We start from the raw sequence: 42,126 nt of genomic DNA, 5'->3' as shown, positions 1-42,126 counted from the left end.
CTCCCCGCGTCCTCGAGGGGAGTGGCTCAACTGCCGCTCCCGTAGACGGCGCGGGGAGTCGGACAGGGGGGATGAGGACGAGAGGCTGAACGCAAGTTCATGAAGCCTCAGTGAAAGTCCGACCCCTAAAAGGCCCCGCGCGCTTCTAAACGGCCGCCGTGAGGAAAGGTTTCGGGCCTGAGGCGATGAAGAGGGCTAGATTGTCCGAGCGGTCCTCGCTCACTTCATAAGCCTCTTCAGCGTTGCCGTAGCCTCCTTCACGTAGTTTATGGACTCTGGGTTATCAATTACGGGGGACTGCTCCACCTGCTTACCAACAGCGGTGTCCCTCACTATCCTCCTCATTATCTTTCCGCTCCTGGTCCTGGGCAGGTCCTTGACGGGCACCACGGCCTCCGGCTCAAAGGGTTTTCCAAGCTTTTCCGCCACCAGCCTCCTTATGTTGCCCAGGTCCGCATCCTCAAGCACCTGGCCCGGCTTAGGTATGGCAAAGCAGACAACCACCTCACCCTTGACAGGGTGCGGGTAGCCTATGCACGCGCTCTCGGCGACCTTGGGGTAACTGTTGACTATAGTTTCGACTTCAGCTGGGCCCAGCCTCTTGCCGGCCACCTTTATGACGTCGTCGGCCCTTCCAAGTATGTACCAGAAGCCGTCCTCATCGATAAGCGCGTAGTCCCCATGGTACCAGACCCCTGGGAACCTGGACCAGTAGGTCTCTATGTACCTCTCAGGGTCCTTCCAGAGGCCCCTCGTCATGCTTGGGGCGGGCTTCTTGGCGACCAGGTAGCCGGGCTTGCCCCTCACCGGCGCGCCGTTATCGTCGAACACGTCAACATCCATGCCAAGGCCTGGGCCCCAGAGGGTAGTGGGCTTGAGCGGCACCACGGGGCTTGGCAGCAGGAAGCATCCCATTATCTCGGTGCCCCCGCTCAGGTTTATCATAGGCCTCCTCTCCTCACCAAGGTCCCTGACCACCCACATCCAGGTGTCCTCGTCTATAGGCTCGCCAGTGTTGCCAAAGGCCCTGATGGAGGACAGGTCATGGTTTTCATATGCGTCCTTGCCAAGTGACTTAAGTAGCCTGCCCGCAGTGGCGGCGAAGCCCAGGTGGGTCACCTTAAACTTCTCTATTATGTCCCAAGCCCTGTCCCTTGTAGGGTAGTCAAGGGCCCCCTCTATCGAGAGGTGGGAGGCGCCAAGAGCCTGGGAGCCAACTACCATCCATGGTCCCATCATCCAGCCCAGGTCGGTTATCCACCAGAGAACGTCATTGTACCCCTCCCAGCCGGGCTTTATGTCAAGGTTGAAGTAGTGCTCCTTCGTGGGCTGGAGCAGCATGCCCGCGTGGCTTATTACGGCCCCCTTAGGCTTTCCAGTTGTGCCGCTCGTGAACATCAGGATTGCTGGGTCCTCGGCTTCGGTCTCTGCAGGCTCAAAGGTAGGCCTCTTGGACGACACCTCCTTATCAAATATCAGGTCTCTTTCCTCATTAATTGGAACATCTATGTTTAGCCTTCTTATTACTATTACCTTAGGTTTAAGCCCGGAAAGCCTAACAGCTTCGTCAGCGCTGGGCTTGAGCTGTATTACCTTCCCTTTCCTATAGTACCCGTCAACGGTTACAAGCACCTTGGCTTCCCCAAGCCTTAACCTTTCAGCGACCGCATCGGGCGCGTAGCCGCTAAATATTGGCGCGGCTATGGCGCCGACCCTCATGGAGGCCAGCATAGCTATAACGCTCTCAGGCATTATTGGGGCATATATTGCAACTACGTCGCCCTTCCCAACGCCAAGCTCCGTCAGCAGGTTGGAGAACCTATTGACGTAGTCCAACATCTCATTATATGTTAACCTGACGACCTTCGAGTCCTCGCCTATCCATGTCATAGCTGCCTTGTCTCCAAGCCCCCTCTTGATAATTCTGTCGAGGACGTTATAGCTCACGTTTATTTTACCGCCTATGTACCACTTGGTCCACTCAACGCCTCTGGAGGAGTCGTAGACTTCCCTAGGCTCAGTGAACCATTCAAGCTCCAGCCACTCAGGCACGTTGCCCCAGAACCACTTGATGTCCGACGCGCTGCGCCTCACGAGGTCTTGATAGCTTTCTACCTTCTGGGACTCCATGAAGTGAGTGACGTTGGCCTGCTGCACGAGGTCCCTGGGCGGAGTCCAAATATAGATCACAATCCCACCCTTAATACTGGGCCCGATTATGTATCCAGTAAGTAGCACAGCTTTTATTTCAATGAAGGAGTCCATTTATAATAGGCAGAGTTAGTATGGGGAATGAAAGGGTAGCCGTAATAGGCGTCGGCTTTTACGGCTTCAGGCCATCAACGCCCGAGGTAAGCTTCCAAGGAATGATGTTCGAGTCGTCCCACAGGGCCTATGCAGATGCTAATGTGGATCCAAGGAAAGACATTGACGTCTTTGTAGATTGTCAGGAAGACATGTGGGAAGGCATAGCTATAGCTGACGAGTTCGCCCCAGAGCCCATAGGTGGAGCTTTAAGGCCTACCTTCACGGTGTCGGGTGACGGACTGCTGGGAGTAGCCCATGCCTACATGTTAATAAGGTCAGGCCTCGCCAACGTGGTGGCAGTGGAGTCCCACGGAAAGCCCAGCGAGATAAAGACCTTACAAGACATCTATTACTTTGCGATGGATCCGCTTCACATAAGGCCCCTGAGCACAGGCAACCCGTTCTTCATAGCGGGCCTTGACGCCCAGGCTTACATGAGCAGGACTGGAGCTGGAAGGGAGCACCTAGCTATGGTGGCAGTTAAGAACAGAAACAACGGCCTCCGTAACGACAGGGCCCCCTACTCATCAAGGATAATGCTTGACGAGGTCCTTTCATCGCCTTACGCAATATACCCGATGACTAGGTATGAGATAGCTGGGTTCTCAGACGCCTCCGTAACTGTGGTCCTGGCGAGCGAGGATGTCGCGAAGAAGTTCACTGATAAGGTGGTGTGGCTCGACGGCGTTGGATACTCAACCGAGGTAGGGAGCGGCTCCATCGAGTGGCACCAGTGGGGAAGGATGCCGTCGCTGAGAAATGCCGCCTTAATGGCTTACAAGCTCGCTGGGATCTCTGACCCACAGAAGGACGTCAGCTTCGCAGAGGTAGAGGACAGGTTTAGCTTTATGGAGCTGCTCTCGGCCGAGGAGCTGATGCTGTCGCCCGAGGGTGAGGCCCACAAGATGCTGGAGGCCGGGGAGTTCGACTTTGATGGAAGGCTCCCGTTGAACCCAAGCGGCGGCAGCCTGGCCATGGGCGTCCCGCTGGAGGCTACAGGCCTGGCCAGGTTCCTTGAGGCAGTGCTTCAGCTGAGAGGCGAGGCCGGAACTCACCAGCTCAAGGAGGCCAGGAGGGCTGTGGTGGCCTCGTGGAGGGGGGTTCCCACGTACACAAGTGCCGTGGCTGTTTTGTCCTCTGACGTTGAGGGGTGATGTACATGGTGAGTAGCCTGTTCGTTAAGGATAGGGTTGCGATAGTTGGCGCGGGCATAACTACTTTCATGAGGCGCGCGCTTGAGACTCCCAGGGAACTCGCCTGGGAGGCCGCGAGGCAGGCCCTTGATCAGGCTGGGCTGACGCTGAAGGACATAGACTGCGTGGTAGTAGGCTCAGCGCCGGACACCTTCGACGGCGTCCACATGAAGGGTGAGTACCTTGCCGACGGCTCAGGCGCCCTGAACAAGCCTATGACAAGGGTTTACGTGGGCGGCGGTACCGGCGTCTTCGTGCCTGTATCGGCGTGGTGGCATGTGGCCAGCGGCCTCTGCAGGACTGTCCTGGCGGTGGCGGAGGAGAAGATGAGCCCCGCCCATCCTCACCCGCAGTACGTCTTCAGGTACATATGGGATCCAATACTTCACAGGCCCCTTGAGCCAAACCTGATATGGATATTTGCCATGGAGATGAGGAGGTACATGGCCAAGTGCGGCGCCAAGAAGGAGGACATAGCGCTCGTTAGCGTCAAGAACAAGCGCAACGCGCTTGATAACCCCGCGGCGCAGGTAGCGGCAAACATAACCGTAGACGATGTGCTTAAGAGCGAGCTCCTGGTGTGGCCGGTCAACGAGCTTGACATATCGCCTGTGACGGACGGCGCGGCAGCCCTGGTCATCACCAATGAGAACACGGCAAGGCAGGTCACGGACTCCCCGGTGTGGATAGACGGCATAGGCTTCACGCTCGACAACCAGCACTGGGAGAACAGGGAGCTGGCGTTTCCAAGGTACCTCAACTACGCCGCAAGGATGGCCTACAGGATGGCGGGGATAGAGAGGCCCTGGAAGGAGATAGACGTGGCAGAGCCGTACGACCCATTTGACTACAAGGAGCTGCACCACATAGAGGGCCTCATGCTGGCCAGGCCCTGTGAGGCATGGAAGCTGCTCAAGGAAGGGTACTTCGAGAGGGACGGGGAGCTGCCCACCAGCCCAAGCGGAGGCCTGCTGGGAGTAGGCAACCCAATAGCCGCAGCTGGGCTGATGAAGGTGGCCGAGCTCTTCTGGCAGCTGAGGTACGAGGCCGGCAAGAGGCAAGTTAAGAAGCCTGTCCACAAGGCCGTCGCCAACGCTTGGGGTGACCTCATGCAGGCTGGGACTGTTATTGTTTTGAGTAATTGAGATGGAGGTGATGTGCATGAGTGGGAAGGAGGGTGCAAGGCTTCCGGGAACTAAGCTCAGCGCGAAGGAGATGTACTCACTGTTAGGCCTTGTGGAGTCGAGCCCGCAGGCCAAGTATGAGTTCTCGGCGGGACCCACCATCTCAAGGTTCCTGCAGGGCCTCAAGGAGGGAAAGATACTTGGACGCAGGTGCCCCAGGTGCGGCAGGATATACGTGCCGCCGAGGGACTACTGCGAGTACTGCCATGTAGCTCTGACTGACTGGGTCGAGGTCCCCGACACCGGCACCGTGCAGACCGCGGTGGTGAGCTACATATCGGTAAGGAGGGAGAGGCTTGAGAAGCCCATAGTGGTCGGCGTCATAAAGCTTGACGTGCCAGGCTACAAGGAGGACAGCTATGAGTTCGCAGGGCTCTTCCATAGGCTCTGTATAGACCCTGAGGAGGCAAAGAAGGACAGCACCATAGGCATGAAAGTCAAGGCAAGGTGGAAGCCCGCCGAGCAGAGGACGGGGTCTGTTTTAGATATTGAGTGCTTTGAGCCTGTGAGGTGATGGGCATGAGCTGGGACAAGCATGGTAGGATTCACGACTTGATATTCTGGCCTGAGCGTGAGGAAGTAGACAAGTACGTCTATACTCCAGGCCTTCACGGACTTGAGCTGGCCAAGGCTTTGGTTGAGGGCAGGATACTTGGGATGAAGTGCAGCGACGGCTCAGTATACGTGCCGCCTAAGACATTCTGCTCAGACTTCGGCGAGGGCTCACTGGTCGAGATCAAGGGGCCCTGGAGGCTTCAGCACTACACCATAGTTTATGAGGACCTCTACGGCAACAGGCTTGAGAAGCCCATAGTGGTCGGCGTCATAAAGCCCGACGACGCGGTAAACGGAATGATACACATAGTAAATGTGGACCCAGGCAAGGTTTACGTTGGAATGGAGCTAAAGCCCGTCTTTAAGCCCAAGGACCAGAGGAAGGGCACCATAGCAGACATACAGTATTTCGAGCCCGCCTAAGCCCCAAAGTTCCTTTTTTGCAGCTCAAACCACTCGAGGGCTTTCTTCAGCTCCTCCCTTGTGAACTCAGGCCACAGGGTCTCCGTGAAGTACAGCTCTGCGTAGCTGGTCTGCAGCGGGAAGAAGCCGCTGAGCCTCTTCATGCCGCCGGTCCTTATCACTAAATCTATGGGCGGAACCCGCGCAGCCAGCGAGGGCGAAGCAGTCCCAGATGCAATGATGTTCCTCTCCCACTCACCGCTGTAGCAGACCCCCAGGTGGAGGGAGCCGCCATCATAGCTAGCCGTGTGCTCCTCGAGCGCTGCCCCCTCCCTCCTCGCGGCCTCGGACACAAGGGAGAGGTCGCCTACAAGCCTTACCCTTATCCTCTCCCCGTTAATTATTGAGTCAGACCTCAGATCCCTCAGCCCACTGATCAGCAGGTCCTCAAGGACAGCCTTCTCCATGGGCGACCTCCTCGTGCAGTTCTCATAGCTTAGCACGTAAACAACGGCCCTCCTGACGCCCTCCTCTATAACCCACCTCAGGGCCTCCCTCAGCTTTTCATAGCCCTGCCTGTAGGCCTGAAAGTAGCTGACGTTGTACTTCTTAGCGAACCTCCTGTTACCGTCAGGTATAATGCCGATGGCGTTAGGTATCGTTGGGACACACCATGCAGGTCAGGGGTGTCAAAGTTAATAAGAATTAGTTTCCTTAACCCCTGGGAAGCAACGGGTTGCAGGACGAGGAAAGTATTTTAAGGAGGCTGGCGGAGCTCGCTGGGAACGCTGACATTTTCAACGTAGATGCTGCGGGGCCGCAGGGCCTCCTTATTAATATAGACGGCTACGCCGCCTCCATGAGCAGGCTTCCGTTCATGAGCTGGAGCGACTGGGGCTACAAGTCTACGGTGGCCTCGGCCAGTGACATCATAGCGTCAGGGGGCAGGCCAATAGCGATAGCTTACAGCGTGGGAGCCACGTCCGTTGACGTGCTTGAGGAGGTGGCCAAGGGCGTTGGCGAGGCCTCCCGCGACGTGAGGGCCAAGGTCTACAAGGCGGACTCCAATAGGTCCACCGCAGACGCGTGGATAGACGTGGCAGTGGTGGGCACCACTAGCAGGCCTGTGACAAGAAGCGGGGCAACGCCAGGAGACGTTGTGGTGCAGGTCGGCTACCTTGGGTATGGGTCGCTGGCTTACAAGATCATGAAGTCCGAGGTCTCGCTCAGGGACGTCGAGGAAGACATCATAAGGAAGATGGCAAGGCCTCGCCCTCACGTTGACGCGGCTGAGGCCATCTCAAGGTATGCCCACGCCTCATCTGACAACAGCGACGGGTGGCTCGTGACACTTAACAACATAGCTAGGTCCAGCGGCGTGCTAATATCATTAGAGGAGGTGGTCGTAGACCCCCAGCTCGAGGGGCTGCTTACGGCAGAGGAAAGCATAATGAGCTGGGAAGACTATAATCTAGCTGTGGCAGTGCCGGCCGACTCCCTTGACGATTTCCTGAAGCTCTGCGGTTCGCTCTGCTTTGCCGTGGGAAAAGTCAGGGAGGGACGCGGGGTAGAGTTTAGGGGGAAGCCCCTGGAGCCGCGGGGTTGGTCATGGTGGTAGCCAGGGTTGACAGCGAAAGAGTTAGGGCCGTGGCGTCAGCGATCTCAAGGGCGGGTGTAGACGGCATCCTAAAGCTTGAGGAGGTCCTCGACCCCCAATATGACGACATGCAGAGGCTTGCGGAAAGCGTGGGAAGGGGACCAGCCACCGTATATGCCCTCCTGGTGGCCCTGTCGAGCTACAGGTTAACTATGAGGGGCGAGGAGTGGTGGCGCTGTGTCTCAGACATGTTAGGCAGCAGAGGAATCCCCAGAGCTGTTGACGAGGCCATCAATAATGTTATATGGTTCCTGAACAACTGCCCTGGCTCCCTAATCGGCAGGGATGTCAAGATAAGGAGGGTCAGAAAGGTAGGAACTTACATGAGGGACGCCCTCGAGGAGCTCATGTCACGGCCTGAGCTCGTCATTGAGAAGCCGCAGGACATCCTAAGCTCTGTGGCGGCCTCGCTGGGCTCCAAGGAGGAGAGGAAAACGGTGGCGTTCTCGGTTAAGATGGCATACTACGCTGCGAGGGCCAGGGGTGTCATGAGGCCGTTGGCCTTTGACCTTCCAATGCCCATAGATGTTAGGGTAGCATGCGTCACTATGACAAGCGGGCTTGTCAGAGGCCCCAGGGACTACCACGAGCTTGTTAGGTCGCCTACGGAGGCCCAGAGGGCCTGGAGGGACGTCTCACTGATGAGTGGGGTGCCGACTCCTCACCTGGACTCGCTGCTGTGGGTGGTGGGCTGGGCCCCGAGGGACCTTGATCAGGCTGCCGCCAGGGAGGAGATAAGGAGGACGCTCTCAAAAGTAGTCCCAGAGGCCGCGGAGGCCATAGCAAGGGAGCTTACCTATATTCCTTGTCCCTCTGGCGGAGGCCCACGTCGCCATTAACGCTTTTATGTGCAAGCCTAATGCTAACCCCTGGTGCAGGCAATGGGCGTGTACCAGTACAGGGACCTTAAGAAGCCCAGCGGCGGCCTCAGGTCACTGCCTCACAAGAGGAAGAGGAGGTACGCGATGGGTGACTACTTCGTGCCGACGGTGCTAGGCGATTCACGCGACGTCAGGGTCAAGAGGGTGATGGGGGGCAACTATAAGCTGTCGCTTAGGGCGGTGAGTGAGGCTATAGTTAATGACCCCAAGACAGGCAAGAGCGTTAAGGCCAAGATACTTGCCGTTGTATCAACGCCTGCCAACAGGGAGTACGCGCGGAGGAACATAATAACTAAGGGCACTATAATTAGGACCTCCGCCGGCTTAGCCAGGGTCACTTCAAGGCCTGGCCAGGACGGCGTTGTTAACGCGGTCCTAGTTGAGGGGCAGCAGGCTAGTTAAGTTACCGAAGACCTTGTTATATAAGAAACCGGATTACCAGAGGGAGCAGTAAAAGGAAAATGGCTAGGCTGGCAGGTAAACAGGATGGCTGAGCGTTGAGACTTCATTCCATGAGGCCAGGAAGTCCCTTATGTTCTTAGGCACGTTAAACATCGACCTATGGCTCTCGGAGTCATAGAACCTGTTGCCCTTGACCCCGACCCCCATGGAGCTGAGCCGGGAGTCGACGTCGCTAGTGGAGCGCAGGGACTCCACCTCTACGTCGTCAGAACCCATGACAAAGCCCCAGAGGCCCTCAAAGCTCCTTATGTAGACGTAGTAAGAGGTTGCGTGCTTAAAGGCGGCTCTAACAGTGTTGTAAATGGTTGCATGCACGGAGGGCGTGAGCACAGGGCTTGTGGCCTGAGTTACAAAGACTCCCCCCTTGTTAAGCTTTGACTTAAGCAGCTCGTAGAACTCCTTAGTGTAAAGCCTCCATGCCGGGCCCCCCTCCTCTGGGTCAACCAGGTCAGCTATTATTACGTCGAACTTCTCGCTGGCAGTAGTGACGTAATGCTCGGCATCATCTATAACCAGTTTTAACCTTGGATCGTCAAAGGCCCCCCTGTGCCACTCTGGCAGGAGTTCCCTGCAGGCGTTAACAACCTCCTCATCTATGTCAACCATTATCACCTTGTTTACCGAGGGAAACTTAAGGACCTCGCGCGCCGTGGCGCCCTCGCCGCCCCCAAGTATAAGGACGCTCCTGGGGGAACCGTGAGCTATCATGGCAGGCTGAACGAGGGATTCATGATAAACGAACTCATCTATGATGGCTGACTGAGTCTTACCATCAATAACGAGCGCCTTTCCTAGGTCCTCAAACTCCACTACAAGGTAGGTCTGATACTTGCTTTTGCCAAAGGCGTAGACCCTCTTCACTGCATGCGCGTGAAATGTGCCAGGCGTGCTCCATTCATGAATCCAGTGCCACTCAGGGTAGTTCACAGACAAGACTCCCGCCGCACTTGAGGGTTCATGGGCGAATTTTAAAGCCTTTAACCTTCCCTGAAGGCCTGTTGACGCTCAGGGAGCGGCAGCCATCTCAAAGGCCCTTTCACTTTCGCTCGCTCCGCCCACCCCTCCCTGCAATTTTTGGCTATGCTATAAGCTGGGTGCTGGACAATGGCTGACGTAGTAGGCTTCATACAGCAGCTCACCCAGGAGATCACGCTGGCCGCCTGGGCCCTCTTCCTGTTGACGTGGACTATAGGGTGGACCCTGAGGGGGGCCCCAATACCGCTTTCAAGGCTGAAGAGGGCCGGCTCAGGGCTAGTTGAGGACTCCATATGGGCCGCCCTCTGGCTGGCCCTTGGAAGTACAGTGTTCACGTTCATAACCTATATCGTAAAGGCGGTGGTAGGCTCGCCATGATCTCCTATGGCTACCTTTTTCAGCTCGCAGTTAAACTAGCCCTGCTCTCCTTCTACATTGGGGTCCTGATCTACGCCCTGCCAATACCGGTCAGGGGGGTGAAGAGGTGGGGAGGCACACTACTGAGGGACTCCATGTTCTCCTTCATATTGGCCATATCGCTTACTGCAATCATGGAGTTCGCTCAGGGCCTAGCTGGCATGCTGGGCGGCTCGTGGCCTTACTTTGACTCGTGGCTGACCAATGGAATAGAGCTGCTCCTGAGCGTTAAGGTGGCGCTCCTGGCGCTCTCATCGCTGGCCTCGTACGTGCCGGGGGGCTCCGCGGCCAGGGCCCTCGTGTCCCCTTTCAATGACGCGCTGACCGCGGACCTGCTCTTAATGGTGACGCTCGCAGCCATAGAGGCCATAGTTAGGTACGCTGGAACTCTAATTGCTCTGCTGGGCCTCGTGCTCTTCGCGCTTCCATTCAGGCTGGGCCGCGAGGCCGGGGCATGGTTCATAGCGTTTGTCGTGACGTTTAGCGTGGGCCTGCAGGTGATGCCAGCGTTTGAGTCGGCCATAGCGTCCTCCCCCTCAATAGGGGTCTCGCCAGGCGCGGCCGCCCTAGGGTTAACGTATGAAAAGGTGGCCGTCTACACCGGCAGCGGTCAGCCCCTAGGTGACTCCGTGCTTGAGCTCTACGCTAACGTCAGCGGAAGCGCGGCCAAGGTGGCTCAGTACTGGGTCGAGGGAGACGGCTACGCATATGACCCCCAGTCCCCCCAGCCCCAGATGGTTTCAATGCCAAGCTCCCAGCCCGTCTACGCTTACGACGTAATAGACGGCGTGGGCTCCCTGCTCGAGCCCTACCCGTTTAATCCGTCTAACTACAGCTTCTCACAGCAGGTGACCCTGAGGTCTCCTTACATTATCTACACGGCTGGCGATGACGTAATAATCTTCACTAATCAGCCAGGCCAGGTTAATTTGACACAGTCAGCCAACGGCGTTAAGGTTGTGGCCAACCTTGGCTATGGAGGGCTGCTGGAGGTTAGGGCCCCGCAGGGCTGCGAGGTCAACATATCATCTAACATAAGGCCGGGACGCTCGGCCTGGACGTGGCTTGGAATAAACGGGAACTCGTGGTACTTCGAGGGACCCCTGAACCTCTCGGCTACGGTTAACTTCGGCAGGTGCCAGGCCCCCAATATAACAGGGTTCGTCACGATGGACTACGCCACCAAGTTCTTTGGCATTAACTATTTGTCTGTTAACGTTGTTGAGGAGTTCATAGTTTACTACCTGGTGGTGCCCTTCATGTACATGGCGACACTCACTACAATAGCGTATGCGCTTGCAAGGCTGCTGGGAGGCAGGAGGGGAATAATGCCGAAGGTGTTCTGAGCCTTGAATCCATCATACGCCTTTGACATGTTCCTTGCCGGCGTCGCTGTTGTCACGGTATTGCTGATGATAAGGAACATACGGGCCTCAAGGGAACTCAGGCTATCGCTTGGGATAAAACATGAGGGCGGCGCAAGGCCATCAGTTTACGTTGACGGCAAGAAGCTGGTCGGCATAGCCTATGTAGCTGACGGAGTTCCCAGGGAGGGCAGCGACCTCCCGCTTAGGCTCGCCAAACTAGCTAGGTCCTCAAGGCTCTCGGTAACGTTCCTCAGCAGCATGTACTCAGTCAGCAAGAGCTCGCTGCTCAAGGAGCTCGAGGAGGAGATACGTAAGGCTGACTTCGCCTACAGCGCCACCAGGCACGTGAAGTACAGGGAGAGGCTAAGCTTCCTCGAGGGCCTGTATAAGGAGGTGCTGCACTCCCAGGTGCCCTACGTGGGGGGCTTCTCATTCATAGTTTGGGTCCCTGAGGGCGATAGGGAGGCCGAGCTGAACGCTGAAGCCTTTAAGGAGCTCGTTGAGGCCGAGGCCCAGGTGAAGCTTAGGAAGGTCGTCGCCTCAGACATATCCATGTTGTTGGGCTCGGCCGAGCCCACGTGGCTGAGCGAGAGCAGCAATAACCTGGTCATAGTCGATAGGGAGGACATAAACGACGAGGACGGGGTTGTAATTGGTGAGGACATAAATGAGCCGGGCAACTTGGTCGTGCTGAGGTGGCCCTACGCCTTTAGGGTACACCTGGGGGTCTTTGGGCCTACCGGCAGGGGCAAGACCGTGATGCTCTCCGGCCTGGCCTCCCAGCTCACGTCAATGCACCAGACCTTCGGTGACCCAAGGGCCATAGTTGTTATAGACCCTAAGGGGGACCTGGCCTCCATGCTTAGGGGGGTCGCGGACTCTTACGTTACTCCAAGCGAGGACGACTGCATTCCCATGAGGAGGCTTGACGGCATAGCTGCGAAGCTCCTTGAGAGCAGCCGCGAGACCGGCGAGGGGGCTAACGTTAAGGTCTGCGTCGGAAGGCTGAACCCAGAGGGCCTCGTGGTCTACGACCTGACGAGGCTGCCAAACGAGGTTAGGAACGTCTACGGCTCGCTGCTCGTGAGCTCCATGGCGCTGAGCGCCAGCGAGGGGGACCTTAAGGGTAGGGTCGTGATGATCCTGGACGAGGCCTGGCGCTTCGCCAGGGGCTCAGCGGTTCATATGGAGTTCGCCCTGAGGGAGGGCAGGAGCAAGGGCCTCTACGTGGTCTACGCGACCCAGCTGCCCTCAGACGTGGGCCGCCCGATAGTTGACAACACAGGTTACAAGCTCGTCTTTGGCGGCTTCACCAACTACTACGCGGAGCTGGGGGCGCAGCTCGGCATTGATAAGCCCGAGGAGCTCAAGTCCCTGCCAGTAGGCCACGCTGTCATGATAGACGAGGTGGGCAGGACCAGGCAAGTGAGGGTGCTGGACTTCACGAAACTGCTTAAAAACCTACCCACTTCACCTACAGAGGAGGGCGTAAGGGATGGGAAAGAGCTTAAGGCAGCAGAGGGCAGGTAAGGGATCGCTGACATTTAGGAACCCGGACCACATACATCCAGGTCCGGCAAGGTACCCCCAGCTCTCGGACAAGACCCTTGAGGGAGTTGTCAAGGAGCTAGTGCACGACCCCGGCAGGTACGTGCCCCTTGCAAGGGTAGTGCTAACCAACGGCGAGGAGTTCCTGATGCCAGCAGCGGAGGGCATGTTCGTTGGTCAGAGGATAAAGATAGGTCCTGATGCGGAGCCCACTTTTGGTAACGTGCTTCCCCTCTCTAAGATACCTGAGGGCACTCTAGTCTACAACCTAGAGCTCAGGCCTGGCGACGGTGGGAAGCTGGCCAGGCAGGCGGGAAGTTACGCCATAGTGCTGAGCAAGTCCGGTGACACAGTGAAGGTGCTGCTGCCGAGCAAGAGGGAGAAGGAGATCTCAGGCAACTGCAGGGCCACCATAGGGGTTCCAGCTGGGGCCGGCAGGATAGAGAAGCCGCTCCTGAAGGCTGGCAGCAGCTACTACAAGTACAGGGTCAAGGGAACCAAGTGGCCTACCGTAAGAGGCGTTGCCATGAACGCTGCCAACCACCCGTTCGGAGGAGGTTTCCACCAGCACGAGGGCAGGCCGACGACTACCTCAAGAAATGCCCCGCCGGGCAGAAAGGTGGGCCACATAGCTGCGAGGAGGACTGGAAGAAAGCGTTAGCCTTACTTCCCCTGCTTCATCAGTTCCCTGACCTTCCTTCCAATCTCGATCATCCTGCTGGCGACCTCCATGGCGTTGCGCCCAAAGACGAAGGATCCGGGCTCTTTGCCAAAGTCGCCCGTGTCATAAATTATGTCGACGGGCCCATTGGCCCTCTCAAGGGCCCTCCTAATGCCCCACGGTATGGAGCCGCCCTCCGCCTCCTTGACGCTCTCAGGCTCCTCAGACCTGTCATAGTAGGACCACCTGAGGCCCAGGGACTCCACAGCCTTTCTTATGTAGTCGTTTAGGGCTATGTTTGCGGCCGCCCTGTACTCCGGGTACTTGCTCATGTAGGCTAGGATGGCCCTGGCCACGTGGCTCGAGGCCCCCGGCGCGGGGTCGCCGTGAACCATGATCCTGTCGCCGTACCTAGTTATCCTGCCAGGAACCGCTATCACGTCATCGACGCCCCTGGCGTAGGGGTGCTCCACGGCCTCCCCTACGTTAATTGATATCTCTGGGACGAGGACTGAGACGTAGTACTCCTGCTGCTTAAGCATGTCTATAGCTGCCCTGAGGTCCTGTATAGCGTTGTACTTCATTGAGGGCACGTAGCTCCAGGCGGAAGGGTTCACGGGCCCGTGGCCCTTGCCGAGCCTAAGCGAGTACCTTATGGACTCAGTTATCACGTCCTTGGCGGCCCTCACGGCGTCAGGCAGCTGGAACCCCTTGGCCAGGAGGGCTGTTATCGCGGCCGAGAGCACGTCGCCAGTGCCGTGGGTGTCCTCAGTGTTTATCCTGGGGGCCCTGAACTCCCAGTAGCTCCCGTTGTAGTAAAGCACGTCAACGGACTCGCTGCCTCCCAGGTGGCCACCCTTGACCAGGGCCGCCGCGGCCCCGGTGCTATCAACTATGGCCTTGGCGGCGCGGCGGGCGTCCTCCAGGCCCCTTATTGTCATGCCTGAGAGCCTCTCGGCCTCGGGTGAGTTCGGGGTCACCAGCGTGGCCCTGGGCAGGAGCTCCTTAACTAGCACTTCTATGGCGTCATCTCTGAGCAGCTGCGCGCCGCTCTTGGCCACCATGACAGGGTCCACGACCAGCGGAAAGTCGTACTTCTTAAGCTCAGTCGCGACGGCGTGAACTATGTCCCTGTTGCTGAGCATGCCAGTCTTGGCGGCGTCTATTCCCATGTCTTCATAGACGGTCTCTATCTGCCTGGCCACGGCCTCTGGGCTCATGTCATATATTCCTGTAACTGAATACGTGTTCTGGGCCGTGACGCTGGTCACGGCCACAGTGCCGTGGACTCCGAGCGCCGCGAAAGTCTTGAGGTCAGCGTTGGCGCCAGCGCCGCCACCGCTGTCTATGCCTGCTATGGTCATAGCCACTGGTATGCCCCACCTGCTCACCTTGCCTCACCTCCGCATCTGCAGAACCTTGAAGAAGAGCTCCCAGAAGGGATCCTTCTCGGGCTGGGAGATGAGCCTCTCGCTGCCGTCATCTACTAGGTAAACCCCCTTGCCCTCCACTACCTCGCCTATGACGGCCGCGTCGATTCCCTTGGACCTCAGGAGCTCCACTGCCCTGTCGGCCACCTCGGGCTTAACGGTGGCTATTAACGTGCCCTCGCTTATCGACGCGTAGGGGTCAACGGGCACCGACGTGTACTCTGAGAAGGCGTCGATCACCCTCCTAACGTCATCCCTTATGAACAGCTTCTCCCTGTGGACCCTTATCGAGACCCCGCTGGCCTCAGCTATGTCATTAAGGGCTCCCCAGACGCCGTACTCAGTAGCGTCATGCATGGCTGTAACGCCAGTCCTCAGGCCAAGCTGTGAGAGCGTGAGCGCATCCTCAACTACAGACTGAAGCCAGAATATGTCCTGCGCCTTTCTCGTGAACTCCTCGCCGTACTTCCTGCTCAGGACTTCAGGGAACATGGATGCGAGTATCCCAGCCGTCTCCACGGCGGCGCCCTTAGTCATTATTACGACGTCCCCGGGCCTCGCCATGCCTGGCGTCACGTAGTGGTCCTTGGGCGTCACCGCCACCATGGTGGCGCCGCCTATCATTGGATAATCAATGCCGCCGTAGCGGCCGGTGTGACCAGCGACTATTGATATTCCCAGCCTGCTGCACTCCCTGTGTATGTAACCCCAGAGCGTGGCCAGCTCCTCGTCCTTCATATTAAGGGGGAGGTTGAGGTCTGTGAAGAGGTACCTCGGTGGCACCCCGGAGACGGCCACGTCACTGGCAAGTATGTGCACCGCGAACCAGGCGCTCTTCTCCCAGCCGTACTCCGGCACCACATAAACCGGGTCAACCTCAAATATTAGGTCGTAGTCCCCAACCCTCACAACCCCGAAGTCGACCCCGAACTGGGGCCCAACCATGACTGATGGGTCCTTTGCGCCCAGCTGGGGGTAAATGACCTTCTCAAAGAGCTCCCTGTTAACTTTACCTATGACTATGCTCAAGCCCAGCACCTCGTTACTATTCCTAGTGGTAACATAGAGCAACACGTTAAAATACGCTTTAGTACGTGCTCCAGGTGCAGGCCTTGAGGCTTAAGGTGCTTTATGTAAGCTCAAGCGTCGGCCTAGGTCACGTGACCAGGGACTACAGGCTCTCAAGGCTGCTGGGCTGGGCGGACATAACGTGGCTCACCGCTGGCAGGGCTGCAAAGTACCTCGAGGCCAGGGGCGAGAGGCTCCACGAGCTGTCCTGGGAGCTGAGGAGCCTTGGGGACTCCATAATGAACGTGATAAAGGGCTGCAGGGTGACGTTTTCACCGATTGGCCTGGCCAGGCTTTACCTTGATTTGAGGTGCAACTCTCGAGCCATAGCCGAGCGACTGAACCTGGAAGACTTCGACTTAGTGATAGGCGACGAGCCGTGGGAGCTTATGATGAGTGGCCTCAAGTTGCCCCAGAAGTCCGTGCTCATAACAGACATAACGTCCTTGGGCAGCTCGGTCAACTACGTGTCTAGGAGGGTCAACTCATGGATCCTGAAGAACTTTCACAGGTTTACCCTTCGATTTAACGTGGGCCTCTGGGGCGACGGCGAAGGCTTTCTAAGGTACGGCCAGATCCCAACGCATGAAAGTTACCCTGAGCCAGAAGAGGGTGACCACGTGGTGATAAACATAGGTGGAACAAACGCCGGCCTTAGGCTAGCCAGACAGCTGGAGGGGTATCTAACTAAAGTCGGCATTGACGTGGTGACCCTTGGTGGGGAGAACTTCGTTTCTGACCCAACAAAAGTCACGGCCAACGCTAAGGCGCTGGTAGTGTTGGCCGGTTATGGGAGCCTTGTTGAGGCCTCAATCATGAGAAAAAGGGCGGTCATATTAAAAATTGATAAACACTTCGAGCATAGGGAGAACGCAAGGCTGTTTGAGGGCAGGAAAGGCTACAGGGTACTTAACTGCAGCGAGGCGACGCCAGAGAAAGTTTACAGCGCCCTGCTCCAGGTGCTCAGGGAGAGCCCGCAGCCCCCTCAGCTAAGGGACGCCTCTCATGATATAGCGTCAGAGGTCGAGAGGCTGGCGAGCCAGGATAGTCTAACTTAGTATTAGGGATTTTATAGTAAAGGAATATTTAGCCTGGTGTGAACAGCTGAGCCCGGTGTGAGGCTTGGGCATAACTGAGCAGGACCTAGTGGGCGCCTTCTATGAAATGATAAGGACCGCGGCCACGAGCATACCTGAGGACGTCTACAGGGCGCTGAAGGAGGGATATGAGGGGGAGACGAACCCCCTGGCTAAGAAGCAGCTGGAGGCCATACTGAAGGATATAGACATAGCGTGCACAAGGAAGGTGCCCATATGTCAGGACACGGGGACTCCCTACTTCTTCTTTGAGATGGGCGAGAACTTCCCCCTCAGGCTGGGCGCGGTCAACGCTGCGCGCGAGGCCCTCAGAAAAGCCACGAAGGACGGCTACCTGAGGCCCAACGCCGTGGACCCGTTCTACAAGAAGAACAGCGGTGACAACACCGGCAGGTACATACCATGGATCCACATAGACGTTGTGGAGGGCAGCGACCTGAAGGTATGGTTCATGACTAAGGGCGGCGGGAGCGAGCTCCCAGCGACGCTAATAATGAGCGAGCCCATACTTGGCTTTGAGAAGCTCAAGAGCGGAGTCATAGACACCATAGCGAAGTACGGCCCCCTGCCATGCCCTCCTGTGATAGTAGGCGTCGCTGTGGCCGCAGGGGGTGACATAGCGTTAACGCTCGCCAAGAAGTCCCTGCTGAGGCCCGTGGGCGAGCGTAACCCTGACCCCAACATAGCCAAGCTGGAGGTGGAGCTGCTTAACGCGATAAATAAGCTTGGGCTTGGGCCTCACGGCTTCGGCGGCGGCCTTACAGCCCTGGACGTTAAGATAGACTACTCATACAGGCACCCGGCAACCTTTGCCATAGGTATAGTGACAAGCTGCTGGGCCACCAGGAGGGCCTCTGCGGTGGTGCACTCCGACGGCAGCTGGGAGATGACTAGCAAGCACATAAGGTACACGGGGAGTGGTTGCGTGATATGAGGTGATGAGAATGAGCTCCGCCAGGGAGTTCCACCTGAGGACCCCTCTCAGGGACGAGGACGTGGAGAAGCTCAGGATAGGCGACGTTGTCTACCTCACAGGCACGGTGGTCACGGCAAGGGATGAGGCGCACGAGCTGGCCCTTGAGGTGCTCCGCGGGGGAGGGTCGCTGCCCGTGGACCTCAGGGGGCTCGCGCTTTACCACTGCGGGCCGGTGGCTGTCAAGGATGTCAGCGGCAGCTGGAAGATCATAGCGGCTGGCCCCACAACAAGTATGAGGATGGAACCCGTGGAGCCAGAGTTCATAGAGAGGACCGGGGTAAAGATGATAATTGGCAAGGGAGGCATGGGCAGGGGGACGGCTGAGGCCATGAAGAAGCACAAGGCGGTCTATGCAGTCTTCACTGGGGGCGCCGGGGCACTGGCCGCCGAGGCAATAAAGAGGGTGCCAGCCGTTTACTGGCTTGACAAGCTGGGCATGGCAGAGGCCATGTGGGTCTTCGAGGTTGAGGAGTTCGGTCCACTAACTGTTGCCATAGACTCCACGGGCGCCAACCTTTACGAGCAGAGGCTGGCAGAGGTGGCCGAAAAGGCAAAGGAGGTCAAGAGGGAGCTCGGGCTTCCTGCTGAGGAGTGACCTTAGCCGCTATGGCCTCAACGGCTTTCTTTATTAGCCTTAACCCCAGGTCCTCCGCCTGGAACGTCAGCTCTGCCGGCAGGCCGTCTAGGGTTGACTGCAGCTTGCCCCTTAGCAGCAGCTCGAAGGCCTCACGCTCGCTGAGCCCCCTGGACTCTAGGTAGAAGAGCTGGTCTAGGGGTACCCTGTACTGGGCGGCGCGGTGGGAGGCAGCCTTTATGTCCCCCGTGTCTATCCTCATCATAGGCATGGTGTAGGCCCTGGACTCCTCGCTCAGGAGCAGGGCCTCAACTATGAAGTTCGACGAAGAGCCGTAGGACTGCGGGTTCATAATCACAGTGCCCCTCACGGACACCAGCGACTTGCCTGACGAGAAGCCAAAGCCTGTTATGTCTGCGGTACTGTCGTGGCCCGTCTGGACAGTATCTATTATGTTATCAACGGTCTGGCCCTCGGACGAGGCCACAAAGGACCTGTGCACGAGCTGCGAGCCGGAGCTCAGGAGGCTCTGCTCGTCAACCCTGGTCATAACGCTGCCGCCCGAGACCACGGTCGACCTGACCTTGGCTCCAACTCCCAGGGCCCTCCTCAATATAAATGCCATGGGCTTCTCAGCCTGCGGCTCCGCTACTATTACAAGGTTAAGGTTGGAGTTCCTCTTGGCCCTGACCTCTATTCCCGTGGTTCCAGGAGCGGCCCTCGGCGCGTAGACTAAGATGTTCGCGCTTACCCCCTCATTGACGTTTATGAGAAGGTGGTAGGAGTACCAGCTGTCGCCCTCGGGCCTGCAGAGGGCTATTCTGTAGGTGCCGCTCGCGGGCTCGAGCTTGTGAGCGCCGGCAAGCCTAGCTATGTGCTCCGCGTAGAGTTTAGATGCCGAGAGGTCAAGCACGCTCTCGTCAATGTCATAGTTGTAGCCGACGCCGCAGGGCCCCAGCACCATGTCCCAGCTTCCCCTGGGCTGCGAGAAGCTCAGGGGGCCGCTCAGGGCCAGTGCCTCCTCGAAGAGCTTCCAGTTAGTGTAGTTCTTAGTGGTGGGCGAGTCCGCGATAGCCTGCCACGATGTCTTGGAGGCTATTCTCCTCGCCCTCTCAACTAGGAGTGAGGCCATCTCCGCATTCACCCAACGCTCCCGAGCTGGCTGAACTCGAGCTCGATCACCTTTGTTAGTATGCTCACAGTCTCAAGCGGCAGCCCCTTTAGCACGTCCCTTATGAAGCCGTTGACTATCATAGCCTTGGCCTCCCCTTCAGTTATGCCCCTTGAGGCCAGGTAGAACAGCTGATCCTCGCCAAGCCTTCCAACGGTGGCCTCGTGGGTCACCTCGGCCGTGGGCTCGTCAACCTCGTTCCTCGGCAGCGTGTAGGCCCTGCTCTCCCTGTCCATTATTAGGCTGTCGCACTGCACGTGGGCGACGCTGTTCTTGGCGCCCTTAAGTACCTTGACAAGGCCTCTGTAGGCAGCTATGCCGCCCCCGGAGCTTATGCTCTTAGATATTATCAGGCTCCTGGTCTCAGGCGCCACGTGTATGGCCTTGGAGCCGACGTCCTTTATCTTGGATGGGCCGTTGGCTATGCCTATGGATATGTTCTTGGTGGACGCGCCCCTCCCCTTAAGTATGGTGCTCGGGTAGGTGAACGTTATTTTGCTCCCTATGCTGCCCTCAACCCACTCTACGTTGGCGTAGTCCTCCGCTATGGCCCTCTTGTTATTGAAGTTGATTATGCTGCCGCTCCAGTTCTGCATTGTAGTGAAGTGGACCTCGGACCTCTTCCTGGCGTAGATCTCAACCATACCGTCGTGGAAGCTGAACTTCGGCAGTATTGGGGCCGCGCAGCCCTCTATGAAGTGTATGAAGCTGTCCTCGTCAGCCACCAGGAGCGTGTGCTCGAACTGGCCCTCGAGCTCGCTGCCTATCAGGAAGAACGCCTCGACCGGGTTGAGCACCTTGACCCCCTTGGGGGCGTAGACGAACGCGCCGCCGCTCCAGAGGGCGTAGTGGAGCGCGGCGAACTTGTGGTCGTTGTACGGGAATACCCTGCCGAAGTACTCCTTGACCAGGTCGGGGTACTTCTTCACCGCCTCGTCCATAGACATGAATATCACGTTCTTCTTCTTCAGCTCCTCCTTGACCCTGGTTATTATGTTCTCGCTGTCAAAGACCGCGGTGAGGCCCGAGAGCACCTTGGCCTCGGCCTCCGGGAGGCCGAGCTTCCTGTAGGCATCTTTCATCCAGTCGGGCAGGTCCTCCCAATCGCTGGAGCTCTCAGCCTTTGGCTTCACGTAGGCGGCTATCTCATCAAGGTCCATGCTCTCGACGCCCTCAAGCCAGTTGGGCATGGGTAGCCTCTCGAACGCCTCAAGCGCCCTGAGCCTGAGGAGCCTCATCCACTCTGGCTCCCCCTTAGACCTTGAGATCTCCTCGACGACGTCCCTTGAGATTTTACCCTTAACCTCCACCTCCTTGGGGTACGGCATTGACCTGCCGAGCAGCGACCCAGCGTCGAAGTGCATTACCTCCTTGAGTTCCCTTTCCCTCACAAGCTTAACGGGCTCCGTCAAGGCTGTCACCTCGCCATCTGAAGGGTCTCATAGCCTTTGGTGAGGACCTCGTCAACGAGCTCAGGCCCCCCGGCGCTCACTATTCTTCCGTTGATAAGCACGTAGGCCCTTGAGGGCCTCACGAACTTGGTTATCTCGGCGTGGTGAGTTATTATTAGTACTCCTATGCCCTGAGACGCCATGGAGGCTATGGTGTTCCCTATAATCCTTATGCCGTCAACGTCAAGGCCGCTGTCAGGCTCGTCAAGGATGACGTACTTGGGCCTCATGGCGAGCACCTGAAGGATCTCAGACCTCTTCTTCTCGCCTCCGCTGAAGCCCACGTTAACCTCCCTGTCAAGCAGGTCCTTTGACATGCCAAGCTCTGACGACCGCTGCCTGACCCACGAGACGAACTGCGGGTCAACGTAGCTTAGGTCAAAGCCTTTAACCCTCTTGGCGTTTATTACGTTAAGTAAGTAGCTCAGCTTCACGCCTGGGACCTCAACTGGGCTCTGGAAGGCCAGGGTTAGGCCCCTGAGGGCGCGCTCGTACGTGGGCTCGTTAGTTATGTCAACGCCGTCCATCGATATCCTGCCGCTGACCACCTTATACCTTGGATGCCCCATGAGGGCATATGCAAGTGAAGTCTTGCCGCTGCCGTTAGGGCCCATTAGGACTACGGCTTCCCCCCTCTCAACCTTAAGCGAGACCCCCTTCAGTATCTCCTTGTTATCCACGCTGACTCGCAGGTCCTGAACCTCCATAGCCAACTCGCTCACTCAGACCTTTAACGCGCGTTAAAGTTAATAAGCGGTGGTCTGTGCCTTGAAGGGCCTTATCTTGTAGTCCTGGAGGGCGCGCCCAGGGCTCTCCTGACGTACTCAATTATAATCCTCGCGCGCTCCAGCGCCTTAACAGCGTCCTCCTCGGTTGCCTCGCTGACCTCATAGCCGCCTGGAAGCTCGTCACTGCAGGCGTCGTCACAGGCATCGCTTGTAAGCATGCTAAGGGAGTCCAAGACGCCAAGGCATGCAGGGAGCTGGGGGTCCCTCGGGGCACCCCTCTTAACGGCCTCGGCGTAGGCCTCCCTTAGGCTGTGAGACGACCTGGCCCCAAGCATGGCCAGCGAAGAGAGGGCCGCCTGCCTGGACTCGTAGCACGAGACTCCATAGAGGCTGGCTTTCAGGTGCCTTTCGGCCGACCTCAGCAGCTCCTCGCCGTACCTAAGCGACACGCCGCAGCCCTTAGAGCTCAGGGGGGCTCTAAGGCGTAAAGCCTTAATCGGGCCCCATAAATACTAATTTAAATTAGTACTTTTAAAGTAGCGGTATTCTACATATTTACGTGCGCACTCTGCAGGTGAAGGCGGTGAGTGAGGGCTTCAAGGTAGTGCTAACGGCCGAGGGGGCCACCGCCAGCGACACCTTGGGCGCCACCGTGGCAGGCTTCATAAGCGCTCTCCCGGACAGCTACATCAAGCCCCTCATAGCAAGGACGTACTTCAGGGTGAAGTCAAGGAATGGCATAGCTGAGAGGGCCCCCTATGGCTTAGCCAAGGTTGAGGCCTCGCTCGTGGCTAAGGGCGTGGTTAGCAGGGACGAGGTTGCTATAGCCAGCCCCTACGAGCTTGACAAGGTCATAGGGCCCAACACCAGGGTGCTTGGGATATATGTCATGGACCCCCTTGGGCTCAGCTTTGGAAGCGGGATAGTTTACTGGATACTTAAGCTTGCCGGCCTGCCTTACAGGGGCATACCCTTCATTGCCAGGTCCTTCCTGGAGATATTCACAAACCCGGCCGTTAAGGCTCACAGGAGCCACATGAAGATAGTTGTCGGAGGGCCGGCCACGTGGCAGCTGACGGACACCGGGTATCATAGGAAGCTTGGGGTGGACGTTGTATATGAGGGGGAGTTCGAGAGCCTCGGCCCCTCGGTGTTCTCCAGGCTTCTGAGGGGAGAGCCCCTGCCCCCGGTGGTCTCAGCTCCTCCGGCTAAGCCTGAGGACATCGCAACAATATTGACGCCTTCCAACGGGGGCCTGGTGGAGGTCACGAGGGGCTGCGGCAGGGGCTGCGCCTTCTGTACCCCAGCGCTGAGCGGCGCCATAAAGTCGCTTCCGTTTGAGGGCCACATAGACCAGGAGATAAGGGTCAACATAGGGAGGGGCGGGATGAAGGACATAGACCTTCACAGCGATGAGTTCTTCAGGTACGGAGCCAAGGGCATAGAGCCCAACCCTGAGAAGGTCATCGAGCTCACCAGGAAGGCCTACAAGCTCGTCAAGTCATATGGCGACGAGCACACCATATCTACGAACTTCACAACGGCTGCCGTGGCGGCCTACAAGCCTAAGATGGTTGAGGAGGTCGCGCAGTACATAAACGAGGGCGGCAGAAGGACATTCATAGAGATGGGCATAGAGACGGGCTCCCCGAGGCTGCTGAGGAAGCTCATGCCTGGTAAGGCCCTTCCCTACACGCCAGAGCAGTACCCTGAGGTGGTAGAGCAGGCCATAGGCATACTCAACGATAACGGATGGGTTGTTGTTGGCACGATGATACTTAACCTCCCTGGGGAGACTGAGGACGACGTAGTTTATGACTTAGAGCTCCTGGACAGAATTAAGAAGCTGAGAGTGATAACGTTCCCACTGCCGTTCATACCCATGGGGGCCCTGAGGCACACGTACTTCACCATCTTAAACAAGATGCTGCTGGACCCGGTCAGAGGACGGTTCATACTTGAGGCGCTTTCGAAGGCCTTCAGCGAGGCAGCAGCCGATATGGATATGGCTGTGGAGAAGATGGAGAACCCGTTAGCTAAGATAATAATAGGCAGGCTTGGCAAGACGTTAGCTTCCATGCTGGTTAAGCGTTATGAGGAGGCAATGCGCGAGCTCGCCTCAAGGAGGTTGAAGGTACCTGAGGTGAGCGAGAGCTACACGACGTTAAGGACCGCCGTCTACTGAAATGAGTCTTCGCATGTTTTGGAAGCGGGTCGCTATATGAAAGGGTTTTTATGTTTTTATCAATTTATAATATTAAGAAAAGAAGGGAAAACCATGGAGCGCTAAGGGGCAGGAATCGTTTTATGATGAGCTTGCGCTGAGGACACCCCATGGGAGAAATACAATGACTGAGACTACAGCAACTATGATGCTTGCTGGTATGAAGCCTATGATGGAGAGGGCGCCGTCGCTTCCTATGTAAGACATGAGTACTATGAAGCCTAGGTATGCAAGGTACCATAAGGAGCTGAGAAGGCCTCCTTTGACCCTAAATATGGCGCCAAAGACCAGGGCGCCGGCAAGCCCTATGGCTACCGCGTAGGGCACTGCAGGCCAGCCGCTCCAGAACGATATGAGCGAGGCGCTGGCAAAGGCCAGGGCAGCCCATATCCATGAGCCTGGCAACCTATACTCCTTAGGTATCAGGTTCTTCCTGTGGCCAGCGAGCATCGCCACGGGGAGAGTTGCAAAGGCCAGGTAGCCGCCCACCACGGCGTCCTGGAGCATAGCATATATTGTAGGCACGGGGGCCGTCAGGAAGGTCAGAACTGCTGCAATTATAGCAAACACTATGAGGGCCCAGTAGGGATCGCGTAGGACTCGCTTATTTCCTTAAGCTTCTCAGGCATGTAGCCCGACCTTGCCATAGAGAACAGCACCCTGACACCGCTGCCCAGGTATATGTAGCCTGTGACTAATGGACCTAGTATAGCGACGACTAGTGTCAGGTAGAGCGCAAGCGAGGACCTGGCGGCGTTCGCTAGGTCTACGAAGGGGTTCCCCGGCAGGTAGCCCACTGCCGTCCAGTTACCGGCGTTATGCTAAGCGCGCTCCACTTTAACCCGCCAATGAAGACCACGCTGAACAGTATATAGAAAAGAGTCTGGCCCAGCACCTTTAGCAGTATGGCCTTTCCTAAGAATGATTTATCCTTTACCTCCTCAGCGAAGTCGGGTATAACCCTTATGCCGCCATATGCGAACATGGCAAAGGGTATCGCGAGGAAGACGCCGCTGAACCCAAAAGGCATGAAACCTCCTTTGACTGCTGAGAAGTTCCTGAAGTCAAAGAACGCGAAGGCCAGGGCCAGCGCTGCGGCAACGTAAACGAGCAGCTTTATAATGCCGACCGAGGCGGTGGCCTTACCAAAGGCCTTCACGCCGAAGTAATTGAATGGCACGAAGAGCAACAGGAGCAGTGTTCCCACCACAGCGCCTTGCAGGGTCGGAATAGTGGTATGTGGGACTATTAGTGACGGAAATATGAACGAGAGGCCCTCGACGGCGGCCAGGGCCTCTATAGGTGGTATGAAGAGGTACCAGACCAGGTTCATAAATGATGATATCAGGTTTAAGGTGTTACCATGGGTATACAAGGGGTACCTGGCAGGCCCCCGGCCTCGGGCCAGGTAAGGGCCAGCTCTATGATAGGTATGGAGATGAACGTATAGAATACAGCGCCGAGAACCCATGCCATGATCAGGCTCGGCCCTGCCTCAACTGCCATCTGCGCGGGCGCAAAGAGGACGCCAGTTCCTACGGCGCCCACTATCCCGGCTATCAGTATCTCAAGGAAAGAGAGCTCCCTCCTCAGGGACCTGCTTGGCATATGCATCACCTAAAACGCTGGCCTCGTGGCAACAGTCATGCTTTATAAGGCATTAATGCATGTGCACAACTGTTGTACAGGTCTTTATGTAGAGCATTCACGGCCAGCCTACCCTTGACACGGCGAACAGCGAGCTACTCAAACAATCATTAGTGAAGTCTGTCATTCGCCCTAACAGTTTTAACTCAGTTGTAATAGTCCTGGTAGATGGGTTACGTAGGTTGAGGTTGAACGAGGAAGTTATGGAGGTCGTTGCAGACGTTATGAGGCTCCTCTACCAGAGGGGGCTAGTACAAGTGAAGGGGGGTAACGTCAGCGTCATAGACAGGTCATCAGGACTTGTTTATATAACTCCGACGGGAGTTCCAAGGCATCAGCTTAAGGCTGACGACATAGCAGTTATGACGCTTGACGGTAACGTGATAGTTGGAACTCCAAGCAGCGAGTTCAGGATGCACCTGGGGATATACAGTTCAATACCTTCAGCTGTGAGCGTTGTGCACGCTCACCCGCCTAAGGTGATAGCGCTCTACGAGCTTGGGTCTAAGCTCGACCTTTCCATAACTACAGAGGCCAGGGCCAGAGTTAATTGCGTCAGCGAGGTACCTTATGTAAAGCCTGGCACCCAGGAGCTCGCGGCTGCGGTAAGCGACGCGCTCAAGCAGTGCCAGGCAGCCGCGCTTAGAGGCCACGGCATAGTGGCCTACTCCTCCCGTGACGTCTATGAGGCTCTCGATATCGTTGAAGCCCTGAGCGACCTGGCTGAAGTTCAATTATACGTTAATTTAATGAAAAGGTGAACGTTAACAAGCAAAGAAAGGGTTCCTAAGCTACGAGAGTCTCAGTGCAAGCAAAGGGCCTTATGTGGTCAGCCTCCCGGCGTCCCATGATATGTCGCGTCACGCCACACGGCGTCCCATATCTCCTGCTCGCTGAGAGTTATGTTCTTTATTATTGCGTTGTAGATCTGCGTCAGGAGGGCGTGATGGAAGCTCTCGTCCCTCAGCAGCATATCTATGAGGAACGTGAGCACGGGGTCGGACTTTATCATATTATCGTTTTTAAGCCTTCCAAGTTCGTCTATGCTCTCCTTCTCCATCTGTATGTGCGACTCTATGTCGTTAAGCACGGCCGAGGACTCCGCCTGGTCTATGAGCCCCGTGCCCTGAATTATGGATGCCATAGTTTCATAAATCTTAGAGTGCTTTATTGAGTCCTGGGACACGGCGTCCATTATGAGCTTTACCACTGGGTTCTGGGACTTCTCGGAGGTCGCCCTCAGCTTTTCCGCGTACTCGAGCTCACGCTTAGCCTCATTCTTAAAGTACTCGGCCAGCCTCCTCCTGGCCTCAAAGTTCTGCAGCGCCAACTCGCTCACTAAGTAGAAAGCCGTTCTAGCTGCGTATAAAGCTTCATTGCGTGAACATATAATATTTAGCCTTCAACCATAGGCTGTCTGGTGGGACCACGAGGCTTATTGACCTACATGAGGACATAGGGTACTGGTACTCCAGGGGCTACGACTTCGTGTCGGGGCAGGGCCCCACAAGCCTTGACAAGCTGTCGAAGTTAGGCGACGTCGCAGTGGTGGCTATGATATTCCCTGCCGTCGGCAGGGGGAGGTATGACCTAACGCTTAACGTGTTGCTCAACCAGCTTAAGTACTTCCTAAGCCTTGAGCGCGAGGGCAAGGTGAGGATAGTGAGGAGGGCCAGCGACCTAGACCAGCCCGGGGTGAAGCTAATAATAGGGCTTGAGGGCACCGACGCCCTCAGCGACGCCTATGACTTGCTCTGGCTCTTTAACGCCGGCCTCAGGGTAATAGCTCCAACTTGGAACTACAATACCAAGTTCGCGTCATCATGCACCTCAAAGAAGGACTACGGCCTCACAGACCAGGGCGAGGAGCTGGTAAAGCTTGCCAACGAGCTTGGAGTGGTAATAGACGTGTCGCACTCGTCCAGGCAGACAACCCTTGACGTAACTTACTTAAGCAGGAAGCCCGTCATAGCCACTCACAGCAACGTGATGGCGCTGAAGCAGCACTACAGGAACCTCGACGACGCGGAGATAGAGGGCATAGTAAAGACTGGGGGCGTAATTGGCGTGACCAGCATACCAGGCACGCTGCCATCCGATGACATAGATGGGATGGCCGCGGTCGCCAGATACATCGGCGAGAGGTTTGGGTGGGATCACGTGGCCCTGGGCACGGACTTCCTAGGCCTTGACAGGTACCCACAGGGGTTCTCAGACCTCTCCAACATTGATGACCTTGCTTCAAGGCTTGGCGGCCACGCGGAGGCCGTCCTGTGGGGCAACGCGCTGCGCGTCTTCAAGGAGGCGCTGCCGCAGTAGTCAATACCCCCTACTTGAGCTTTTAAACATCCCTTGCCATTACAAATCTTGAGCTGGCTGACATGGGGGGCAAGCTGGTTTACAACATAATAAGGTCCGAGTCCGGCACGGTGTTAGCAGTGGCTGACGCCGAGCTGTTAAACAGGAGGTTCACGAGGGAGGATGGAGCGGTACTTGAAGTTAACGAGGAGTTCTTCGGGGATAAGGTGGGCGACGAGAACGACGTGCTGAGGCTTTTTGATGAAGCTGACATGATAGTGCTTGTCGGCAAGAGGTCAGTGGAACTTGCCGCGAGGCTCGGCCTTGTTGCCCCAGGCTCGGAGATAGTGGTAGGTGGGGTACCTTACGTGCAGGTATTCAAGTCACTCATGTTGGGCTGAACCCTTCTTCGAGCCCGCGGCCCAGCCTTAGATGGGCCTCACGCCGTTGGGCTCGGTTACCCGTGAGCCCATTGGGGTTCAGAAGCCCTGCGGCGGGGCGAAAGGCTCACGCCTATCATGGCTGAACAGGAGAAGTAGTTAAGTGAAGGCGCAGGGACAAGCTGTAAACTCCAAAAGAGCCCAGCTGAACTCCCCTATATGCAGCCCATAGGCTTGACCTTTTATTTACAGGGCCAAATATAGCAGGCGGGTGATCACGTGGGAGACATAGTGGTGTTGCTGAAGCCGGCCCTCAACCCAGAGATGATAAGGGGGACCCCTGAGGGCTCCGTGGACTTTGATTACATGCCTCTGAAGCTATCAGATATAGACAGGAACGCGGTGGAGGAGGCGATAAGGATTAGGGACCAGTACTTCAAGGGCTCAAAGATTTACTCCATAAGCGTAGCTACGTGGGGGCCCGTGGCTAAGAGGGACAAGGACATAAAGATGGCCGTTCAGGAGGGCCTGGCGAAGGGCGTGGACGAGGCCTACATAGTTGAGGATGACTCGATAACTCCTGGGGACCAGGTAACCACAGCCTCCGCTATAGTGGCTGTGCTCAAGAAGTTCAACATAAGGCCGGATATAATACTGGCCGGTGAGGCCACCATTGATGGGTTCTCGGGCCAGGTGGCGGGCAGGGTCGCCGCGAAGCTCGGCCTGCCCTACGTTAGCTTTGCGAGAAAGATTGATATCAAAGGCAACACCCTGGTGGCCGAGAGAGACGTGGAGGATTACGTGGAGGTTGTAGAGGCCCCGCTTCCCGCAGTTGTGAGCGTCACCAGGGAGATAAACTCCCCGAGGCCTCCAACCCTGATACAGATAAGGATGGCCTCAAGGAAGCCGCAGCACGTGGTCAAGTTAAGCGACCTGAGCGACGTGGTGACGCCAAAGAAGAAGCTCTCGGCCGCCAGGGTGCTTGCAGTTAAGAGGAAGCAGGTAATGATAGAGGGCAAGACTCTTGAGGAGACGGCCGACAAGCTGATAGACGCCCTGGTCTCCGAGGGCGTGATAAAGGCGTGAGGTGATTGCAATGGCCTCCTCGCTGGTCGTTGGAGGCTCTGAAGACGACATAGCTGAGGCCCTAACTGTAGCCAGGCAGTTAGGCAGCGTACACATAGTGGCTTATGGTAACGTTAATGCGGCCTCGCTGGCCGAGTACGGCCACACAGTCTATCATATAGCCCAGGACGACCCTGAGTCCATATTCAAGGCCGTTAAGGAGATCTATGACCAGGTCAAGCCTTCCCTTGTGGTCGCCCCAACCTCCAAGAACCTGAAGGACGCCCTCTCGAGGCTTGCAGGGCTCTACGATCTGCCTATGGCAACTGAGGTCTTCAATGTGAAGCTCTCGGGCGACCAGGTCTCATACACTCGCGGCTTCCTAAGCGGGAGGGCGCTGGAGGATGACGTAGTCCCGCTGCCGGCGGTCCTCCTCCTGGCCGCCAGGAAGACGCCCAGGGCGCAGAAGTCACAGTCCAAAGGCGACGTAAAGGAGCTAACGGTTGCTCCCTCCCTTAAAGTTGTTGAGAGAAGGCCCAAGGAGAGGGGCGGCGTTAATATAGAGACAGCTGAGATAATAGTGAGCGTTGGGAGGGGGTTCAGGAGCAAGGACGACCTCAAGCTGGCCTTTGACCTGGCGGAGGTGCTCAACGCCCAGATAGGCTGCTCGAGGCCCGTGGCGGCCGACCTCAAGTGGCTTAGCGAGGACCACTGGGTTGGCCTGAGCGGCCATAAGGTGGCCCCGAAGCTTTACGTGGCGATAGGCATAAGCGGCGCGCCGCAGCACCTGGCGGGCATCACCGACGCTAAGCTTGTAGTAGCCATAAACAATGACAAGAGCGCCCCGATATTCAAGAACTGTGACTATGGAGTTGTGGCCGACCTTTACCAGTTTGTGCCAGTGCTCACGAAGAGGCTGAGGGAGAGACTTCACAGGTAGCCTGGATACACTTTATAATACTTTTCTATAAAAATATTTTGAAGAAATTATTTAAGATTATGAAAAAGAAAAATACATACACCAGTGTAAAAGCGTTTTAGGCTAGCCTAATCTGATGAGTGCGAGCAATGGCACTTAAGGAGGTTCACCTGCTGCTTGGCGGGCCGCAGGGCGCTGGCGTTGAGACCAGCGCCTCGGTGCTCACGGCCTCCCTGGCAGGGCTGGGCTACGGCATTATGTCGGACAGGGAGTACTACTCAAACATAGTGGGGAGGCATTCGTACGTGCACTTCACGATATCTGCCACCTCGTTCCCGCGCAGCCTGACCTATCCAGTAGAGCTAGTGGGCGCGATGGACGCCGAGTCGGTACTGACGCACTTCCACGAGGTTGCGCCAGGAGGGGCCCTAATTTACGACGCAGGTGTTGAGAAGACTAAGATCTCCCAAGTAATAAGCATGGAGCCTGAGGTGAGGGAGAGGGTCGAGGCCAGGTTCAAGGAGTACGGCCTCGAGCCCACGGTAGGCAACGCTGCTAAGATCGTTGAGGAGAAGCTAAATGCTCATGCCGTTCCTCTGGACTTCAGGAGGATACTTGACGATGCCAGACAGAAGCTCTGGGTCAGCAGCGTTGAGGTGCAGCGCTACAGGAACAGCATACTCCTGGGCGCCGCGGCTGCGGTCCTGGGCGTTGACCCGGAGGTCATAAGGGACGGGCTCAGCGTGAGGTTCAAGGGCAACCAGAAGGTAGTTGACGCTAACATGGTTGTCGTAGGGCTTGCAATGGAGAGCATCCCTAAGGAAGTGAGGGGGCTTGCAAAGCTCGACGAGCCCAAGCTTGACGTTGAGGAGATGATCAGCGCCAGCGGGAACGACGTTATAGGCATGGCTAAGATAGTTGGCGGCGTCAGGTATCAGTCATACTACCCAATAACTCCAGCGTCGGACGAGTCCGTGTTCATAGAGGCTCACCAGGCAGTCAGCGTTGAAGGCAAGCCGGTGGGCTCAATAGTCGTCTTCCAGACGGAGGACGAGCTGGCAGCTATAAACTCAGCAATAGGCGCCGCCCTCACGGGCGTGAGGGCAGCCACTGCAACCAGCGGGCCAGGCTTCAGCCTGATGGCTGAGGGCCTTGGCTGGGCTGGCCACAACGAGGTGCCGCTGCTGATAACCTTCTACCAGAGGGGAGGCCCAAGCACTGGGCAGCCGACAAGGGGGGAGCAGGCTGACCTGCTGTTCTCGCTCTTCGCTAGCCACGGCGAGTTCCCAAGGATAGTGATTGCAAGTGGTGACATAGAGGAAGCATTCTACGACACACTGAAGGCCCTCAACTGGGCCGAGGGGTTCCAGGTGCCCGTTATACACCTCGTAGACAAGTACATGGCTAACGTCATATCGGCCATGAGGATGCCTGACCCCTCCAAGGTTAAGGTTAACAGGGGCAAGCTTATACTTAAGGCCTCGGGACCCATGAAGAGGTTCGACCTAAGCGACCCCGTAAGCCCGAGGCCTGCCATAGGCTCCGGCGCCATAACCTGGTACACTGGCGATGAACACAACGAGTGGGGCCACATAAGCGAGGATCCCATGAACAGGGTCAAGATGTATGACAAGAGGATGAAGAAGCTTGAGATCATGGACCAGGAGATACCCGTGGAGGAGAGGGCAGTATATTACGGCGACGACAACGCTGACTTCCTGCTGGTGGGCTGGGGCTTCGTGAAGGGGGCGGCCCTTGACGCCCTTGAGGAGCTAAAGCAGGAGGGCTACCGCGGCGCCTACCTTCACTTAAAGGTCTTCAGCCCGTTCCCATCAAAGTACGTGGCCGACATCCTGTCAAAGTTCGACCCCAAGAGGATAATAGACGTTGAGCACAACTACCTTGGCCAGGCGGCCAAGGTTATAGAGATGAACACGGGCTTTAAGATATCAAGGTTTATTTTGAAGTACACGGGGAGGCCCATGTATCGCATGGAGCTCAAGGAGGCCGTGAAGAGGATCCTTGAGGGTAAGAGCGTGAGGGAGGTGTTGACCTATGGTGAGTGAGGCCGCATATAAGACCAACGTGTGGGTCGACTGGTGCCCCGCCTGCGGCAACTTCGGCATACTGACAGCCATGCAGAGGGCGCTGGCCGAGCTGAACATACCGCCCGACAAAGTGGTCGACGTTTCAGGCATAGGCTGCAGCGGCAAGACGTCGCACTTCCTCAATGTAAACGGCGTCCACAACCTTCACGGGAGGTCCATACCTTACGCCGAGGGCATAAAGCTGGCCAACCCGGAGCTCACAGTGTTAGTTAACGGCGGCGACGGCGACCTCCTGGGAATAGGCATGGCGCACTTTGTCGCGCTTGGAAGGAGAAACCTGGACGTAAAAGTGATAATTCACGATAATCAGGTGTACGGCCTGACCAAGGGACAGGCGTCGCCAACTCTGAGGGCAGGCCAGAGGGTCAAGTCAATGCCTTTACCTAACATGCAGGACTGGGTTAACCCGATATCTGTCGCCCTTGCAAGCGGCTACACCTTCGTGGCCAGGGCCTACGCGCTGTGGATAGACGACCTTAAGGAGATACTGAAGGCTGCCATAAAACACAGGGGCGCAGCCGTCGTAGACGTGCTGCAGCCGTGCCCGACATGGAACAACATCTACACGCCAGACTTTTACAAGCAGAGGCTTTACAAGCTTGACAGCGAGAAGGACTGGGACCCATACGTGAAGAGCCCCGACCCGAAGGAGGCGGCGGAGAAGCTGAGCAGGGCGTTTGCTAAGGCCCAGGAGTGGGGAGATAGAATACCTGTAGGCATATTCTATGCTAACCCCTATGTCGAGAGCTTCGTCGACAACGTCTCTAAGGTGAACCCGATGTACATGCAGATGCCGCCGGCCGAGAACGTAATAGCAAAGGACGATGGAACACCCATAGTAGACGTGCCAACAATGAGGGCTATATTTAAGGACTACATAATAAATGTGAGGAAAGAGCAGAACTAAATAAGCTTTCTAAACATAGTTATATTTTAAAGTTTTTTGATTTTAATGATTTTAATAATTATAGAGCTATCGCTCCCGACACCAGCAGTATTCCGAGGAACGCCACGCAGGCCGCGGCCCAGTGCCTTATCATAGGGTGCTTGCCAGCCTCCCTGGTGGCGCCGTAAAGTAGGGCGGTCGTCACTATGGGCCTCAGGTTTTGAAGCGGTGTCGCGACGTCGACTTCCAATGATGTGAGGGCCACGTACCTGAGAAGCTGGCCCAGGGCCGCGGCCAGGCCCATTATGGCTACTGGCTTTCCGAACCTCCTCAGCAGGCTTAGGCTAGCCCTGGGGCTGAGCGCCACCAGCCCTGAGAGGTAAGCTATTATCACTCCGAGCCCTGGGCTGCCGCCGTAGAGGTCGCCAAGCTTTATTATAGCAACTGATGACGCTATAGCAAAACCCGTGGCAAGCCCAAGCCCAAGGCCCGAGAGGCTGAACCTCTCGGTGCCCCAGTCTGACGCCAGGTAAACGCCGGCCATTATAGCGATGACCCCTAGAACTATTGAGAGCGTTATCCGCTCGCCCAGGAATAGGCTCATGAGTATTGAGAAGGCCGCGCTGGAGCTGGTCATAACGCTCGCCCCGCTTGAGGATAGCCGGGAGGTCGCGGCGTACATGAGAGTCCTTCCGACGCTGAAGTTCACTATGCCAGCCGCAATAAAGAGTCCAGCTGACGCGAGGGTCAGCCTGAGGCCGCCAGCGAAGGGCAGCATGATGGCAAGGAGTGGGAGCCCCGCCAGAAGCGTTGAGAACGAGAGGAGCGACGGGTCAGCGCCTTCAAGCTTCATTTTAGCGACAGCATCATGTACCCCAAAGGCCACACCAACAGACACTGCCATGGCGAGAGCCGCTGCCCTTGGTATCAAGCTTACAACCTCACAGGGTTAACGCCGGAAGCCCTATGGACTGGTCCATGAGCCTCCGGAGGGTCCCAGAAGCGCTCACTATGAAGACTTCAGCCAGGGGGCTGACCACGCCCTTAAGCAGGTGGCCCGACACGGGCTGATGATTTGGCAGCGCCGCCGTCACGTGTATGTGAGGTGAAGGGGCTCCAGTTTCGTCAAGGGCCAGGCTCCCTATGGCGGACGTGAGCTCTATGGTCTCGCCCTCGCTGGCGTCGAAGCTCTGGACGTCATACTTTCCCTGCTTGTAGACTCCCACCTCCAGGTGCTTCAGGCCTCCAATGGCTACTATGAGGCCACCGCTTATTGCGTACTTCCTGGAGAGCTGCCTTATGGACTCAAGCAGCTCCTCCCCAGGGTGAAGCCTTGCAATTACCAGGGAGGAGGGAGAAAGGCTTACTTCCACAGCCCTCACCTGCTGACTTTTACCCTAGGGGCAATTAACGCGTTAGTTAGTCCTCGAGCTTTACCCCCCTGGCCTCTAAGTCCATGGCCACCTCCTTGAGCCCCAGCCTTAGTAGGGCGGACCTCCTTGGTACGCCATCCCTGGTCCAACCTCTCACGTCATAGTATTCATCTAACATGACGTCAAGTTCTATCACGTGTCCCTTGGCTGGCCCGCTCCTCAGCGGCTCCTCCAGGAACCTCTTCGGCAGCCTGTCGTGGGACCTCCTCACCCCTTCCCTGACCAGGTAGGCCCTCTCTATGTTAACTATTCTCATGCCCGTCTCCCTCATCTCGCTCTCTGTGACGTGGATCCCTGTGATTGCGGTGTAGGCCCTGGCGGCCATATCAAAGTCAAGTATTAGCATGTTCTCCGCAGTGTTTTTACAAGATTCGAACGAGTCCACAATTGCGTTGAGGTCCTCGAAGTAGTTTATCAGCTTGCCCTTGCCCTTAACGCCCAGCCTCATTGCTGCCTCGGGCTCCCCGAACATCTTCTTGCCAAGCTCAGGGTCATCCTCTACCTCAACGAAGGGCTCAGACCTGAGGTGATCTGCCCCCCTGCTGGCCACCGCGAAGCCGAGGCCGTAGCCTTTGAGGGCCCTCGGGTCCGCCTGTATCATCTCCAGCCCCTTAACGTGGAACGCTATGTCCTTGCCTTTGTTAAGAATCTCAGAGGCCCTCTTGACGCCCTCAGCCAGGACCTTGCCTACGCCCCTCCTGTAGGCTATCATATCCACAAGCTCCTCTATGGTGTCAGGGTTGCCCCACTCCAGCTTCACGCCGGCCTCATCATCTGTTATCTCGCCACGCTGCCTCAGTTCCATGAGCCACGCTATGACCTCGCTCGTGGTTATTGCATCCATGCCGTAGTCCGCTACCTTGAGTATTATCTTGAGCGCCCTGTCCAGGTCCCTGTTGCCCACCCTGACGGTGAAGCCGCCAAGGGGCTCGTACTCGGGCCCCTCACCCATGAGGCCCGCCAGCGGCCCCCTCTTTATCATGAAGAACCTCGCGCAGGGCAGCGCACAGCCGGCCGAGCACGCCCTCACCTTAACGTTGTACTCCCTGGCAAGCCTCTCACCACTGACATCATACGCGTAGTCAACCACTGGGTCCTGGAAGTGCCTCCCTGGGAGGAAGCCAAGCCTCTGGCCGGCCATCAGCACCCTCGACGTGCCCATTATTCTCCTTGGCCAGTACTGCGGATTCTCATATATTCTGCGGAGCATCTCATCTATAACCTTGAGAAGCTCATCTACGTTCTCAGCCTCAATGTAGCCGTCCCCCCTCACAGCTATTGCCTTAACGTTCTTGGAGGCCAACACCGTCCCCATGCCCGTCCTGCCGGCAGCCCTGTAGACGTTGAAGAAGACTCCAGCGAACTTCACAAGGTTTTCAGCTGCAGGCCCAACCGCGCCCACCTGGACCCGCTGATCCCCAAGGTCATGCCTTATCGCCTCGTGGGTCTGAGACACGGTGAGCCCCCAGAGGCCCTCTGCATCCATGAACTCAACGCCCGACTCAGTGATGTACAGGTACACAGGCCTTTCACTCCTGCCCTCTATGATTATCTGGTCGTAGCCCGCGAACTTCATCTCCTCCGAGAAGTGGGTGCCCGCGTTGGAGTCCCCCAGGAGGCCCGTCAGGGGCGAGCGGGAGGTCACGTTAAGCCTCGACCCAAGGCCGTGGGGAAAGCCCACCAGGGGCCCCGTAGCTATCATTAGCTTATTCTCAGGCCCCAGCGGGTCGACACCTGGCGGGACCTCCCAGTACAGCCTGTAGACGTTAAGCCCCCTGCCACCTATGAAGGCCTTAGCAAGCGAGGGGTCGAGCTCTTCAGCCCTGTATGTTCTGTGAGTAAGGTCTACCCTGAGCACCTTCCCTCCATAGCCCTTAAGCCTCGTCAACGCCAACACCCCACCCCTCTGCCAACTTCCTGAGCTCGCTTATGGCGAATGTCTCAGCGGCGTTACGCGGCTTCACCTTTACGTTGGTTACCTTGGAAAGCGACAGCGCGTTAGTTGGGCACCTGGCGACGCACATGGGCTCCCCGCCGCACAGGTCACAGATGAGGGGGTAGCGGGCCTCCCTGGGCTCCATCCTTGCGGCGCCGTAGGGACAGACCTCGCTGCACACCCTGCAGCCTATGCACTTGCCCTTGTCGAGGTTCACTTCGCCCAGCTTTCCCTTGCTCAGCGCGCCGGTGGGGCACAGCTCGACGCATGGGGCTGGCTCGCACTGCTGGCATACAACGGGGTAATCAAAGCCTAGGCGTTCATAAGTTATAACTGATATCCTGGAGAGGGATCTCGAGAATACGCCTTCATGTTCATAGGAGCACCAGAGCTCGCATATATTACAACCAACACATTTAGAAGGGTCCACAACTACGTGGACCCCCTTAGACTCCATTGGCTCAAGGTCTCACCACTGGGGTGGGTTAGGGACCTCGCCATTTTAAGGGCTCACATATATGCACTTTTGATTTCCGTGCGAGTTTGGTCAACAAGACGATTATATGGGAACATAGCTACGCTACATATTAATTAATAATTTTTTAAATGGATAAGCTGGTGCGGCGGCCGGGATTTGAACCCGGGACCTTCGGCTTGGGGGGCCGACGTCCTAATCCAGGCTAGACGACCGCCGCACCCAGGTTAAGCATAAGGTGAGGGCTTTAAAATATTCCCTTGACATCCCCTAGTTCCTCCAGTGCCTCAGGCACCTCGGCTAGATATGCCTTAAGCCTCATTTTCAGGGCGCTCTCATCCACAGCCCCTATTACATGGCTCCACGGCAGCGGGGACTCCCTGGGCCTCAAGGCGCTTGATAACATGCCCTCCACGGCGCGCCTTCTCCACGAGCCCCTGCCCACGCCTTCCGTTGCCGTCTCAACTATGTACTTTAGGGTTTCCCTACTGCCAAGCGATATTGAGGCCTGGACCAGTGCAAGGAAGGGGTCGTAGAAGCTGAAGTTAACACCTGGCACGAGCTCGCGGAACAGCTTCAGCCTCCTGTTCAGCTCCCCCTCGCCCTTCATGGGGAGCCACTGGAGCGGGGTCTGCGGCTTAATGATGAGGGGGTTGACGCTGAGCTCAACTCTGGTCGCCCGTGACATGCTCTTAACAAGCTCTGCGGCCTCCCTTAGGTCCTCCTCCCTCTCCCCAGGCACCCCGACCATCATGTAGAGCTTAACTGTAAGCCCAAGCCTGCCAGCCCTCTCAGCAACCCTCAGGAAGTCCTCATCCCTTGACGACTTACCCAGGGCTAACCTGAGCCTCTGCGAGGTCTCGGGGGCCAGCGTTATTGTCCTCTGGCCGGCCGACGCTATGAGCTTCACGGATTCCTCGTCGAGAAGCTCCGCCCTCAGTGAGGGCAAGGAGAACCTTATCCCCTCGCTGAGGAGCGAGCTCAGGACTTCCTTAAACCACGGGCTGGCGTTCACGGTGAGCCCTATCATGGCGACCCTCTCGTTGTACCTTTGGTAAAGCTGCCTGGCCTCCCTGACTACATCATCAGCGGGCCTGGGCCTGAACGGCTTGGTGAGGTAGGAGTCCATGCAGAAAATGCATGAGAAGGGGCAGCCCCTCGCCAGCTCAACAGCTATTGTAAACGCGGCCTCCAGGGCCATTACTCTCCTGGGGTCCCCCCTTATCTCGTTGGAGGAGGCTATGTGGACCTCGTGGGGTCCGTAAGACGGCACGTAAACGTGCTCAGAGGGCTCTATGGGGGCGCCCTCGTTGAGCACCTCCTCTAGCCACAGGCTCGACGGCTCCAGGTCACCCATTATTATGGCGTCCGCCGCGTCTGCCATGGGTTCTGGGTTAGCCGTCACGGCGGGCCCTCCCATTATTATCTTAGGGCTGGCCCTGTCGGCGGACCTCACGCTAATCCCTGAGCCTATGAGCGCCCTGACGACGTTCGCATAGTCAAGCTCGTAGTGCACCGGTATAACGAGGTAATCAAAGGACCTGAGGGGCGTGCCGCCCTCCAGCCCCCTGAGCTGTACAGGGCCCCCTGACGCGTTGGGCATCACGAGCCTCTCAACGTAAACGTTCTCCATGTCATTTAACATGAAGTAGAGCCTGTGGTATACCAGGGACGACATGGCCACTCCATAGGTTGACGGGTAGAAGAGGCCAACCTTTGTCATGCCCTTCCTGTACTTCTTTGTTACGGCGCCGGCCTCCAGCTGGTTTGCCATCGGCTTCCTAGCGACTAGGGTCTTGCCAAAGCTAATAACTGCTAGTAGCTAAGCGCGCACCTTGGAGGAAGCTTTGAAAAACAGCGAGAGGCTCAGCGATGTCCTTGCAGAGGCCTTCCTGACGGAGTGCCCAGCGACGCCCCTGAGCCACCTGACTGATGGTACCAAGGGCCTCGCTGTTGAGGGAGTTCCGTACCAGGTCTCCGCGTACGTCACGAGGGCCTGCAACCTCAGGTGCCTCCACTGTTATATCTCTGCTGGTAGGCCTCTTCCTGATGAGCTGAGCTATGAGGAGTGGTCCCACGCGCTCTCGGAGCTCGCGGACCTGGGCACTAAGGTCCTGTACATCCTTGGCGGCGAGCCCATGCTCAGGAGGGACATCTACGACATCATAAGCTCGGCCTCAGGGCTCGGCATGAAGGTCTCCATGAGTACTAACGGCACGCTCATAGGTAAGAGGGAGGCCGTAAGGCTCAGGGAGTCAGGGCTCTCAGAGGTCCAGGTGTCCCTCGACGGCCCGAGCGAGGCCATAAATGATTCCATAAGGCCGCCGGGCTCCTTCAGGGCCGCCATCTCCGCCATAAGGTACCTGAAGGAGGCCGGCCTCAGGGTCACCATCGGGGTCACCCTTTTCAGCGCGAACGAGGCATATGTTAAGTCCATGATTGACCTGGCGAGGGACCTAGGGGTGGATGACATAACTTTTGAGGCGCTGGCGCCTTTTGGGAGAGCTATTGTAAACGGGCTTCAACGGCCGTCGGGGAACATCTGGAGGACAATACTAACCTTGGCAGCGGGCAGCCCAAGGATATCCCTGAGCTCCATGAGGTTCCTTATGCCGACGGACCTGCTTCAGGAAAGCTACAGGAAGGCCAAGGAGCTGCTCGGCAAGGGAAGTTACCAGACGTGCCCGGCCGGCAGGTCAAGGATGGTGATAGATGCCAACGGCGACGTTTATGGGTGCGAGCTTCTTATTGGACTCATGAAGCCTGAGGGCAACGTGAGGAGGGATAGCATTAAGGAGCTTTGGAGGAGCGGCTTCAGGGACCTCAGGCAGAGGGACGTGAGCAACGTGCTTCCGTGCAGCTCATGTACAATGTACGAGCTCTGCCGCGGCGGTTGCCCTGCTAGGGCGCTGCAGAGGTACAGGACTCTGAGGGCCCCCGACCCGCTGTGCCCCTACGTCAAGGGCCTGCCTGCCCCTCCAGCTTCTCGATTATAGCGTCAAGCCTTTTCCTTGCCTCAAGCAAGCGCTGAAGCTTGTCCTTGAGCGTCGCTGGGGACCCGCTAAGCTGCGCCTCAAGGTCCGTCAGGGCGTTGTCAAGCATCACGAGCGGGTCAAGGGCCGATGCCAAGGGCATGTAAAGGGTCTGGGCCAGCTGCAGCCCCCTCTCAGTAAGCTCGTATCTTCCATCGTCGCGCCTCGAGATGAAGCCCTCGTCGCTGAGCTCTGCAAGCGTAGGGTAAATGCTTCCCGGCGAGGGCCTCCAGAGGCCCCCTGTGAGCCTGTAAATCTCCTCCATAAGCTCCATGCCATTCATAGGCCTCTTAGCGAGAAGGGAGAGGACCAGCGGCCTCAGCCAACCCCTTCTCCTTCCTCTGGCCATGTGAGACCACGGCGGTCCCCAGCCCTGCAACTTAAGGCCCTCGTGCGCTGGGTTTTTAAAGGACTTATATCTGTTAGCTTGACAAGCCCTACGGCCACCGGCGTTTCCTGCATTTACTAGTCGGCGGCCCATGTCTTGATAATGAGCTGAGGTGCATTATTAAAAGGGCTGTTATCGCGATGACGTAGTGACGACCTCAATGGGGTTCGTCATGGTTGTCAGGCCCCTCATAATCTTTTTGAGGAACTCGCGCGTCGAAACAGCAACCTCCGCGCTTTTCGACGCCTCCTCAATGTCAAACAGCCTAACATCTACGGCATCGCTTGAGGCCCTTGGAGTTCCCCTACAGTTTCCCATAAGGACCGTTATCAGGATGTAGTGGAACATCACCTTTCCATTTTCGTCTCTAGTTATTATTTCATCGACGTTCACTACGCCTTTAGAGCTACACAGTAGGCCCGTCTCCTCAGCCAGCTCCCTCTCGGCGGCAGCGTAGAGCCCCTCGCCGAGCTCTACCTTGCCTCCAGGTATAGCCCACTTGTCCTTGTCTGGCGGCGCCGCCCTCTTAACTAGGAGGACCCTGTTGTCAATTATTACAAGGGAACCAACGCCTACGATAGGCTGATCCGGGTAAAGCCCGCGCAAGGCTGCACGCCTGCCGGCTGAGAAGAACACACTATATATGTTATTAACTTATTTGTTGACGCTAACGGTGGCCCTATTTTATTCTTAATATATAAAACTTCTTCAGGAAGATTTTTAAATATGTTTATTAGAAGAGGACCTGGTGACTGTTCAGCAAGCGCGTGCTCTCAACGCTAAGCTATGCCATCACTCAGAGCCTGCCCTCGATAATAGAATTCATTATAATAGTAGTAATAGGCGTCGTAGTTGCTTACGCGGTCGCCGCGGTCCTAAGAAGGGTGCTAAACCTCAGGTTCTTCGCCCAGTACCCTGACGTTGCCAACCTATTAGGCCTCAGCGTCGGCGCTGTAAAGGCCTTCATAATATTGGTATCGCTGGCCATAGGGTTCTCAGTGCTAAAGCTCGGCATGGCAACCGTCTATATGACAAAAGGAACGACAAGCCTCGCCCCTTCCAGGGGCGGGGTGAGGCCTTTTAAGCCCTGGAAGTCATGGTTGCTGGGCGTGGGGATGCCCCGAGAGGGGCTCTGCTGCGCCTGCGTGTCCCCGCGCCCCTGCTGCATACCCCCGAGTCCCAGGGGGCTGGGGGCGGGGGGCAACCCCCGGCGAGGGATAGGGGTAACGGG

44 protein-coding genes, 1 tRNA gene and 1 pseudogene are annotated in these 42,126 nt (G+C 57.0%); 24 read left to right on the top strand and 22 right to left on the bottom strand.

The genetic code is table 11. The features are described 5' to 3' along the window. Nucleotides 1-219: 219 nt before the first annotated feature. On the bottom strand, nt 220-2,190 hold the full coding sequence (locus ACP5H1_RS05190; RefSeq protein WP_427972544.1) for an AMP-binding protein: 1,971 nt from the start codon (nt 2,188-2,190) through the stop codon (nt 220-222). A gap of 95 nt (nt 2,191-2,285) precedes the next feature. Here ACP5H1_RS05190 and ACP5H1_RS05185 point away from each other — a divergent pair, with 95 nt between their 5' ends. Genes ACP5H1_RS05185 through ACP5H1_RS05170 form a run of 4 tightly spaced genes read left to right on the top strand, consistent with a single transcriptional unit; the run spans nt 2,286 to nt 5,662 of the window. Then, a complete protein-coding gene (locus ACP5H1_RS05185) occupies nt 2,286-3,461 on the top strand; it encodes a thiolase domain-containing protein (protein WP_427972542.1) in 1,176 nt (391 codons plus the stop codon). Nucleotides 3,462-3,466: 5 nt separating this feature from the next. Next, a complete protein-coding gene (locus tag ACP5H1_RS05180) occupies nt 3,467-4,645 on the top strand; it encodes a thiolase domain-containing protein (RefSeq protein ID WP_427972539.1) in 1,179 nt (392 codons plus the stop codon). 16 nt (nt 4,646-4,661) lie between these two features. Continuing rightward, on the top strand, nt 4,662-5,198 hold the full coding sequence (locus ACP5H1_RS05175; RefSeq protein WP_427972537.1) for a Zn-ribbon domain-containing OB-fold protein: 537 nt from the start codon (nt 4,662-4,664) through the stop codon (nt 5,196-5,198). 5 nt (nt 5,199-5,203) lie between these two features. Continuing rightward, nucleotides 5,204-5,662: a Zn-ribbon domain-containing OB-fold protein gene (locus ACP5H1_RS05170; protein ID WP_427972536.1), complete on the top strand. Its 459-nt coding sequence runs from the start codon at nt 5,204-5,206 to the stop codon at nt 5,660-5,662. On the opposite strand, the gene ACP5H1_RS05165 is transcribed toward ACP5H1_RS05170, so the two are convergent. Beyond that, nucleotides 5,659-6,279, bottom strand: coding sequence for an undecaprenyl diphosphate synthase family protein (locus ACP5H1_RS05165; RefSeq protein WP_427972563.1), 621 nt, complete (start codon nt 6,277-6,279; stop codon nt 5,659-5,661). The genes ACP5H1_RS05170 and ACP5H1_RS05165 overlap by 4 nt on opposite strands. 98 nt (nt 6,280-6,377) lie before the next feature. On the opposite strand from ACP5H1_RS05165, the gene ACP5H1_RS05160 reads away from it, so the two are divergent. From ACP5H1_RS05160 to ACP5H1_RS05150, 3 genes are read left to right on the top strand one after another with little or no spacing between them, the layout of a single operon-like run. Beyond that, nucleotides 6,378-7,259, top strand: a complete 882-nt coding sequence (locus ACP5H1_RS05160; protein ID WP_427972534.1) for a thiamine-phosphate kinase — start codon at nt 6,378-6,380, stop codon at nt 7,257-7,259. Then, complete coding sequence (locus tag ACP5H1_RS05155) at nt 7,250-8,137, top strand: N-glycosylase/DNA lyase (protein WP_427972531.1); 888 nt, start codon at nt 7,250-7,252, stop codon at nt 8,135-8,137. The genes ACP5H1_RS05160 and ACP5H1_RS05155 overlap by 10 nt, the downstream gene beginning before the upstream one ends. Before the next feature lie 42 nt (nt 8,138-8,179). Next, entirely contained in the window at nt 8,180-8,581 is a 402-nt protein-coding gene (locus tag ACP5H1_RS05150; RefSeq protein WP_427972560.1) for a 30S ribosomal protein S8e, read from the top strand. Between the two features lie 63 nt (nt 8,582-8,644). On the opposite strand, the gene speE is transcribed toward ACP5H1_RS05150, so the two are convergent. Further along, complete coding sequence (gene speE, locus ACP5H1_RS05145) at nt 8,645-9,568, bottom strand: polyamine aminopropyltransferase (protein ID WP_427972558.1); 924 nt, start codon at nt 9,566-9,568, stop codon at nt 8,645-8,647. Between the two features lie 177 nt (nt 9,569-9,745). Between speE and cedA1 the strand changes: the two genes are divergently transcribed. The 4 genes from cedA1 to ACP5H1_RS05125 are packed head-to-tail and all read left to right on the top strand — an operon-like array spanning nt 9,746 to nt 13,609. Continuing rightward, nucleotides 9,746-9,994 (top strand): DNA import protein CedA1, encoded by a 249-nt coding sequence (gene cedA1 / locus ACP5H1_RS05140; RefSeq protein WP_427972529.1) that lies wholly within the window; start codon nt 9,746-9,748, stop codon nt 9,992-9,994. Continuing rightward, entirely contained in the window at nt 9,991-11,379 is a 1,389-nt protein-coding gene (locus ACP5H1_RS05135) for a hypothetical protein (protein WP_427972527.1), read from the top strand. Before cedA1 ends, ACP5H1_RS05135 begins: the two co-directional genes overlap by 4 nt. A gap of 3 nt (nt 11,380-11,382) precedes the next feature. Further along, nucleotides 11,383-12,930 (top strand): helicase HerA domain-containing protein, encoded by a 1,548-nt coding sequence (locus ACP5H1_RS05130; protein ID WP_427972524.1) that lies wholly within the window; start codon nt 11,383-11,385, stop codon nt 12,928-12,930. Continuing rightward, on the top strand, nt 12,896-13,609 hold the full coding sequence (locus ACP5H1_RS05125) for a 50S ribosomal protein L2 (RefSeq protein ID WP_427972520.1): 714 nt from the start codon (nt 12,896-12,898) through the stop codon (nt 13,607-13,609). The genes ACP5H1_RS05130 and ACP5H1_RS05125 overlap by 35 nt, the downstream gene beginning before the upstream one ends. Before the next feature lie 2 nt (nt 13,610-13,611). Here the strand turns inward: ACP5H1_RS05125 and ACP5H1_RS05120 are convergent, their stop codons facing one another. Together ACP5H1_RS05120 and ACP5H1_RS05115 are read right to left on the bottom strand one after the other, a co-directional pair. Beyond that, entirely contained in the window at nt 13,612-15,000 is a 1,389-nt protein-coding gene (locus ACP5H1_RS05120) for a bifunctional hydroxymethylpyrimidine kinase/phosphomethylpyrimidine kinase (RefSeq protein ID WP_427972518.1), read from the bottom strand. Between the two features lie 6 nt (nt 15,001-15,006). Next, entirely contained in the window at nt 15,007-16,077 is a 1,071-nt protein-coding gene (locus tag ACP5H1_RS05115; protein ID WP_427972555.1) for an AIR synthase family protein, read from the bottom strand. 74 nt (nt 16,078-16,151) lie between these two features. Here ACP5H1_RS05115 and ACP5H1_RS05110 point away from each other — a divergent pair, with 74 nt between their 5' ends. From ACP5H1_RS05110 to ACP5H1_RS05100, 3 genes are all read left to right on the top strand, one after another. Continuing rightward, nucleotides 16,152-17,165, top strand: a complete 1,014-nt coding sequence (locus ACP5H1_RS05110) for a glycosyltransferase (protein WP_427972515.1) — start codon at nt 16,152-16,154, stop codon at nt 17,163-17,165. Between the two features lie 64 nt (nt 17,166-17,229). Beyond that, nucleotides 17,230-18,138 carry a fumarate hydratase gene (locus ACP5H1_RS05105; protein ID WP_427972512.1) on the top strand — a complete coding sequence of 303 codons (909 nt, stop codon included), beginning with the start codon at nt 17,230-17,232 and terminating at the stop codon, nt 18,136-18,138. 10 nt (nt 18,139-18,148) lie between these two features. Next, nucleotides 18,149-18,775 carry a FumA C-terminus/TtdB family hydratase beta subunit gene (locus tag ACP5H1_RS05100; protein ID WP_427972510.1) on the top strand — a complete coding sequence of 209 codons (627 nt, stop codon included), beginning with the start codon at nt 18,149-18,151 and terminating at the stop codon, nt 18,773-18,775. On the opposite strand, the gene ACP5H1_RS05095 is transcribed toward ACP5H1_RS05100, so the two are convergent. From ACP5H1_RS05095 to ACP5H1_RS05080, 4 genes are read right to left on the bottom strand one after another with little or no spacing between them, the layout of a single operon-like run. Then, nucleotides 18,741-19,898 (bottom strand): SufB/SufD family protein, encoded by a 1,158-nt coding sequence (locus ACP5H1_RS05095; protein ID WP_427972508.1) that lies wholly within the window; start codon nt 19,896-19,898, stop codon nt 18,741-18,743. The genes ACP5H1_RS05100 and ACP5H1_RS05095 overlap by 35 nt on opposite strands. Next, nucleotides 19,895-21,289, bottom strand: coding sequence for a Fe-S cluster assembly protein SufB (gene sufB / locus ACP5H1_RS05090; RefSeq protein ID WP_427972552.1), 1,395 nt, complete (start codon nt 21,287-21,289; stop codon nt 19,895-19,897). Before sufB ends, ACP5H1_RS05095 begins: the two co-directional genes overlap by 4 nt. Nucleotides 21,290-21,342: 53 nt before the next feature. Continuing rightward, entirely contained in the window at nt 21,343-22,098 is a 756-nt protein-coding gene (gene sufC / locus ACP5H1_RS05085) for a Fe-S cluster assembly ATPase SufC (RefSeq protein WP_427972505.1), read from the bottom strand. Nucleotides 22,099-22,154: 56 nt separating this feature from the next. Next, nucleotides 22,155-22,553: a HEPN domain-containing protein gene (locus tag ACP5H1_RS05080; RefSeq protein ID WP_427972503.1), complete on the bottom strand. Its 399-nt coding sequence runs from the start codon at nt 22,551-22,553 to the stop codon at nt 22,155-22,157. A gap of 125 nt (nt 22,554-22,678) precedes the next feature. Between ACP5H1_RS05080 and ACP5H1_RS05075 the strand changes: the two genes are divergently transcribed. Continuing rightward, on the top strand, nt 22,679-24,289 hold the full coding sequence (locus ACP5H1_RS05075; protein WP_427972500.1) for a B12-binding domain-containing radical SAM protein: 1,611 nt from the start codon (nt 22,679-22,681) through the stop codon (nt 24,287-24,289). 120 nt (nt 24,290-24,409) lie between these two features. Here the strand turns inward: ACP5H1_RS05075 and ACP5H1_RS05070 are convergent, their stop codons facing one another. From ACP5H1_RS05070 to ACP5H1_RS05055, 4 genes are read right to left on the bottom strand one after another with little or no spacing between them, the layout of a single operon-like run. After that, nucleotides 24,410-24,898: a hypothetical protein gene (locus ACP5H1_RS05070; protein ID WP_427972497.1), complete on the bottom strand. Its 489-nt coding sequence runs from the start codon at nt 24,896-24,898 to the stop codon at nt 24,410-24,412. Beyond that, nucleotides 24,898-25,125, bottom strand: coding sequence for a hypothetical protein (locus ACP5H1_RS05065; RefSeq protein WP_427972494.1), 228 nt, complete (start codon nt 25,123-25,125; stop codon nt 24,898-24,900). The genes ACP5H1_RS05070 and ACP5H1_RS05065 overlap by 1 nt, the downstream gene beginning before the upstream one ends. Next, nucleotides 25,095-25,703, bottom strand: a complete 609-nt coding sequence (locus ACP5H1_RS05060; RefSeq protein WP_427972491.1) for an amino acid permease — start codon at nt 25,701-25,703, stop codon at nt 25,095-25,097. Before ACP5H1_RS05060 ends, ACP5H1_RS05065 begins: the two co-directional genes overlap by 31 nt. Then, nucleotides 25,679-25,936 carry a hypothetical protein gene (locus tag ACP5H1_RS05055; RefSeq protein ID WP_427972489.1) on the bottom strand — a complete coding sequence of 86 codons (258 nt, stop codon included), beginning with the start codon at nt 25,934-25,936 and terminating at the stop codon, nt 25,679-25,681. Before ACP5H1_RS05055 ends, ACP5H1_RS05060 begins: the two co-directional genes overlap by 25 nt. Before the next feature lie 227 nt (nt 25,937-26,163). Here ACP5H1_RS05055 and ACP5H1_RS05050 point away from each other — a divergent pair, with 227 nt between their 5' ends. Continuing rightward, nucleotides 26,164-26,736: a class II aldolase/adducin family protein gene (locus ACP5H1_RS05050; protein WP_427972486.1), complete on the top strand. Its 573-nt coding sequence runs from the start codon at nt 26,164-26,166 to the stop codon at nt 26,734-26,736. A gap of 68 nt (nt 26,737-26,804) precedes the next feature. Here ACP5H1_RS05050 and ACP5H1_RS05045 read toward each other — a convergent pair whose 3' ends face one another. After that, nucleotides 26,805-27,314 carry a hypothetical protein gene (locus ACP5H1_RS05045; protein ID WP_427972485.1) on the bottom strand — a complete coding sequence of 170 codons (510 nt, stop codon included), beginning with the start codon at nt 27,312-27,314 and terminating at the stop codon, nt 26,805-26,807. Between the two features lie 74 nt (nt 27,315-27,388). On the opposite strand from ACP5H1_RS05045, the gene ACP5H1_RS05040 reads away from it, so the two are divergent. The 6 genes from ACP5H1_RS05040 (at nt 27,389) to ACP5H1_RS05015 (ending at nt 33,652) form a co-directional block, all read left to right on the top strand. After that, the gene (locus ACP5H1_RS05040) at nt 27,389-28,294 is read left to right on the top strand and encodes a dipeptidase (RefSeq protein ID WP_427972549.1); all 906 of its coding nucleotides are present in this window, start codon (nt 27,389-27,391) and stop codon (nt 28,292-28,294) included. 62 nt (nt 28,295-28,356) lie between these two features. After that, nucleotides 28,357-28,674, top strand: coding sequence for a DUF424 domain-containing protein (locus tag ACP5H1_RS05035; protein ID WP_427972482.1), 318 nt, complete (start codon nt 28,357-28,359; stop codon nt 28,672-28,674). A gap of 258 nt (nt 28,675-28,932) precedes the next feature. After that, nucleotides 28,933-29,739, top strand: a complete 807-nt coding sequence (locus ACP5H1_RS05030) for an electron transfer flavoprotein subunit beta/FixA family protein (RefSeq protein WP_427972479.1) — start codon at nt 28,933-28,935, stop codon at nt 29,737-29,739. Nucleotides 29,740-29,749: 10 nt separating this feature from the next. Beyond that, nucleotides 29,750-30,658 carry an electron transfer flavoprotein subunit alpha/FixB family protein gene (locus ACP5H1_RS05025; protein WP_427972477.1) on the top strand — a complete coding sequence of 303 codons (909 nt, stop codon included), beginning with the start codon at nt 29,750-29,752 and terminating at the stop codon, nt 30,656-30,658. A 128-nt stretch (nt 30,659-30,786) separates the two neighbouring features. Beyond that, nucleotides 30,787-32,703, top strand: coding sequence for a 2-oxoacid:ferredoxin oxidoreductase subunit alpha (locus ACP5H1_RS05020; RefSeq protein ID WP_427972547.1), 1,917 nt, complete (start codon nt 30,787-30,789; stop codon nt 32,701-32,703). Continuing rightward, on the top strand, nt 32,693-33,652 hold the full coding sequence (locus ACP5H1_RS05015; protein WP_427972475.1) for a 2-oxoacid:ferredoxin oxidoreductase subunit beta: 960 nt from the start codon (nt 32,693-32,695) through the stop codon (nt 33,650-33,652). Before ACP5H1_RS05020 ends, ACP5H1_RS05015 begins: the two co-directional genes overlap by 11 nt. A 58-nt stretch (nt 33,653-33,710) precedes the next feature. On the opposite strand, the gene ACP5H1_RS05010 is transcribed toward ACP5H1_RS05015, so the two are convergent. From ACP5H1_RS05010 to ACP5H1_RS04985, 6 genes are all read right to left on the bottom strand, one after another. Further along, a complete protein-coding gene (locus ACP5H1_RS05010) occupies nt 33,711-34,562 on the bottom strand; it encodes an EamA family transporter (RefSeq protein ID WP_427972472.1) in 852 nt (283 codons plus the stop codon). A gap of 10 nt (nt 34,563-34,572) precedes the next feature. Beyond that, nucleotides 34,573-35,004, bottom strand: a complete 432-nt coding sequence (locus ACP5H1_RS05005; protein WP_427972469.1) for a PPC domain-containing DNA-binding protein — start codon at nt 35,002-35,004, stop codon at nt 34,573-34,575. A 46-nt stretch (nt 35,005-35,050) separates the two neighbouring features. After that, complete coding sequence (locus ACP5H1_RS05000) at nt 35,051-36,958, bottom strand: aldehyde ferredoxin oxidoreductase family protein (RefSeq protein WP_427972467.1); 1,908 nt, start codon at nt 36,956-36,958, stop codon at nt 35,051-35,053. Beyond that, a complete protein-coding gene (locus ACP5H1_RS04995) occupies nt 36,939-37,457 on the bottom strand; it encodes a 4Fe-4S dicluster domain-containing protein (RefSeq protein ID WP_427972464.1) in 519 nt (172 codons plus the stop codon). Before ACP5H1_RS04995 ends, ACP5H1_RS05000 begins: the two co-directional genes overlap by 20 nt. 159 nt (nt 37,458-37,616) lie before the next feature. Continuing rightward, a tRNA-Gly gene (locus tag ACP5H1_RS04990) sits at nt 37,617-37,695 on the bottom strand. Nucleotides 37,696-37,722: 27 nt separating this feature from the next. Then, nucleotides 37,723-39,249: a B12-binding domain-containing radical SAM protein gene (locus ACP5H1_RS04985; protein WP_427972461.1), complete on the bottom strand. Its 1,527-nt coding sequence runs from the start codon at nt 39,247-39,249 to the stop codon at nt 37,723-37,725. Nucleotides 39,250-39,322: 73 nt separating this feature from the next. Between ACP5H1_RS04985 and ACP5H1_RS04980 the strand changes: the two genes are divergently transcribed. Next, the gene (locus ACP5H1_RS04980) at nt 39,323-40,471 is read left to right on the top strand and encodes a radical SAM protein (protein ID WP_427972459.1); all 1,149 of its coding nucleotides are present in this window, start codon (nt 39,323-39,325) and stop codon (nt 40,469-40,471) included. Here the strand turns inward: ACP5H1_RS04980 and ACP5H1_RS04975 are convergent. Both ACP5H1_RS04975 and ACP5H1_RS04970 read right to left on the bottom strand, forming a co-directional pair. Next, a complete protein-coding gene (locus tag ACP5H1_RS04975) occupies nt 40,434-40,886 on the bottom strand; it encodes a PadR family transcriptional regulator (protein WP_427972456.1) in 453 nt (150 codons plus the stop codon). The two genes, ACP5H1_RS04980 and ACP5H1_RS04975, sit on opposite strands and share 38 nt — an antisense overlap. Before the next feature lie 141 nt (nt 40,887-41,027). Then, nucleotides 41,028-41,501, bottom strand: coding sequence for an NUDIX hydrolase (locus tag ACP5H1_RS04970; RefSeq protein ID WP_427972453.1), 474 nt, complete (start codon nt 41,499-41,501; stop codon nt 41,028-41,030). Between the two features lie 161 nt (nt 41,502-41,662). Between ACP5H1_RS04970 and ACP5H1_RS04965 the strand changes: the two are divergent. After that, nucleotides 41,663-42,126, top strand: a pseudogene (locus ACP5H1_RS04965) (hypothetical protein); the annotation flags it as partial.

It is taken from the genome of Acidilobus sp. (genome assembly GCF_049973875.1).
Lineage (GTDB): Archaea > Thermoproteota > Thermoprotei_A > Sulfolobales > Acidilobaceae > Acidilobus.
The sequence above is the reverse complement of the archived record's forward strand: the minus strand, read 5'-3'. Positions and strand labels throughout refer to the sequence as shown.

Bases quoted from the DNA above. Each gene is read 5' to 3' on its own strand.
- cedA1 (WP_427972529.1), top strand. From the start codon at position 9,746: ATGGCTGACGTAGTAGGCTTCATACAGCAGCTCACCCAGGAGATCACG.
- ACP5H1_RS05150 (WP_427972560.1), top strand. From the start codon at position 8,180: ATGGGCGTGTACCAGTACAGGGACCTTAAGAAGCCCAGCGGCGGCCTC.
- ACP5H1_RS05025 (WP_427972477.1), top strand. From the start codon at position 29,750: ATGGCCTCCTCGCTGGTCGTTGGAGGCTCTGAAGACGACATAGCTGAG.
- ACP5H1_RS05175 (WP_427972537.1), top strand. From the start codon at position 4,662: ATGAGTGGGAAGGAGGGTGCAAGGCTTCCGGGAACTAAGCTCAGCGCG.
- ACP5H1_RS05020 (WP_427972547.1), top strand. From the start codon at position 30,787: ATGGCACTTAAGGAGGTTCACCTGCTGCTTGGCGGGCCGCAGGGCGCT.
- ACP5H1_RS04985 (WP_427972461.1), bottom strand. From the start codon at position 39,249: ATGGCAAACCAGCTGGAGGCCGGCGCCGTAACAAAGAAGTACAGGAAG.
- ACP5H1_RS05185 (WP_427972542.1), top strand. From the start codon at position 2,286: ATGGGGAATGAAAGGGTAGCCGTAATAGGCGTCGGCTTTTACGGCTTC.
- ACP5H1_RS05035 (WP_427972482.1), top strand. From the start codon at position 28,357: ATGGGGGGCAAGCTGGTTTACAACATAATAAGGTCCGAGTCCGGCACG.
- ACP5H1_RS05125 (WP_427972520.1), top strand. From the start codon at position 12,896: ATGGGAAAGAGCTTAAGGCAGCAGAGGGCAGGTAAGGGATCGCTGACA.
- ACP5H1_RS05055 (WP_427972489.1), bottom strand. From the start codon at position 25,936: ATGCCAAGCAGGTCCCTGAGGAGGGAGCTCTCTTTCCTTGAGATACTG.
- ACP5H1_RS05015 (WP_427972475.1), top strand. From the start codon at position 32,693: ATGGTGAGTGAGGCCGCATATAAGACCAACGTGTGGGTCGACTGGTGC.
- ACP5H1_RS05170 (WP_427972536.1), top strand. From the start codon at position 5,204: ATGAGCTGGGACAAGCATGGTAGGATTCACGACTTGATATTCTGGCCT.
- ACP5H1_RS05135 (WP_427972527.1), top strand. From the start codon at position 9,991: ATGATCTCCTATGGCTACCTTTTTCAGCTCGCAGTTAAACTAGCCCTG.
- ACP5H1_RS05100 (WP_427972510.1), top strand. From the start codon at position 18,149: ATGAGCTCCGCCAGGGAGTTCCACCTGAGGACCCCTCTCAGGGACGAG.
- ACP5H1_RS05155 (WP_427972531.1), top strand. From the start codon at position 7,250: ATGGTGGTAGCCAGGGTTGACAGCGAAAGAGTTAGGGCCGTGGCGTCA.
- ACP5H1_RS04995 (WP_427972464.1), bottom strand. From the start codon at position 37,457: ATGGAGTCTAAGGGGGTCCACGTAGTTGTGGACCCTTCTAAATGTGTT.
- sufB (WP_427972552.1), bottom strand. From the start codon at position 21,289: ATGCACTTCGACGCTGGGTCGCTGCTCGGCAGGTCAATGCCGTACCCC.
- ACP5H1_RS05180 (WP_427972539.1), top strand. From the start codon at position 3,467: ATGGTGAGTAGCCTGTTCGTTAAGGATAGGGTTGCGATAGTTGGCGCG.